Source organism: Methylophaga sp. (assembly GCF_048266885.1).
Classification (GTDB): Bacteria; Pseudomonadota; Gammaproteobacteria; order Nitrosococcales; family Methylophagaceae; genus Methylophaga.
The window spans coordinates 57,672-115,342 of sequence record NZ_JBLWYR010000005.1 but is presented as its reverse complement, the minus strand read 5'-3'; the positions used below and the strand labels follow the sequence as shown (position 1 = coordinate 115,342).

The following is a 57,671-nucleotide window of genomic DNA, read 5'->3' as shown; positions in this document are numbered from 1 at the left end:
GGACGCGCATGTGCAGGCATTCGTGCTTTATTACAGATTGCCGGTAAAGATCTTGAGCGATTATCTGCACAGGATTTGGGTTTTGCCATCGCACCTAGGTTAAATGCCGCCGGTCGTATGGAAGATATGGGGCTAGGCATTGATACCTTGCTGACGGATAACTTTGCCATGGCTCAGCAAGCTGCTCAGTTGCTGGATCAGATTAATCTTGAGCGTCGCTCGGTTGAGCAAGGCATGCAGTTGGAAGCTTTGGCGATGCTGGAAAAACTTCAGCTTAATGAAACCAGCCAGGCAGCTGCTTATTGTTTATATGAAGAAGGTTGGCATCAAGGTGTTATTGGGTTACTCGCATCTCGAATTAAAGAAAAACTGCATCGGCCGGTCATTGTGTTTGCACCGGGCGAACCTGGCGAAATCAAAGGTTCAGCACGCTCTATAACAGGCGTTCATATTCGTGATGTGCTGGTTAATGTTGCTGCTAAATATCCTGATTTAATTTTGCGCTTTGGCGGACATGCGATGGCAGCAGGGTTAACATTAAAGCAAAACGACTTTTCATTATTTGAAAAGGCATTCAGGGAAGCTGTACAACTTGCAGCCGATCCCACAGTATTTGAACGCGCTTTGTATTCTGACGGTGAATTATCGACGCAGGAAATGAACATGCACCTGGCTGAGCAATTACCGGTTCTGGCGCCATGGGGTCAGGCTTTTCCGGAACCGCAGTTTCATGGTCAGTTTGTTTTGCAGAATTATCGTCATGTCGGTCAGCAATCGGACCATTTACGGTTAACCATTAAACTTGATGATGGACGTGAAATCACGGCAATGGCATTTCGTCAGACAGCACCAAAATGGCTGCAAATTGGTCAAAAAGTTGGCTTGCATTATCGCCTGGATGTGAATGAATTCCGGCAAACAAAATCATTACAATTGTTGGTTGATAATATATTGCCGAGCTAGCCAGGAGCTTCTCAAATGAAACCAACCCATGTCGCGGTATTCAGCGCGAAACCCTATGATCAGGCCTATCTCACCGAAATGGCTGATGAGCGAGTGTCATTATGTTTTTATGAAATGGCGTTAAATCCGATGACAGCAGCATTGGCCAAAGATGCTGATGTGGTCAGTGCGTTTGTGAATGATGATATTTCGGCTGAAACGCTTAAAACGCTGGCAGAAAACGGTACTCGTTTAATTGCGTTACGTTGTGCTGGGGTTAACCAGGTGGATTTAACGACTGCTAAAAAGCTTGGTATAACCATTGTCAATGTGCCTGCTTATTCACCATATGCCGTCGCGGAACATACTATTGCACTGATGTTGGCATTAAGTCGGAAGATACCGCGGGCCTATAATCGTGTTCGCGATGGTAATTTTTCTCTGGATGGTTTGCTGGGTTTTGATTTTTTCGGTAAAACCGCGGGCATTATCGGTGGCGGTAAAATTGGCTTGTTAGTGGCTGAGCGATTGCGGGCATTTGGTTGCCAGGTTTTGATTTATGAACCGCATAATGCTGCACCGGCCAAACAAGCAGGTTTTGACGTAGTGACACTCGACAGCTTGCTGGGGCAAAGCGATATTATTAGCCTGCATTGTCCATTAAATGATGCAACGCATCATATTATCAATGCTTTCAGTCTCAAGTTGACTAAGCCTGGCGTAATGCTGATAAATACCAGTCGCGGAGCTTTATTGGATACAGTTGCTGTCTTGGATGCTTTGAAAGCGCTGCTTATTGGTTATTTGGGAATAGATGTGTATGAACAGGAAGGCAGTCTGTTTTTTGAAGACCATTCCACCGATATTATTCAGGACGATATATTCCAGCGTTTATTGACCTTTCCAAATGTGCTTGTCACCGGGCACCAGGCCTATTTTACCCGTGAAGCCTTGCAGCATATCGCTCAGACGACTTTGCAGAATATTGATGATTTTATGATGGGTAAGGCACTGAAAAACCGAGTGGAAATACGTTAAGTGTTTGATGAAATCTTTACCAGCATCAATAAGTTGATGCCGGATTTTAAAGCCAGACCGCAACAAGTCGAAATGAGTCGATTTATTCATCAGCTCCTGCAACAGTCGCAAAATAGAATGGCGGTAGTGGAAGCACCAACCGGCGTGGGGAAAACGCTGGCATATCTAAGCGGTGCAATCGAAACGGCTTTGAACAGTAAAAAATTGCTGGTTATTAGTACCGCAACCGTCAATCTGCAACAGCAATTGATTCAGAAAGATCTGCCACAGTTTTCAGCGGCTTTGCCACAACCAATACGTTTTATGCAGATCAAAGGCCGCCGCCGTTATGTATGTCCCAGTAAACTGGCACAACTGGCAACCACTCCTGAACAGCAAGATTTGACGCTGGATGTGGATCAGAAATACCAACAGGTATTGATGCAAACTCAAGCCAAAAATTTGTTTCAGGATTGGGATGAACACCGTTGGGATGGTGACCGAGACAGCCGTACGGATGCCCTCGATCCCGGTTTATGGCATGAAGTTTCTACAGATTCCGAGGGATGTGCCGGAAAGAGTTGTAGGTATTTTATAAGCTGTCCATATTATCTGCTTCGTAAGGAAATGCAATTGGCTCAGGTGGTAGTGGTCAATCATGATTTACTCCTCAGTGATGCTGATTTGGGTGGCGGTCTGGTATTACCCAATCCTGAAGAGCTGATCCTGGTGTTTGATGAAGCTCATAATCTGCCACAAAAGGCGCTGGGACATGCTGCAAAAGCATTGAACTTTGGCCAGCTTTATCAAACCGTCGAAACTGCCGACAGTCTGATGAAAAAGCTGCCCACTGCTTTGGCTTTTCGCCAGCATGACTTTGGTTATATGTTTAAGGAAATTCGTCAGGATTTACCTGCAATTATCAGTCTGTTGCAACAGTTACTGGATATTCTGGGCAGTGATGCCACAGTAAACGAAATGCTGGAAGGGCGTATCAGTGAACCGCGTATTTTCTGGGGTAGTCCATTACTTAATGCCTTGGTTATTCCTTGCCAGAATCTGTTACAGCGGGCTAATTCCATCTATAAACACTTCTCGTTAATTGGCAAATGGATTAAAGAAGGGCTGGAGAAAACCCAGTTAAGTAATAAGGTTGGTGAAGCATTATTGCCCCAGGTGGGAACAGTGCAGAATATTTTTGGTTATCTGATTGATTTTATGGCGCTGTTTCTCGATGAAGATAAAGTCGAGCGACCGCCCAATGTTCGCTGGCTAGCACAGGAACAGTTTGCCAAACAACAAACGCTGGTGATTCATGCCGGGCCGATGACAGCGGCAGGTTTTCTGGATCGCAGTTTATGGCAGCGTGCCTATGGAGTAGTGATGACCTCAGCCACTTTACGGGGTATGGGATTATTCCGGCGTTTCCGGGCGGATTGTGGCTTACAGCGTTACGATGAAAAACACTTTCTGGCGCTACCTTCACCATTCAAATATCAACAGCAGGCAGTGTTGAAACTGCCAATGATGCAATATTTACCCAATGAAAATCTGCCGCAATGGCAGCAGGAGGTCGTCAGCCAACTCAAATCAATTATTGATATTCAGGCGGCTACTCTGGTGCTATTCACCTCACGCCAAGTGATGTTGCAGGTGTATAAGCAATTGCCATTGTCATTGAAAAATTTGATTTTGTTACAAGGTGATCAACTGTCGCCCAAAAATATGATCGTCAAACATATTCAGCGGATTGAAGCGGGTCGGGGCAGCATTATTTTTGGAATGGATAGGTTTGCTGAAGGCGTCGATTTACCCGGCAATTTATGTACCCATGTAATCATTACCAAACTGCCATTTCCGGTATTTACCCGCCCGATTGAACAAGCACGTCAGGAGTGGATCCTTAAACGTGGCGGTCAGCCGTTTATCAGTTTGTCATTACCGGCGGTCAGCGTGAAGTTGATTCAGGCCTGTGGAAGATTACTTCGTAAAGAGACTGATTCAGGACAAATAACCATTCTGGATCGTCGATTGTTAACAAAAAATTACGGCAAACAATTACTGTCTCATTTACCGGATTACCAGGTAATAACCGAATAAAAAAAAGCCCGGCGAGGCCGGGCTTTCGGGGTGTATCAACGAACTTATTCAGTGCGGCTGGTAACTTCCAGCAAGTGATAACCAAATTGTGTTTTAACTGGGCCTTGTACTGTATTAACGGGCGCAGAAAAAACAACTTTATCGAATTCAGGCACCATCATGCCAGGGCCAAATTCACCTAGGTCTCCGCCTTGACGGCTGGAAGGGCAGGAAGAATTTTCTTTGGCGACGGCAGCAAAATCTGCGCCTTCTTCGATTTCGCGTTTCAATTCCAGACAGATTTCTTCACTGTCCACCAGGATGTGTCGTGCGGTTGCTCTAGCCATAATAGTTCCGTAATTAATGTGTAAATTGCCAGCTTATGCCAGCTGTTTCAACAGGGCGTTGGCCGTGGCTTCTGAAGAAGCCGGGTTTTGTCCTGTAATCAAAATGCCATCCGTAATGACGAATGAACTCCAGTCGTCACCTTTTTCATAAATAGCGCCACGTTGTTTGAGGGCATCTTCAAGTAAAAAGGGTACAACATCAGACAAGCCTACCGCATCTTCTTCATTATTTGAAAATGCTGTGAGTTGTTTACCTTTAATCCAGGGATCATCGCCGATGGTTTTAACGTGTAATAAAACAGCAGGTGCGTGACAGACTGCCGCCACTGGTTTATTTGCGAGCACAAAACTTTCAATCAGTGCGATCGACTTTTGATCTTCAGCTAAATCCCATAACGGACCATGTCCGCCCGGATAAAACACTGCATCATAATCTGCGGCGTGCATATCTGCTAACTTAACTGTGTTTGCCAATCGGCTTTTGGCTTCAGCATCATTTTCAAAACGCCGGGTAGCGTCTGTTTGAAAGTCAGGCTGATTGCTTTTTGGATCAAGTGGCGGTTGGCCGCCTTTGGGTGAGGCCAGTGTTATTTCTACCCCAGCGTCTTTCATTGTGTAATACGGTGCAGCGAGTTCTTCTAACCAGAAACCGGTTTTTTCCCCGGTATTGCCAAGCTTATCGTGCGAAGTTAATACCACTAATATTTTCATGGTTGTGTCTCCTGAAATTTGTGGTTTTGACGAATTATTCGATGTTGCTAATCTGATATGGTGATACGACGATAAAATTTCAAGCGATATTGCATTTCATTCTCATCGTCGTAAACTCGCATTAGGGTCTGCTGATCTTTCAGAGCCACCAATGCTGGAGGACATTTTTTGTCCAATAAGCCGGAAATGATGTGATGTAATTGTCCTGCTTAAATCATTTCCAATGACGTTGGGCGGAAAAATGGCCCCAAACCTTCGGGGTGAGGCAGCTATGAAATATCATCAGATACTACAATAATAACAGCGAGAGAAAACTATGAAAAAAGAGACTATCTGTCTGCATGAAGGGTATGAAACTGATCCCACCACTAAATCCTGCGCGGTGCCGATCTATCAAACAGTTGCATACGAATTTGATAATGCTCAGCATGGTGCGGATCTATTTAATCTGGATGTTCCCGGCAATATTTACAGCCGCATTATGAATCCCACCTGGGATGTATTGGAAAAGCGTGTAGCGGCATTGGAAGGTGGTCTGGCTGCATTGGCGACTTCAGCAGGAAGTGCTGCTATTCATTATGCAATCCTTACCATTGCTGAAGCGGGCGATAATATTGTGACCACACCACAATTGTATGGTGGAACCTATACCTTATTTGCTCATATGCTTCCCAAAATGGGAATTGAGGTACGCTTTGCCCCCACTGACCAGGCAGCCGATCTTGAAAAACTGATTGATGGCAAAACCAAAGCGGTTTTCTGCGAATCAATCGGTAATCCGGCCGGTAATATTGTGGATATTGAACCCATTGCAACGATGGCACATAAACACGGAGTTCCAGTTATCGTTGATAACACCGTGGCAACACCGTTTTTGCTTAATCCAATTGAATATGGTGCAGATATTGTGGTGCATTCCTTGACCAAATACATGGGCGGTCATGGCACAACCTTAGGCGGCATAATTGTGGATTCCGGCAAGTTTCCTTGGGCTAAACACAAAGAAAGATTTCCGGTATTGAATCAACCTGAACCGGCCTATCACGGGGTAGTGTATACCGAGCAATTTGCTGAAGCAGCCTTTATTGCCAGAGCACGGACCGTGCCTTTACGGAATACCGGTTCAGCATTGTCACCGATGAATGCGTTTCTATTATTACAAGGCATTGAAACGTTACCATTACGTATGGAACGACACTGTGACAATGCCATCGTAGTGGCGAAATATCTGCAACAGCATCCCAAAGTAGAATGGGTGAACTATGCCGGACTGGAAGGGGACAAGTATTTTGATTTAGCTCAGAAATATTTCAATGGCAAACCATCATCAATTCTGACCTTTGGCATTAAAGGTGGCTTTGATAATGGCGTGAAATTCTACGATGCATTGAAGTTGGTTAAACGTCTGGTGAATATCGGGGATACCAAGTCGCTGGCCTGTCATCCGGCTTCGACCACACATCGTCAGCTGGAAGAAGCCGAACTCAAGGCCGCGGGAGTGACACCGGAAATGCTTCGACTGTGTATTGGCATCGAACATATCAATGACATTATTGAAGATTTGGAGCAGGCCTTTTCTGCTGTCTAATTTAACTAATCCCGGCCTGTAATCAGGCCGGGACTTTTTAAACCAGTTTCCAGTGAATGGTTTCACCTGCGCGCATCGGTACCAGGGTTTCATCAGCAAATGCCAATGTTTCAGGAACCTGCCAATCTGATTTTTCCAAGGTGATCTGCTGGGTATTTCGTGGCAAGCCATAAAAATCTGCACCGTAAAAACTAGCAAAACCTTCGAGTTTATTCATACATTCGTGGCGATCAAATACCTCAGCGTACAGTTCAATTGCCGCATGAGCACTGTAAATACCGGCACAACCACAAGCATTTTCTTTGGTGTGTTTGGCGTGTGGCGCGCTGTCCGTGCCGAGAAAGAACTTGGGGTTACTGCTGGTTGCCGCTGCGATCAATGCCTGTTGATGAGTATTTCGTTTAAGTACTGGCAAACAGAAATGATGAGGACGTATTCCGCCCACCAACATGTCATTTCGATTTAACAATAAATGATGGGGCGTTATGGTTGCTGCCACAAAGTTGCTGGCCTGGGAAACAAAGTCAGCAGCATCTTTAGTCGTAATGTGTTCAAAAACTATTTTCAGTTCAGGGAAGTCGCGCAATAACGGAATCAGTTTTTCATCGATAAAGACTTTTTCACGATCAAAAATATCCGTTTCTTTATGCGTTACTTCACCGTGTAACAACAATGGCATATCAGCCTGTTGCATCGCTTCAAGAGTTTTGTTGCATTTGGTGATGTCGGTTACGCCAGCGTCAGAATTTGTTGTTGCACCTGCCGGGTAAAGTTTGACTGCTTTGATGAAACCAGCCTGCTTAGCCGCAACAATGTCTACCGCTTTAGTGTTGTCCGTCAAATACAGCGTCATTAATGGTTCAAAATCAACACCTTCAGGACGAGCATCTAAAATGCGTTGTCGGTAGGCTGCTGCTTGTTCAACATTGGTGACAGGTGGACGCAAATTTGGCATCACAATCGCACGTTTGAAACATCTTGCGCTATCAGCAACAGTACGTTGCAATGCCTCATTATCGCGCAAGTGAAGATGCCAGTCGTCAGGCTGGGTAATGGTAATTGTGTTTGATACTTGTTTTGTCATAGAGCAAATTATGCCATAGCTATTTACCTCAGCTAATGAAAAGTTGTTTTTTATGAATCAAAGGTAGAGCATTAGAGGGCGGTTTTTCTTGACCTTGACGGGCATTCACAGTAACTTTACCCGTTTGATATTTTGAAGCAGATCGCGTTAGCGATACGAGAGAGGAAGACGTGGAATTAAGCGGCGCCGAGATTCTGGTCCATTGTCTGAAAGACGAAGGGGTTGAGTATTTGTTTGGCTATCCGGGTGGTGCAGTGCTGCATATTTATGATGCGCTGTATAACCAGGAAGAGGTCAAGCATATCCTTGTGCGCCATGAACAGGCTGCAACACATGCTGCAGATGGTTATGCGCGCGCCACTGGTAATCCTGGTGTGGTTCTTGTTACTTCAGGTCCAGGTGCGACTAATGCGGTAACGGGTATTGCTACAGCCTATATGGATTCTATTCCTATGGTGGTTATCACCGGACAGGTGGCCACAGCTAATATCGGTAGTGATGCTTTCCAAGAAGTAGATTCCGTTGGTATTACTCGCCCGTGCGTTAAACATAACTTTTTAGTTAAAGATATTAACGATCTGGCTGAGACCATCAAAAAAGCCTTTTATGTGGCGACAACCGGTCGTCCTGGTCCTGTTGTGGTTGACGTACCGAAAGATATAACCGATCCGAATATTAAGATCCCGTATATCTATCCAGAAAGTGTTCATATGCGCTCTTATCAGCCTGTTACCAAAGGGCATCCAGGTCAGATTAAGCGTGCAGTGGAATTATTGCTGACAGCTAAAAAACCAATGGTTTATACCGGCGGTGGGGTAGTGCTTGGCAATGCTGCTGAACAATTACGGACTTTTGTCAGTGCCTTAGGCTATCCGATCACCTCGACCTTGATGGGCTTAGGCTCCATACCTTGGGATGATAAACAGTTTCTTGGCATGTTAGGCATGCATGGAACTTATGAAGCCAATATGGCCATGCATGATTGTGATGTATTGATTGCGATTGGTGCGCGCTTTGATGACCGGGTAACTGGCAAAATTGCAGAATTCTGTCCACATGCCAAGATCATTCATATTGATATCGATCCCTCGTCAATTTCTAAAACGATCTCTGTTGATGTACCGATAGTTGGGAATGTTGCGGATGTTTTGACGGATATGAATCATTTGCTGGAAATCAGCAAAGTCCAACCCGATCAAACAGCATTGGCAGAATGGTGGAGCATCATTAACGGTTGGCGTGCTAAAAAATGCATGTCCTACGATCGTAATAGCGACCAAATTAAGCCTCAAGCCGTGGTTGAAATGATTCATGAGATAACCAATGGTGATGCTTATGTAACCTCAGATGTTGGCCAGCACCAGATGTGGGCTGCTCAATATTATGGTTTCAGTAAACCGAATCGCTGGATTAATTCTGGTGGGTTAGGAACCATGGGCTTTGGTCTACCGGCAGCGATGGGGGTTCAACTGGCATTTCCAGAAGAAACCGTTATTTGTGTGACGGGTGAAGGTAGTATCCAGATGTGTATTCAGGAACTGTCTACTTGTCTGCAATATGGTTTACCGGTAAAAATCGTGGCGTTGAATAACCGTTACCTTGGTATGGTTCGTCAATGGCAGGAATTCTTTTATCAGAATCGTTATTCTCATTCTTATATGGAATCCTTGCCAGATTTTGTCAAATTGGCTGAAAGTTATGGTCACGTTGGTATTCGTATCGAACGCGTTGAAGATTTACGTCCTAAATTGGAAGAAGCCTTTGCATTGAAAGATCGTCTCGTATTTTTGGATATCGTCACCGATCAAACGGAAAATGTTTACCCAATGATTGCCCAAGGCAAAGCGCACAATGAAATGCATATGTCACCATATTGCGATTTACCACAAGATCCAGAGCGGGAGCTGTCATAATGCGCCATATCATCTCGATTTTGATTGAAAACGAAGCCGGTGCGTTATCGCGTGTTGCGGGTTTATTCTCTGCGCGTGGCTATAACATTGAATCTTTAACGGTTGCACCAACTGAAGATGCATCTTTATCGCGTATGACGATTGTAACGACCGGTACCGACCGTATTATCGAACAGATCACCAAGCAGCTGAACAAGTTGATTGATGTGGTCAAGTTGATGGAGCTATCTGACGGTCCGCATATCGAACGTGAAATGATGTTAATCAAAGTCAAAGCGGCCACCATGGATCAACGTGATGACGTTAAACGTTTATCAGATATTTTCCGCGGCCGGATTATTGATGTCACCGCATCCACTTACACTATTGAACTGACTGGTGCAGGTAGCAAACTAGATTCGTTTATTGAAGCGTTATCCGAGCACAAAATTCTTGAAACCGTTCGCAGTGGCGTTTCTGGCATTGCCCGCGGCGAAAAATGCCTGCAATTGAATTGATTTAAAAACGAAGGAATTGATAATGAGTTTGAATATCTATTATGACAAAGATTGTGACCTGTCACTGATCCGTGGCATGAAAGTCACCATCATTGGTTACGGTTCACAAGGTCATGCACACGCATGTAACTTGAAAGATTCTGGTGTAGATGTGACTGTTGCACTACGTGCTGGTTCATCTTCTATTGCCAAAGCAGAAGGCGCTGGTTTGAAAGTTGCGGATACTGCCTCTGCCGTTCAGCAAGCTGATTTGATCATGGTTTTAACACCGGATGAATTCCAGTCATCTTTATATAAAGATGAAATTGAACCAAATTTGAAGCAAGGGGCTGTTTTGGCTTTTGCTCATGGTTTTGCGATTGTTTACAACCAAATCCTGCCACGCAAGGATCTGGACGTTATTATGATTGCACCAAAAGCGCCAGGTCATACAGTTCGTAGCGAATTTACCCGTGGTGGTGGTATTCCTGATTTGATCGCTATCGAACAGGATGCCTCAGGTAAAGCCAAAGCCATTGCATTGTCTTATGCTTCAGCTATTGGTGGTGGACGTACTGGTATTATCGAAACTACTTTCCGTGATGAAACTGAAACCGATCTGTTTGGTGAACAGGCGGTATTATGCGGTGGTGCAGTCGAATTGGTAAAAGCGGGTTTTGAAACCTTAGTTGAAGCTGGATATGAGCCTGAAATGGCTTATTTCGAATGTCTACATGAACTAAAACTGATTGTTGATTTGATGTATGAAGGCGGTATTGCCAACATGAATTATTCAATTTCCAACAACGCAGAATACGGCGAATACGTTACTGGCCCGAAAGTTATCAACGAAGAAAGCCGTTGGGCAATGCGTGAAGCGCTGAAAAATATTCAAGAAGGCAAGTATGCCAAACAGTTTATTCAAGAAGGTCAGTCAGGCTATCCAGAAATGACGGCAATGCGTCGTTTGAATGCGGAACATCCAATTGAAAAAACGGGTGCAAAATTACGTGAAATGATGCCTTGGATTCAAAAAATCGTTGATAAGTCTAAAAACTAATCAGTAAATTTTGTTGTCCTGAGTAAGGGCAGGTTGCTTGGCAATCTGCCCTTATTTTGTTTATACAGTTACGAATGTCATAATGGAATTACTTCTTCTCTGAATACAGGAATTTTATGGTTAATCATGAAGAACGACAAAAACGCGGCATTTATCTGTTACCAAATTTATTTACAACAGCATGTCTGTTTGCCGGTTTCTACGCCATTGTGGCAGCCACAAGAGGTGACTTCACTACGGCTGCTATAGCTATCTTTGTCGCTATGATCATGGATGGCTTGGATGGTCGAATCGCCCGTTTGACCAACACTCAGAGTGCCTTTGGCGCTGAATATGACAGTCTTGCTGATATGGTGGCATTCGGGCTGGCACCAGCATTGGTGATGTTTGAATGGACATTGAATGGACTGGGCAAGTTTGGCTGGATGGTGGCATTTATCTATGCCGCTTGCGGTGCTTTACGCTTAGCCAGATTTAACACCCAGGTAGGAATTGCTGATAAACGCTATTTTCAAGGCCTACCAAGCCCTGCAGCCGCAGCGGTTATTGCCGGTTGGGTATGGGTTGGCTACAACAATGAGTTAGATCCCACATTATTAGCCTTTGTGGGTGTGCCGTTGACGTTTGCCTCAGCTATTTTAATGGTCAGTACCGTGCGTTATCACAGTTTTAAAGAGTTGAATTTGCGCGGAAAAGTCCCTTTTATGGTGATGTTAGGGTTGGTATTGGTGTTCGCTCTCATTGCAACCGATCCACCGATCGTGCTTTTCACTGCTTTTTTACTGTATGCGATTTCAGGACCAGTGTTTACTTTGGTACAGCTACGAAAGCATCGCAACGATCGAGCACAATCAAAATAAAACTCAATTGATGTTGGGGTGCACTTTTAAAGTGGCTTAAGTTAAATAAGGTTTTCAGTCAGAAAATACTTGTAAAATCTTTCTGCCCCATCCATCTATCCTCATTATAATGACAATAAAAATATGCTCAGAGATGGGCAAAATGTTCGGAGCGAGCGAATGAAAGACCAATTGATAATATTTGATACGACGTTGCGTGATGGGGAACAGAGCCCTGGCGCATCAATGACCAAAGACGAAAAGGTTCGGATTGCTAAAGCCCTTGAACGTATGCGTGTCGATATTATTGAAGCCGGTTTCCCAATTGCCAGTGTTGGTGATTTTGAGGCGGTACAAGCTGTGGCCAAAGCCGTTAAAGATAGTCGTATCTGTGGTCTTGCACGTGCACTGGACAAAGATATTGATCGGGCAGGAGAGGCACTTAAAGCAGCTAACGCTTCACGTATTCATACCTTTATCGCCACTTCACCTATCCATATGCAGATGAAACTGCGGATGCAACCCGATGAAGTCGTTGAGAATGCTGTTAAGGCCGTTAAACGTGCTCGTCAATATACTGATGATGTTGAGTTTTCCCCCGAAGATGCTGGCCGCAGTGATCTGGATTTTCTCTGTCGGGTGTTGGAAGCTGTGATTGATGCCGGCGCTAAAACCTTAAATATTCCCGATACAGTTGGTTACAACCTGCCGCATCAGTTTGGTGAGTTAATCAAAAACCTGCGTGAACGTATTCCTAATTCAGATAAAGCGGTCTTCTCGGTCCACTGTCATAACGATTTGGGCTTAGCCGTTGCCAATTCATTATCAGCCGTTATGAACGGCGCTCGCCAAGTTGAATGTACTATCAACGGGTTGGGTGAAAGAGCGGGAAATGCTTCGTTAGAAGAAGTGGTGATGGCCGTGCGTACGCGCCAGGACATGTTTGACTGTGATACGCGCTTGGATACCACACAAATCTTAGCTGCTTCCAGACTGGTTTCAGGGGTCACAGGTTTTGTAGTTCAGCCTAATAAAGCGATTGTTGGCGCGAATGCTTTTGCCCATGAGTCTGGTATTCATCAGGATGGTGTTCTGAAGAATCGTGAAACCTACGAAATTATGCGTGCTGAAGATGTGGGCTGGAATACTAACCGTATGGTATTGGGTAAACATTCTGGTCGAAATGCCTTTCGTTCAAGACTGAAAGAGTTGGGTATTGAGCTGGAATCTGAGGAAGACTTAAATAGCGCATTTACCCGATTCAAAGAACTCGCCGATAAAAAGCACGAGGTATTTGATGAGGATATTCAAGCACTTGTCAGTGATACGTTAACTGAAGATAACGAGCGTGTACGTTTGATATCCATGCGTGTTTGCAGTGAGACAGGTGAAATCCCCGTTGCCAGCGTAACCTTGGTGGTTGATGATAAAGAGGTTAAAACAGAAATGAGTGGCAGTGGGCCAGTTGATGCGGCTTTTAAAGCCATAGAGTCTATGGTGCAGAGTAATACCGAGTTGCAACTTTATTCAGTGAATAATATTACCAGTGGTACAGACTCACAAGGTGAGGTGAGTGTCCGACTGGAAAAAGGTGGACGCATTGTCAGTGGTCAAGGTACTGATACGGATATTGTTATCGCTTCTGCGAAAGCCTATATCCATGCATTAAATAAAATGTTGCTACCGGCTGACCGGGCACACCCTCAAGTTTGATGCAATTATCAGTCGCACAACAATACGCTTTGACCCAGATGGGAATACCCGTCTGGGTAGAACGGAATGAAGTAAATCTCAACAGTATTGAACAGCCAGCTGTTGCAGATGATTTAAGCCATATTGACTTTACTAAGCCTTGGACCGTTATTACGGGTAAAGCTCTATCCATTGCCGAGTCCCGTTTATTACGCGCAATGCTTAAAAGTATTGATATTCAGCTAAATGACGTTGCTTTTATCGAACAGCAGCCAACAATAGCTGTAGTTCAATCTTTTGCCGCTCATACAATTGTATTGATTTTGGATAGAAAAATTACGGAAACTCTAAGCTTGCAGCCTCATTCAACTCTTGCATGTCAGCAGTTTAAGAACGGAATCCTGGCTTTGGTCGGAGATAGTTTGCAGCAATTGTTAGCTGAACCTGAGCGAAAGGCTACTATGTGGCAGACATTAATGAAACTTCGGAACTTAAAGGCAGTTCAGCTTGACTGAATTAATTGTTAATCAAATGCAATTGTCAGATATCGACATGGTCTGGCAGATTGAGAAACAGTCTAATCGTTTTCCATGGACCAAAGGTAATTTTGAAGACTGCTTCAAAAGCGGTTACCGCACTTTTCTTTATTCAACCGGTAGTGATTTGATTGGTTACAGCGTAGTACAATCAGTTCTGGATGAAGTTCATTTGCTGAATATCTGTGTTAAGCCTGGATATCAAGGCAAAGGTTTTGGGAGGCAGATTCTATCTCATGTTGTTGATATATCAATGCAACAATCTGCTGCTATCATCGTATTAGAAGTGCGAGCCAGTAATTTTAGAGCACAACAGCTTTATCTATCGATAGGATTTAATGAAATGTCTGTACGCAGAGGCTACTATCCTGCCGAACAGGGGCGGGAAGATGGTGTGCTGATGGGTTTAGAACTTGGTATGTTATCGCAGCTTGGTCAAAACTTGCTATAAGACATGCCCTCACATAAACTAACGTGTTTACGTTGGTTATTTTCAATCAAGGAGATTTATTATGGCTTTTGAATTGCCACCACTTCCTTATGCAAAAGATGCTTTGGAACCACACATCTCTGCAGAGACGCTTGAGTATCATTACGGTAAGCATCACCAAACCTATGTAAATAACCTGAACAATTTAGTGCCTGGTACCGAGTTTGAAGGTCAGTCACTTGAAACCATTATCACTAAATCAAGTGGTGGTGTTTTTAATAATGCTGCACAGGTTTGGAATCACACTTTTTACTGGAATTGCTTAACACCAAATGGCAAAGATGCTGTTTCTGGTGATCTGGCCGCTGCAATTGATGCCAAATTTGGTTCATTTGCAGAGTTTAAAGAGCAATTTACCAAATCTGCCACCACTAACTTCGGTTCAGGTTGGACATGGTTAGTGAAAAATGCTGATGGCAGCATTGAAATTGTTAATACCAGCAATGCAGGTTGCCCACTGACTGCAGGCCAAACGCCGTTATTAACTTGCGATGTTTGGGAACATGCTTATTACATTGATTTCCGTAATGCCCGTCCAAAATATTTAGAAACATTCTGGATGCTGGTTAATTGGGATTTTGTTGCAGCAAATTTTGCAGCATAAATTTTAAACTCAGCCGGTAGTCTTATGGCTACTGGCTGATTCGTTATATAATTTACCGTTTTTGGAATATGGCAGTTTTCTTTTGAAACTGCCATTTTTCGTTTCAATCTGGCAGAAAATCTGCCGAAGTCGCCTTGAAAAACAGGCAGGGAGTTAAATGCCGTGACCGAATCTGTCATGCCTACTTATGGACGTTTGGATATTACTTTTGCGAGAGGGGAAGGCGCGTGGCTGACTGATACCCGTGGCGAACGATATCTGGATGCATTAAGTGGTATTGCAGTTTGCAATCTTGGGCATTGTCACCCTGCGGTGACGCATGCTATTTCTGAGCAGGCAGCAACATTAGTACATACCTCGAATGTTTACCATATTGAGAAACAGCAGTTATTGGCTGATAAATTGACTCAGCTCTCTGGTATGGAACAAGTGTTTTTCTGTAACTCAGGCGCCGAAGCGAATGAAGCAGCGATTAAACTTGCCCGTAAATATGGCCATAGCAAAGGTATTGATAAACCCGTCATTATTGTGATGGAAGGTAGTTTTCATGGACGGACAATGGCGACGTTAACCGCTACCGGTAATGCCAAGGTACAGGCTGGTTTTGAGCCATTAGTGCCAGGTTTTGTGCGGGTTCCTTACAATGATTTTGATGCGATTCGCATGGCTGTCAGTCATTGGCCCGAAGCTGTTGCTGTATTGGTTGAGCCGGTGCAGGGTGAGGGTGGTATTAAGGTGCCGGACAGTGAATATTTGTCCGCCATCCGGGATTTATGTACACAACGTAAATTACTGATGATGCTCGATGAAGTACAAACAGGTGTTGGCCGGACCGGCAAATGGTTTGCGTTTCAACATAAGCAAGGTTTAAAGCCTGATGTCATGACGCTAGCTAAAGGATTGGGTAATGGTATGCCAGTTGGTGCCTGTTTGGTCGCCGGATTAGCCACTGGGGTGTTGCAAGCGGGTAATCATGGCTCTACCTTTGGTGGAAACCCGTTGGCTTGCAGTGCTGCATTGGCTGTATTAAATACCATTGAAAAAGAACAACTTCTGGATCATGTCAACAGACTTGGCGAGCAAATGTTTCAGCACTTTAAACAGCAGTTGGGACAGACGGAAGGTGTTAAAGAGATTCGGCATTTAGGTTTTATGTTTGGTATTGAGTTAACAGTGCCATGTGCTGAGCTAGTTAAAATTGCCTTGCAGGATCATATCTTGATCAATGTAACGGCAGAAAAAGTTATTCGGTTATTGCCACCATTAGTCATCAATGCCCAAGAAGCAGAATTAATTGTAAACAAGGTAAGCCAACTGGTTAAAAGCTTTTTGGCTTCCCGGCCGATCGAGAGCGTAGCGTGATGAGACATTTCCTTACGCTGAAAGACTTATCGCCAGTTGAATTGCACCAGCTGATTATCCGGGCATCTGAATTAAAAGAAATGCATAAGTCCGGAGAAATTTACCAGCCAATGAAAAATAAAGTACTGGCGATGATTTTTGAAAAATCATCGACCCGTACCCGTGTATCTTTTGAATCAGCCATGGTGCAGTTTGGTGGCGGCTCAATCTTTTTATCACCTGATGATACCCAATTGGGAAGAGGTGAGCCGATTGAAGATTCGGCCAGAGTGATTTCCAGCATGGTTGATGCGGTGATGATCCGAACCTTTGAACATAGCAAAGTCGAAACCTTTGCTCAGTATTCATCGGTGCCGGTTATCAATGCATTGACTGACGATTTCCATCCGTGTCAATTGTTAGCCGATATGCAAACCTATCAGGAACATCGTGGGGATATTCGTGGCAAAACCGTGGCTTGGATCGGTGACGGCAATAATATGTGTCATTCCTATATCAATGCGGCGCAACAATTTGGTTTTACCTTAAACATTGCCACACCGGTTGGATATGAACCAAAAGCATCTATTGTTAATGACGTTGATGCACCCATTCATTTGTTTAACGATGCAATCCAGGCTGCAGAGCATGCTGATTTAGTAGTTACGGATGTCTGGGCAAGTATGGGGCAAGAAGAGGAACAGCGGAAACGGGAAGCTGCTTTTGCCTCGTTTCAGGTTGATAAAAAGGTCATGCAACAAGCCGCTGCTGATGCATTGTTTATGCATTGTTTGCCAGCACATCGTGGTGAAGAGGTCACTGCGGAAGTGATCGATGGTCAACAAAGTGTCGTTTGGGATGAAGCTGAAAATCGTTTACATGCGCAAAAAGCCTTACTAGAATTTCTCTGCGGCTAATCTGTTTTAAACGTCGAGTTGCTTAGTCAATGAGGTTAAGCGCTCGACAGTTCCAATATCAGACCACTGTCCCTGATAGTGAATCCCCGTGGCTCGCTTATGCTTCATTGCTTCAATCAAAAAAGGCTTCAAGGCCAGTTTGGCGACCGGATGATTGGCAAACATCTCTGGACGATAAACTCCAATACCACTGAACGTCAGTTTGGGTTCACCTTCAAGTGATAGCAAACCATCGGCATTAAGATAAAAATCTCCAGCAGGATTGTGCGCAGGATTATTCACCATAACCAAATGGCATAGTTGTTCTTTTGTTAAGTTTATTTTAGCCAAAGTATCAAATGGAAAATCGGTCCAGATATCGCCATTCACCACCAGAAAGGGCTCATTGCTTAACAAAGGTAACGCCTGAATAATTCCACCAGCCGTTTCCAGACCGCCAGTGACTTCTGCTGAATATTCAAAATTAGCGCGGTAACGTTCACCATTACCCAATATGGGCTCAAATTGCTCACCAAGGTGGGCATGATTAATCACAATATCCTTAAGGCCGTCATCGACTAGTTTCTCAATCAAATACTCAATTAAACGTTTTGGCCCGGCATGTAGCAAAGGCTTTGGCGTGTGATCAGTAAGAGGTCTAAGTCGTTCACCACGACCAGCTGCCAGGATCATTACTTTCATTTTATGGCCGCAATTTTGGGTTGTTCAATAAGATATTGATAGAGTTTCTGTAGCTCTGGATAGCGCTCACAAACTTGATAAACGTAATTTAAAGTCACTGCTAAATCATTAATATAATTAGGTTTATTGTCGCGATAATTAAGTCGGCAGAAGATCCCCAGTATTTTAAGATGACGTTGTAAGCCCATTAAATCAAACCAGCGAGGGAAATGTTCTGCTTGCTCAGAAGTTAACAATCTGTGCTGTTGTGCCTGCTCAATATAATATGTAACCCACTGTTGTTGTTCAGCCGGAGACCATTGAATATACACATCACGCAACAATGAAACCAAGTCATAGCTAATGGCGCCAATCACCGCATCCTGAAAATCAATGATACCGGGAGCTTTTCCGGGTAAAAACATCAGATTACGAGAATGAAAATCCCGATGTACCAGAACTTGGGGTTGAGACAAGGCATTGTCGATTAACAAATCATAGGTAGCTGTTAACCAGTCTGGCGGTGTTAACTTTAAATGTGTTTGCAGAAACCAATCATCAAACAGCCGCATCTCGCGTTCTAACAATGCGGCATCATATTTAGGTAAAAGCTGATTTTCAATGGGAATTTTCTGCAAGGTTATCAGGTTGTCGATAGCATTTTTATACAGCTCATCAGCCGTTGTTGCTGATAACTGAGAAAGGTATGGCGTGTTTCCCAAATCGTTCAGAATCAAAAAACCACTTTGCAGATCCTGTTGATAGATATGCGGAACATTTAGCCCGTATTGTTCCAACAATGTCGCAACTTTAATGAATGCCTGATTATCTTCATGCTCTGGAGGCGAATCCATAACGATAAGACTGCCATGTTGTTGCGTTAGTCGGAAATAACGGCGAAAGCTGGCATCGCTGGAGGCAGGTTTTAACGAATAGGTTTTATCGGTTACAAAGTTTTGCAACCATTGTTGCAACTGTTGAAAGCGTATATCTTGTGTATTGTTCATCTGGGAAGTGCGTAATAAGTTTGAGAAATCAGGCTCACAAGTGGTCACTGAATTTAAGGTGATGGCAGATTGTAGCGTATTCGCACTCAATGGGATAATTTGCCCCATTAGCGCGGTCTCAGCATGGCACCAAAAAAACTATAAATATCTGGAGAGGATTTAATGATTAAGCACTATCTTGCTGCTGGTTCACTAGCTTTATTTAGCACTTTTGCAATGGCGGAAGAGTCCATTTTGACACCATGGGATATGCCCCAAGAAGCGATTAATGAAATGACAACGAACATTACTGCTTACAACAAATGCATGATGCAATCTCGTTTAAATGCTAATAAAACAGGGAAGGACGCAACACAAAATGCTGATGAAATTCTGCAATCTTGTGAGCCAAAATTGGATGAGCTGAAAGAATTATTAACTGCAAACAATGTAAACCCTGGACTTACCGAGGGAATGGCCAGAAGTTTACGTTCAAAAGCAGCACGTCAGTTGATGGGGCAAGCAATGAATAACATGGCAGCTCAGGCTGCAGCAATGGAAAACGTTGAAAAAAGTAAACAGCAATAATCTAGGGGCTGTTGACCTTTCATAGGCTTTATCTGGACTGCTGAGCCAACACATCAACACCTTCGTTGGCCAGCAGTTCAATCAAACGAATCAGTGGTAATCCAATTAAACTATTTGGATCCTGACCACGCAGTTCCTGAAATAAACTGATTCCAAACCCTTCAGATTTAAAACTTCCTGCACATTGATATGGTTGTTCAGTCGACAAATAAAATTCTATTTGTGCGGCAGAAAGTGGTCTGAATATCACCTCAAAATTATCCACCAACGACTGCATTGAGTCATTAGCAGCGTTATACAAAGCCAATCCTGTCATAAAGGTAACTTTATTGCCAGCCGCAGCAGTAAGTTGTTCTGTCGCTCTGATATGGTTGCCAGGCTTACCCATTATGTGACCGTTTAACACAGCCACTTGATCCGACCCAATAATCAGACTATCTGGATGTTGCTCTGCAATTTTACGGGCTTTGGCTTCTGCAAGACGTTTTACCAGCTGTTCGGGTTTTTCATTTGCTAGTGGGCTTTCATCGATATCCGGTGAAGCAGTCATAAAATCCAAATGTAATTTAGCCAGCAGTTCAGCCCGGAAAGGGGAGCTGGATCCTAATATTAATGTTTGCATGTAAAGCCTAAGTAATAACGGTGGGAGCAGTGCGGCCAGTGATTGATTGGATTGCTGCAATCTCATTAGCCAAATCAATTAAATCTTTTAATCGTGTTTGGGTATCTTCAAACAATTTTTCCGGATTATCTTCAATAGCTTCGATATACACCCTTAGCGTTGCGCCTTGGGTGCCGGTGCCGGACAATCTAAAGATAATACGGCAACCATCGGTAAAGCCAATACGGATACCCTGTTTTTCAGAAATACTGTTATCAATGGGATCGTGATAACTGAAGTTATCCGCATACTCCACTTTATAACCATTTAAATCCTGACCTGCCAATTGAGGCAATTGCTGTTGCAAATGTTCGATTAACTGATTGGCTTTATCGGTCGGAATCTCTTCATAATCATGACGGGTGTAATAATTCCGGCCATATTTCTGCCAATGCTGTCGAACAATCTCACTGACAGATTGTTGTCTGACGGCAAGAATATTCAACCAGAATAAAACTGCCCATAACCCGTCTTTTTCACGGATATGATTCGACCCAGTGCCGAAGCTTTCTTCACCACACAAGGTAGCCATATCAGCATCAAGTAGATTGCCAAAAAACTTCCAACCAGTTGGAGTTTCATGCATCTGTATATTCAATGCTTTTGCAACACGGTCTGCTGCCTGGCTGGTTGGCATCGAGCGGGCGATACCTTTAAGACCTTCCTGATATGCAGGGATCAGTTCTGCATTAGCTGCCAATATAGCGAGACTGTCTGATGGTGTGACAAAGATGCCGTGTCCCAGGATCATATTACGATCGCCATCGCCATCTGATGCTGCGCCAAAATCCGGACCATTCTCAGCGAATAATTCTGCGACCAATTCTGGCGCGTAGGTGAGATTAGGATCGGGATGGCCTCCGGCAAAATCCGCTTGAGGAATGCCATTAATCACTGTGCCTATTTCGGCTCCCAGACGTTTTTCGAGGATTTCTTTGGCATAAGGGCCAGTAATGGCGTGCATTGCATCAAAGCGCATTTGAAAGCGACCATTGCATAAAAGGGCACGAATCGCTGGAAAATCAAAAATATCGGCCATTAATTCGGCGTAATCGGCAACCGGATCAATGATATCTATCTGCATATCCTGAAGGTATTGAGTGCCTATTTCGGAAAGCGAAATATCATCACATTCGAAAATACGATAAGACGTAATTTTTTGACTAATTTGAAAAATAGCTTCAGTAATGCTTTCCGGCGCCGGGCCACCATTACGAATATTGAATTTGATACCAAAATCACCATCCTGACCGGCGGGATTATGGCTGGCCGACAGAATAACGCCTCCAAAGGCTTGGTATTTTCGAATAACACATGATGCAGCTGGTGTAGAAAGCAGTCCGTTTTGACCGATAATTAATCGTTTGAAGCCATTCACCACCGCCATTTTCACTATGGTCTGAATCGCCGTCTCATTGTAAAAACGGCCATCACCACCAATAACCAGGGTTTGATTTTGGGTGTCGCCGATGGCATCAAACATGGATTGTACAAAGTTTTCCAGATAATGTTTTTGTTGAAACACACGAACTCGCTTGCGCAATCCTGAAGTGCCGGGTCGTTGATCATTAAACGGCTGAGTGGTGATGTTGCTGATCGACATGATAGTTCCTGAAAAAAGGCGAAATAATGGGCTATTTAAAGACAGTGCATTACTGCTTTGCACAAAGGTTGCGTCTCACTATACTGAGAACATGTTACGGTCTCAACACTTCGATAATGCAACATTAATGCGCTTAGCCAGCTACGCTTCTGTGTTGACGGCCTTTGTACTCATTGCCGCCAAGCTCATCGCTTGGTATCTCTCGGATTCAATCAGTATTCTGGCAAGTCTGATTGATTCCAGTCTTGATTTACTCGCTTCTTTAGTCAACCTGTTAGCAATTCACCACGCTTTGCAGCCCGCTGATAAAGAACATCGTTTTGGTCATGGCAAAGCTGAAGCTATAGCGGCGGTAGGTCAATCCATGTTTATTGCCGGTTCTGCGATCATGCTGTTATTTCAGGCAAGCGGTCGACTCGTTAATCCTCAACCGCTGACCGCGGGAATAGAACTAGGTGTGGCAGTCATGCTGTTTTCTATGCTCGCTACGATTGGGTTATTGCTGTTACAGCGATTTGTCATAAAAAAAACCAAGTCTTCGGCTATCAGGGCAGATTCCCTACATTACCAATCGGATTTATTGGTTAATTTCAGCGTCATCATTGCATTGCTCTTAACACAGTTTGGCTTAATCTGGTTTGATCCATTAATGGCGGTATTAATTGCTTTCTATGTCTTGTTTAGCGCATGGAAGATACTTCGAGATGCCATTGATTTATTGATGGATCATGAAATTACCGATGCTGAACGACAACAGATAATGCAATTGGTATTGAATCATCCCCAAGTTAAAGGCATGCATGATTTGCGAACTCGGCGTTCAGGTGTCACGGTTTTTATTCAGTTACATCTAGAGCTAGATCCTGAAATGAGCTTGCAGCAAGCACATGAAGTCAGTGACAAGGTAAGTCAGGATGTTCGTGCTTTATTTGATGACGTAGAAATTATTATTCATCAGGATCCACTTAACGATAAGTCAATTGAGCATAGCCTATCGTGAACGCCGTATAATGTACGAAAACATGAGGAGTAGTATTCGTTTGCTTGAAAAATTTTCTGTAGAGTTAGCCGGCGGGCTGAGCATAGTTTTAATCTTGATAATCTGGTTACTCTATCGGCGTTTTGTTCGGAAAAGTTATTCACAGATCCAGATTGAACAAGTGTTAAAACCGTATAAACAGGATGAACTCAAAAATGTCATTCTTCCTGATGGATTAGGCGGCTTACTGGAAATTGAAAAGATTTTTCTGTTGGAACAAGGCATTCTAATTTTGCGTGACTATCCGATCAGCGGTCATTTATTTGGTGCTGAGAAAATTGAACAATGGACCCAAATTGTTGATGGCCGCAGTTATAAATTCACTAATCCTTTGCATCATCTTGAGAACGCACGTCAGGCTATCCGCTCGCTGATACCTAAAATGCCAGTATTTTGTCATGTGGTGTTTACTGCAGACAGCAATTTTCCCAAAGGTAAACCAGCTGCGGTATCTGTGTTGCCGAGTTTTGAACAGGATATGCAAAGATTATTTAATAGCCCAAAATTACCTGCAGAAGTTCGAGAAAAAATGTGGGATGTCATTAAACAGAACGTTCGAATCGACACACAGTCGTTAATCAGGGAGTAACCGTGGAAAAGCCTACAAAACCATTGGTGGTGGCAATTTCATCACGTGCTTTGTTTGATTTGGATGAAAGCCACCGCATCTATGAAGAGCAGGGCACCGAAGCCTATTGCCAGTTTCAGATCGAAAACGAAGATGTGCCATTATCGCCAGGCGGTGCTTTTAATTTGGTTAAAAAGTTACTGGCGTTAAATGACAACAATCCCAATACCCCTCGTGTTGAAATCATCTTGTTATCCCGCAACAGCGCCGATACAGGGTTACGTGTATTTAACTCAATTCAACATCATAAGTTAGGCATCATCCGTGCTGTATTTACCTCCGGCAGTAGCCCATATCGTTATGTCGCTCCATTCAGTGCCAATCTGTTTTTATCAACTAGCCCGGAAGACGTGCGTATGGCACTTGAGGCGGGAATCGCTGCTGCGACAATCTTGCCGTCCAATCTGGGTAATAACTCTGAATCAGATCAGCTTCGCATTGCCTTTGACGGGGATGCTGTTTTATTTTCAGATGAATCTGAGCGTATCTTTAAAGAGCGCGGCCTTGAAGCCTTTACTCAGAATGAACAACAAACAGCAAGACAAGCTTTATCAGGCGGTCCTTTTAAAGACTTTTTAATGGCCTTAAATCAAATCCAAACCGAATACCCAGAAAATGGCTCGCCGATTCGCACAGCATTGGTAACCGCTCGTTCAGCACCGGCCCACGAACGAGTGATCCGTACTTTGCGTGAATGGGGAATTCGTATTGATGAGGCAATCTTTCTCGGCGGTATGGAGAAAGGCCCGTTTCTAAAATCATTTGGCGCCGATATCTTCTTTGACGATCAAGAGCGTCATTGCATCTCGGCAAGAGATCATGTTGCTACCGGACACGTTCCGCATGGCATTGCTAATCAGATTATTGTCAAAGAAGAAACTGAATGACACTGACACCAATGCCGGTCGCAGCTCAACGCTTTATCCGCCAATTGACCGATAAACACATGCCCGTCTTTCCCAATACCATGCTGGAAATTAATAAAATCCTCGAACAAGAGGATAGTGCGGCAGTAGATGTCGCGCAGGTCATTTTGCGTGATGCCGCTTTAACTGGCCGCTTACTAAAAATGGCGAATAGCGTTTATTACAATCCCCAGGGACATCATATTAATACGGTGTCACGTGCATTAATGTTGTTAGGTTTTGAGCAGGTCAAAGTGTTGGCACTGACTTTGGTGTTAATTGATTCATTAAAAGCCAGTAAACGTCATGATAAAGTGCTTAAAGAAATGGCAATATCACTGCATGCTGCAGTACAGGCCCAGAATATGGCCACCTTATGTCATTCTGAATTGCCTGAAGATATTTTTATTGCGGCATTGCTCTCGCGTCTGGGCTATCTAACCTTTTGGGCATTTGCCGATGAAAAAACAGTCAGCGCATATGAGCAAGCAGAATCAACCGTTTCCGCCGAGATAGAAGTCTTAGGATATTCATTGCAGCAACTCACTCAAGGCCTTGCCGAAGCTTGGTCATTAAATGATTTACTGGTTCAAAGTTTTCGTTCACATGATAAATCTGAAGCCGTACAGATCATTCGTTATGCCGGAAAATTAGCCTTTGAAACCAGAAAATCCTGGGATATGACTAAGCTCGCGCCATGGTTTGAGCAAACCGCAACACTCACTCACAGTACAAAAGAAACCTTAGTGGTATCGGTTTATGACAGCGCCTTGGCAGCACAACAATTATTGAACCTGACTGGTATAGAGCGAGCTCAGGGACTGATCCCTTTACCTGATGACATTCAGCTGAGTGATGATACGCTTAGTGAACCAGTAGTTGATGTTGAAGAGACAACGCTTTATTTTGCTCCTGATCAAGCTATTCAATTACGCATCTTGCAAGATATCTCCCAAGCCATTCAGGAACATAGAAGTATTAATCAGATACTTGAAATGGTGATGGAGGGTATTTATCGTGGTGCTGGTATGGACAGGGTGGTGTTTGCGGTTTTATCGGCTGACAAATCCCAGCTTAATTGCCGATATGCTATGGGGCATCAAAATGAGCAATTATGTGAGCTGTTTAAAATAACAATTGATAGCAAATCATCCAGCCTGTTTAAAGATTTATTGTCAGCGGAAGATGCCGTGCTACTCGATAAATCACAACCGGCAGTTATGAAAAAACTTCTTCAAGAAGGTAATGGGGTTTTTGATGTTCAATCGCTGTTAGCTATGCCGTTAAAAAGATCTAATAAACCCTTCGGGTTATTTCTGGCTGACAGGCATGCTTCAAATAGAGTAATAGAGCAGCAGGATCTTATTGCTTTTCGGCAGTTTTGCCAGCAAGCAGCCTTGGCATTCGCATTTTTGACAATACAAGGCTAGTTTTGGTTAGTTTATCTGGCTATAATGGCCGACTTGATTAGATACGTAAGCATATCTATAACGAATTGCGAGAGTGGCGGAATTGGTAGACGCGCTGGATTTAGGTTCCAGTAGGGTAACCTGTGAGAGTTCGAGTCTCTCCTCTCGTACCATTTACAATTGTTGGTGCTAAGACACCATCAATGCGCTTAATCCCCGTGTTTGAGGTTTAAAGAATGCAAGTAACTGTAGAAAATGTCAGCGAACTTGGTCGTAAAATGACCATCACTGTGGAAGATGCGAATATTGAACAAGCTGTTCAAAAACGATTAGTTTCTATCCGCCCATCAGTTCGAATGGCTGGCTTCCGTCCAGGTAAAGTTCCAATGAACATGTTGGTTAAAACACATGGTCCCTCAGCACGTCGTGAAGTGATTGACCAAATCGTTCAAGACAGCATGCGTGAAGCATTCACTCAAGAGAAAGTTAATCCTGCAAGCCCTCCGCATATCGATAGTATGAAGGAAGAAGAGGCTGCACTGATTTACACCTTGAATTATGAAATCTTCCCAGAATTAGATGCAGTAAAGCTGAAGGGTATTAAGCTAGAAAAAACAGTTGCTGAAGTAACTGATGAAGATGTCGATAAAATGCTTGAAACGTTGCGTGAACAACGCATGAGCTGGGAACCATTGAAACGGGCAGCCAAAGAAGAAGATGGCGTGACCATTGATTTTGTAGGCAGCATCGATGGTGAAGAATTCCAAGGTGGTAAAGGTCAGGATGTTTTGGTTGTTATCGGCAACGGCAGCATGCTGCCTGAGTTTGAACAACAGTTAGTTGGCGTTAAGCCAGACCAAGAATTAACCATTTCGATGACTTTCCCAGAAGATTACCGCGCTGAGCATCTACGCAGTAAAAAAGCGGATTTTGCTGTAACTGTTAAACAAGTCGCTAAGAAAAAACTACCTAAACTAGATAAAGAGTTTGCGGAGCTTTGTGGTGTTGAAGGTGGCTTAGCCGCATTGAAAAAAGAAGTACGTTCAAATATGGAACGTGAACTTGCCGCTGCTTTGAAAAATGTGAATAAACGCAAAGCAATGGATAGCGTTGCAGCTAATAATGACATTGCATTGCCTGAAGCTCCGGTTGAACGTGAAGCAAATTATTTGATGGAGCAAGCTAAAAATAATCTGCGCAATCAAGGTGTAAACGTTGAAGGTTTACCTTTTGAATTAAGCAACTTCAAAGAAAACGCGGAAAAACGTGTAAAACTAAGTCTGCTTATCGGTAAGATTATCTCTGATAACAAAATTCAACCTGAAGAAAAACAGGTTCGCGAAGCAATTGAAGCAATTGCTGCCAGTTACGAAGATCCTGAAGATGTCATGAACTATTACATGACCAATCAGGATAAATTATCTGAAATCCAAATGATGGTTGTTGAAGATACTGTTGTTGAATGGATTTACGATAATGTTAAAGTGGAAGAAAAAGCATCCTCATTTTCTGAAGTGATGAATGCTATAGCCTAAAGGCACTAGCAAGTTTTTATACAAAGACAGCCCGTGCTCAAACTTTTGGGCACGGGTTATTTTTTATTTGGCATTAAAACAGGACCGCTATGAGCACTATATTTTCTGAGCAACTCAATCCAGTTCAAAATGCATTGGTTCCAATCGTAGTTGAACAGACTTCACGTGGTGAACGTTCATACGACATATATTCCCGCCTGCTGAAAGAGCGCATTATCTTTCTAGTCGGTCAGGTGGAAGACCATATGGCGAATTTGATTGTCGCGCAGATGTTATTTCTGGAATCAGAAAACCCCGATAAAGATATCCATCTTTATATTAATTCGCCAGGCGGAGCCGTGACTGCAGGTCTGGCTATTTACGACACCATGCAATTTATCAAACCTCAAGTCAGCACGTTGTGTATTGGCCAAGCTGCCAGCATGGGTGCATTGTTGTTAACTGCCGGTGCTAAAGGCAAACGTTTTGCGTTACCCAATTCGCGCATTATGGTGCATCAGCCTTTAGGTGGTTTCCAAGGACAAGCCTCGGATATTGATATCCATGCCAAAGAGATTCTGAGTATCCGTGATCGATTGAATGGAATTATGGCGCACCATACCGGTCAAGATATTGAGAAAATTGAACGTGATACCGATCGTGATAACTTCATGAATGGTGAACAGGCAGCAGAATATGGTTTAATTGATGCTGTAATGAATAGCCGACCTGCAGAAAAAGAAAAGTCATAAGCAATCATAAACGTTAGGAAAGTAGAGCGATGAGCGACGACAAAAAAAACGACGACAAATTACTTTACTGTTCATTCTGCGGTAAAAGTCAGCATGAAGTAAAAAAATTGATCGCTGGACCTTCAGTATTTGTCTGCGATGAATGTGTTGAGCTTTGTAACGATATTATTCGTGAAGAGCTGCAAGAAAAAACAGATGAAAAAGCAGATTCCAGATTACCCTCACCACATGAGATTGATTCGGCCCTTAACAATTATGTTATCGGTCAGGTTAAAGCGAAACGCGTCTTATCTGTAGCGGTATATAACCATTACAAACGTTTGCGTCATGGCACCAAAAACGATGATGTAGAATTATCCAAAAGTAACATTCTGCTGATAGGCCCAACCGGAAGTGGTAAAACCTTACTTGCCGAGACATTGGCTAGACAGTTAAATGTGCCTTTCACCATGGCTGATGCGACGACTCTGACTGAAGCAGGTTATGTTGGTGAAGATGTCGAAAATATTATTCAAAAGTTATTGCAGAAATGTGATTACGATGTTGAAAAAGCTGAAACGGGCATTGTCTATATTGATGAGATCGATAAGATTTCGAAAAAATCTGATAACCCCTCAATTACTCGAGATGTATCGGGCGAGGGTGTTCAGCAGGCATTGCTAAAATTGATTGAAGGTACAATTGCTTCAGTTCCACCTCAAGGTGGCAGAAAACATCCTCAACAAGAATTTCTGCAAGTCGATACCAGCAAAATCCTGTTTATCTGCGGAGGTGCTTTTGCCGGTCTGGATAAAGTTATCCGCAACCGTACGCATAAAGGTGGCATTGGTTTTTCTGCTGATGTTAAAAGCGTTGATACCAATGCTCCCTCCAGTGAAGCATTAAGAGTGGTGGAACCTGAAGATTTAATTCAATATGGATTAATTCCTGAGTTTGTTGGTCGTCTGCCAGTTGTTGCTACACTTGAAGAGCTTGATGAAGCGGCATTGGTACAGATCTTAACTGAGCCAAAAAATGCATTAACTAAACAATATGAAAAATTGTTTGAGTTGGAAAATTGCGAATTAGAATTTAGAGCAGATGCTTTACGAGCTATTGCCCGTAAAGCGATGGAACGTAAAACAGGTGCCCGTGGTTTGCGTTCTATTATTGAAAATGTACTGTTAGATACCATGTTTGACCTGCCGTCTTTGGATAACGTAACCAAAGTGGTAGTGGATGAAAGTGTTATCAACGGTGAGAACACGCCTATTTTGATTTATGAAGATCAACCTGCTGATCTCGCATCAGGTGATAAATAATCTTTACCTGATTGATCTTTAAACACTTTGGCTAATATCAATGCGTTCGGTTTCTCCGAACGCTTGATTTCTTTACGCCTGTCCCCATATTGTTTTCACGCACACGATAACCGTGTCTGTTGACTCCCTAAAGAGGTCTGCATTGATGGAAAAAGAATTTGAAGCTGCATCAACTGATGACAATGCCTTACAAAAAGTACCTGTACTGCCATTGCGTGATGTTGTGGTATATCCACATATGGTCATTCCTTTATTTGTTGGGCGTGAAAAATCCATCAAAGCTTTGGAACACGCCACCGATGAAAACAAACAAGTCTTACTAGTTGCTCAAAAAGATTCTGGCGAAGATTCGCCTGCACCAGAGAATCTTTATGAAACCGGGACACTGGCTAATATTCTGCAATTATTAAAACTGCCAGATGGTACGGTAAAAGTATTGGTTGAGGGCACGCAACGAGCCAAAGTCGCGTTGTATGACAATAGCAATGCATTCTGTGAAGCTGAAGTGGCTACTTTCATTGATCAGCATCCTGATCAGCGTGAAGCCGATGTATTGATGCGCACTTTGCTGGGGCAATTTGAGCAGTACGTAAAACTCAACAAAAAAATTCCACCAGAAGTTATTGCTTCTCTTTCTAGCATCGAAGATCTTGCTCGTATGGCGGATACCGTTGCAGCACATATGACTCTGAAACTTGAGGACAAGCAAATTTTGCTTGAAATGTCTGATGTTAAAGATCGCATCGAAAAACTGATGGCTTTTCTTGAGTCGGAAATTGATATTCAGCAGATCGAAAAACGTATCCGTAACCGCGTTAAAAAGCAGATGGAAAAGAGTCAGCGCGAATACTATTTGAACGAACAGCTTAAAGCCGTTCAGAAAGAACTCGGTGAACTGGATGATAGTGGCAATGAAGTTGAAGAGTTAGCAGAAAAAATTGCTACTGCGGGTATGAGTACAGAAGCACGCGATAAAGCCGAATCTGAACTGAAAAAATTAAAAATGATGTCGCCGATGTCTGCTGAAGCGACTGTCGTGCGTAACTACATTGAATATTTACTTGAAGTACCCTGGAAAAAACGCTCACGGGTGACTTTGGATCTGGAGCATGCACAGCAAGTGCTTGATGAAGATCATTATGGTCTGGAAAAAGTCAAAGAACGCATTATTGAATATCTCGCAGTACAAAAACGCGTTAAAAAACTGAAAGGTCCTATTCTTTGTTTGGTTGGACCGCCTGGTGTTGGTAAAACATCGATCGCTCAATCAATTGCCCGTGCGACCAATCGTAAATTCAGCCGTATGGCCTTGGGTGGTGTGCGTGATGAAGCTGAAATCCGTGGTCATCGCCGTACCTACATTGGTTCTATGCCAGGTAAAGTAATTCAGAATATTTCCAAAACCGGTGTTCGCAACCCATTGTTCTTGTTGGATGAAATTGACAAAATGGCCCAGGATTTCCGTGGTGATCCTGCTTCTGCATTATTAGAAGTATTAGATCCGGAACAAAACTCGACTTTTGCCGATCACTACCTGGAAGTGGAATACGATCTGTCGGATGTGATGTTTGTTTGTACCGCAAACACCTTGAATATTCCGGATGCATTACGCGACCGTATGGAAATTATCCGTCTTGCCGGCTATACCGAAGATGAAAAATTGAACATTGCTTTACAGTATCTGTTGCCAAAAGCCATTAAAGATAATGGCTTAAAAGCGGACGAGATTGAAATTACATCTCAAGCAGTGATGGAAATCATTCGCCGTTATACACGTGAAGCTGGTGTTCGTAATCTGCAGCGTGAGATATCGAAAATCTGCCGTAAGTTAGTAAAACAAATTCTGAGTGAGTCACCCACAGAGAAGGTAATTGTTACTGCAGATAACCTAGAAGATTATCTTGGTGTTTATCATTATCAATATGGTGTGGCAGAAGAAGATGATCGTATCGGTCAAGTAACTGGTCTGGCCTGGACAGAAGTGGGTGGTGAATTGTTAACCATCGAGTCTGCCGTTATGCCAGGTAAAGGTAAAGCTAGTTATACCGGTAAACTTGGTGATGTAATGCAAGAATCCATTCAAGCCGCCACCACCGTCGTTCGTTCACGAGCAATAGAGTGGGGCATTGCCGAGGATTATCTGCAGAGTCATGATTTACATATCCATGTACCTGAAGGCGCTACACCGAAAGATGGTCCAAGCGCAGGTATTGGTATGTGTACAGCACTGGTCTCTGCAATTACTGGAATCCCAGTGAAATCAAATGTTGCGATGACGGGTGAGATTACTCTTCGCGGTGAAGTGCTAGCAATTGGTGGATTAAAAGAGAAATTACTTGCTGCTCATCGTGGTGGAATCGATACGGTTTTAATACCGAAAGATAACGTGAAGGACTTACGAGAAATTCCAGATAATGTAAAATCTGGGTTGGAAATTATTCCTGTGCGCTGGATTAATGAAGTTCTGGAAAAAGCCTTGCAACATATGCCAACTAAGGTATTACCTACTCCAGATACTGCCACTGTTCTAGCACCAGAACAGGCCAGTTTTCACGAAGTAAATACGCAAAATCGGCACTAACCTGAGAAAAGCGAGCAACGGAGATTTATGATGACTCAAAAACAACAACAGCGTTTAATCGGGACGCTTTTGCTTGTCTTTTTCATCGCCGTGCTCGCTTATATCGTTTTATCCAAAGTCAGTCAGACTGAGTCGGGTAAACAAGTTCCAGAAGATGAGCCGATTCAGTTTTCATCAGTCATAGAACCAGTAAAAGATAATGATGATGAAGCAATGGAAATGGATATTTCATCATCTGAAGAAGCATTTGTAGAGATTGAGCCTGACGTTACAGGCAACTCAACATCATTACCTGAAAATTTCGTGAAAGAACCCGTGCAACCTGAGACAGTGGCCCCAGAACCTGCCCCCGTAGTTCCAAAATCAGAGCCTGCTCCTAAAGCTCCAGAGTCCAAGCCAGAACCCGTAATTCCAAAAGCTGAGCCTGCACCTAAAGCTCCAGAGCCGAAACCTTCACCGGCACCAATTGAAAAAAAACCTGAACCTGCTCCTGTACCCGCGGCTACAGAATCTTCTGCTTCAGCAGAAACCACTTCGCGCTGGATTCTACAACTAGGCAGTTTTTCAGTCGAGGCCAATGCAACCAGTTTGAAAAAACAGCTAGAAGAAATTGGTTATAAGCCGATGATTGAACAAACGCGTTCAGCTGGGAATGTTATTTACCGAGTGCGGTTGCAGCCTAATCCAGATAGAGCAACGCTAGAAAAAACAGCAGAATCAATCCGTAATAAGTTGAATTTAAATACCCAGATATTTCCATATCCTTAATGCATCTTAAAGTCATAAATATGCAATATGATCTGTGTAAATATATTGGGTTAGCTTCTGTATTTCTGCTAAAATTGCCCCTTTTAACACGCTGCTCAACGCGGAGTCATAATGAACTGGGTAGATTATTTAATAATCGGCATTATTTTGATTTCGTCGGGCATCAGTATCGTTCGTGGTTTCATAAAAGAAGTACTTTCGTTAATTAGCTGGGCAGTGGCCATTTGGGTCGCTTTTATGTTTTTTGCCAATTTTGCCAGTTTGTTAACACCATATATCGATACAGCTACCATACGTTTATTTGTCGCTTTTTTTGTCTTATTTGTTGTCACATTAATACTCGGTGCACTGGTAAATCATTTGATTTCACAACTGGTTGAAAAGACAGGGCTTAGCGGCACAGACCGTGCGCTTGGGGTGATTTTCGGTATTCTTAGAGGGGTCGCAATCGTCACTATATTAGTGCTGGCTGCAGGCGTAACACCTATGCCATCGGATATCTGGTGGCAAAACTCATTATTGTTACAACATTTTGAAGATTTAGCGGTTTGGGTGATGCAGTTTTTACCAACCGATGTCGCTGAACACGTTAACTTCAACTAATCCTGACAGGGTGATTTTATGTGTGGAATTATTGGTATTGTAGGTCATTCCGAAGTCAATCAAGCGCTTTACGATGGATTGACTGTTCAACAACACCGGGGGCAAGATGCTGCGGGGATTATGACTTGCGATCAAACTGGACGGTTTTATCTACGCAAAGATAACGGACTGGTAAAAGATGTTTTTCATACTCGTCATATGATTCGCCTAAAAGGGTCAATGGGTATTGGACATATTCGATATCCTACCGCAGGTTGTTCTAATTCGGCTGAATCACAACCATTTTATGTCAACTCTCCGTTTGGTATTGCTCTGGCCCACAATGGCAATTTAACAAACGCACAGGTCTTATCCGATCAGCTGTTCAAAAGCGATCGTCGTCACCTTAATACTGGTTCTGATTCTGAAGTCTTATTAAATGTTCTCGCTCACGAGTTACAGACTTCTGGAAAACTCAAACCTCAACCAGAAGATATTTTTAAAGCGGTCTCAGAAGTTCATAAACGCTGCAAAGGTGCTTATGCCGTTGTTGCGATGATTGCTGGTGTAGGTATGTTGGCATTTCGTGATCCCTATGGCATACGTCCTGCAGTTATTGGTAAGCGGGAAACTGAATTGGGTACAGAATATGTTGTGGCGTCTGAGAGTGTCGCAATTGATACGCTTGATTTTGAGTTGATGCGTGATGTCCAGCCCGGTGAATGTGTCTTTATTGATATGCAAGGTAGTTTTCATAGTCAACAATGTGCGGAAAACCCGATCAAATCGCCTTGTATATTTGAATATGTTTATTTTGCCCGACCTGATTCTATGATGGATGGCATTTCGGTGCATAAAAGCCGTATGCGCATGGGGACAAAGTTAGCGCAAAAAATTAAACGTGAATTTCCCGATCACGATATCGATGTCGTCATTCCAATTCCAGACACGAGTCGCAGTGCGGCACTGCAACTAGCCTATGATTTAGATGTGGTTTATCGCGAAGGCTTTATTAAAAATCGCTATATCGGGCGTACATTCATTATGCCTGGTCAGCAACAGCGCAAAAAATCGGTTCGACAGAAATTGAATGCCATCGACTTAGAATTCCGTGACAAGAATGTTCTGCTAGTTGATGATTCAATTGTTCGTGGCACGACCTCACAACAAATCGTGCAAATGGCTCGTGATGCAGGTGCGAAAAAAGTATACCTGGCATCTGCTGCACCGCCAGTTCGTTTCCCCAATGTATATGGCATTGATATGCCATCACCGTCAGAATTTGTTGCGCACAACCGTAATGTCGAACAAATTGCTAAAGAACTTGGCGTGGATTGGCTGATCTATCAGGATCTACAAGATCTGGTTGAAGCCATTAACAAGAAAAGCGATGTTAAGCGGTTTGATACTTCATGTTTTGATGGTGATTACATTACTGGCGATATCGATGAGACTTATTTGTATTACATTGATGCGCTGCGTAATGACATGTCAAAACAAAGTAGTGAAGAAGGTAATGTCACGATTGAACTGCATAATGATGTTTAAACAGCTTATTCCTAACTACAATTCTCATACAGCTATTCCTGCTAAATTCAGCGGGAATAAACAGCTTTTTGCTGTTTGATACCAATTCTTATATAATCCCGTCGATTATGCATCAGCAATTGCCAAGAGAGATTGATCCGTTTCGTTTTGCTCATAGCGGTTTACAGATAGCGGGAGAAATTCCGGTCAGTAAAATGTCGCGTTTGAGTGAAATGCTTTATGACGATTCGGGGACGGTTTCTATCGATATGCAATTCGATATTGATACTACCGGCACGCCTTTTATGCGTGGGCAATTTGCGGTCACAGTCAATCTGCTTTGTGAGCGTTGTATGGAGCCAATGGCACATTCAATGAATATCACAACGATATTGGCATTGGTTCGACATGAAGGAAAGGTAGAAGGGCTTGCAGAACAATATGAGCCTTGGATCTTAAATGATGCGAAACAAGTTGATCCGGCACAAGTCGTGGAAGACGAGTTGATTCTCGCTTTACCGATTGTGCCAAAACATGATTACTCATGTCTGCCTGAACAATTATGGCAAACAGGAGAAGAAGAAATTGAGCCTGAGAAACCAGTCTCACCGTTTGCAGCATTATCTGCATTGAAATCGAAAAAGTAATTTATTTATCGTTATTGGGTTTAGGAGTTTAAGCCATGGCTGTTCAAAAGAGTAAAAAGAGTCCTTCACGTCGCGGTATGCGTCGTTCACATGATGCATTAACAGAATCGACTTTATCTGTTGATTCAACTTCTGGTGAATTACACCGTCGTCACCATGTGACTGCTGACGGTTACTACCGTGGCCGCAAAGTTATTGCTGACAAGAGTGAATAAGGCTTAACAGAAATTGAATTTAACAATTTCGATCGACGCTATGGGCGGGGATCACGGACCTCAAGTCGTGATCCCCGCTGCCATATCAACGCTGGAAAGGCATAAGGATGTAGAACTGATTTTGGTTGGCGATGAAGCAACCATATCAGCAGAGTTAGCTAAACATCAGTTTGCCGACCAACACCGTATGAAAATTCACCATGCTTCCCAAACAGTTGGCATGGATGAAGCCCCATCCTCAGCACTACGCGGCAAAAAAGATTCGTCCATGCGGGTGGCCATAAATCTTGTGAAAGATGGTCAAGCTGCTGCTTGTATCAGTGCAGGAAATACTGGCGCATTAATGGCAACAGCTCGTTTTGTGTTGAAAACACTGCCCGGTATTGAACGACCTGCAATTATTACCGCATTACCTACCATGCGTGGTCACACCTATGTTCTCGATCTCGGGGCAAATGTAGACTCGACTGCCGAGCATCTGGTGCAATTTGCGTTAATGGGCTCGGTTTTGGCTGAGTTAATTGACGGAAAATCAAACCCGACAGTAGGCCTACTGAATGTCGGCGCGGAAGAAATCAAAGGTAATGAACGGGTAAAAGAAGCGGCTCGTTTATTAGCTAAAACCGATTTAAATTATTACGGCTTTGTCGAAGGTGATGGACTTTATCATGGCGAAGTTGATGTACTGGTCTGTGATGGCTTTGTGGGTAACGTTGCGTTAAAAGCCAGTGAAGGTGTCGCTCACATGATTCGACATTATTTACGTCAAGCCTTTAATCGCAACTGGTTAACCAAGATTGCCGGTTTAATTGCCTATCCTGTATTAAAAAGCTTTAGCAAAGAACTCGACCCTCGTGCCTTTAACGGTGCGAACCTGATTGGTTTACAAGGCATTGTCATTAAAAGCCATGGTGGAGCAGATGCGTTTGCTTTTGCCAATGCAATTAATATCGCTGTACTGGAAGCTAGAAAAGATGTACCGAAGAATATCACTAAACATCTTGAGACTCTTTTAGAGGAACAAGTGTTGTGATCTATTCCAGAATTGCGGGAACGGGCAGCTATTTACCTGAAAAAGTTCTGACCAATGTTGATCTGGAATCAATGGTTGAAACTAGTGATGAATGGATTACTGATCGCACCGGTATCAAAAAAAGACATATCGCGGCGAGCGACGAGACTACTACAGATTTAGCTTTTTATGCGGCTAAAAATGCTATCTCAGCTGCTGATTTAAAACCTCGCGACATCGATATGATTATTGTCGCAACTACCACCCCAACTCGAATTTTCCCCAGCACTGCGGCACTAGTCCAACAAAAATTAGGCATTCATGGATGCCCGGCATTTGATATTCAAGCGGTATGTACCGGATTTGTTTATGCGTTGACGATTGCTGACAAGTTTATTAAATCGGGTAGCGCCAAAAATGTCTTGGTTATTGGCGCAGAAACCCTTTCACGTATAGTCGACTGGACTGACCGTAACACCTGCGTGTTATTTGGCGATGGAGCTGGTGCTGTCGTACTTCAAGCATCTGCTGAACCCGGGGTTTTATCTACACATATTCATTGTGATGGCAGCTTTAATAATTTGTTACACGTGCCGACAGGGCCAGGTAGTGCGTTAACTGAAGATCCAGCCTATATAGAAATGCAAGGTAATGAGGTTTTCAAAGTTGCCGTCAAAACCCTGAGCAAAATTGTTGATGAAACTCTCGAAGCTAATCAATTAGATAAGCATGACATTGACTGGCTTATTCCACATCAAGCTAATATCCGTATTATTGCGGCTACAGCCAAAAAATTGAGCATGTCTATGGACAGTGTTGTTGTGACTGTTCAAGACCATGGTAATACCTCGGCGGCATCTATCCCTCTGGCACTTGATGTTGCCGTGCGTGATGGTCGCATTAAGCGTGGTGAAACATTATTGTTTGAAGCGTTTGGTGGTGGGTTTACCTGGGGCTCAGCGCTCATCAAATTTTAATCTGAGGTATTTATACCAATGCATTCAGCATTTATTTTCCCCGGCCAAGGTTCTCAGTCTGTAACGATGCTTGCCGAGTTATCTGAATCGTTTCCGAAAGTAAAAGGGACATTTGACGAAGCCAGTGATGCACTTGGCTATGACTTGTGGGCTTTGGTGCAAAACGGACCTGAAATTGAACTCAATCAAACCGATAAAACCCAACCGGCCATGCTAGCTGCAGGTATTGCTGTATGGCGATGCTGGCAATCAGTAAGTGACTATAAACCAGCCTATTTTGCTGGCCATAGTCTGGGTGAATATACCGCGCTGGTTGCAGCTGAGGCAATTGACTTCAAAACGGCTATTAAACTGGTTGAAAAACGTGGTCAATTAATGCAGCAAGCGGTTCCTGCAGGTGAAGGCGCTATGGCGGCTATCCTGGGCTTAGAAGATGATGTAGTGAAAGCTGTTTGTCAGCAGGCCAGTGCTGAAGGCGTTGTCGAAGCAGTGAATTTCAATTCACCAGGTCAGGTGGTGATTGCCGGTAGCAAAGCCGCGGTTGATAAAGCTGTTGAAATTGCCACGGAAACAGGCGCCAAACGTGCTTTGTTATTACCCGTCAGTGTTCCTTCTCATTGCGCTTTAATGCGCCCGGCTGCTGAAGAATTATCCAAAGAACTCGAATCAGTATCAATTCAAGCACCGCAAATTCCCGTGATTCATAATGCCAGTGTGACAGCTACTGCGAGTCCTGATGAAATCCGTCAATTACTGGCCCAACAGTTATATAACCCGGTACGTTGGGTTGAAACAGTTGAATGGCTTGCCGCGCAGGGTGTAGACACTCTGGTTGAATGTGGCCCAGGTAAGGTTCTGGCGGGTTTGAGCAAACGTATCGATAAATCGTTGCAGGCTTTACCGGTATATGATTCGGTGACGTTGCAGAAAACTCAAGAAGTGTTAGGAGAATAATGATGAGCCTACAAGGTAAAGTTGCTTTGGTGACTGGCGCTACCCGCGGTATCGGCCGTGCCATTGCGTTAAGTCTGGGCGAGCAGGGTGCGACGGTTATCGGCACCGCGACCTCAGAAAATGGCGCCGCTGCCATCAGTGAATATCTGCAATCAGCAGGCATTCAGGGTAAAGGCGTGGTATTAAATGTGACCCAGGAAAATGCCATTGATGAGGTAGTCACAGCGATTGAATCTGAGTTCGCTGCACCAGATATTCTGGTCAACAACGCAGGCATTACCCGCGACAATCTGTTGATGCGGATGAAAGATGAAGAGTGGGACGATATTATTGATACCAACCTCACACCGATCTTTAAATTAAGCAAACGTTGTGTACGCGCAATGACTAAAGCCCGTTGGGGCCGTATTATCAATATCACTTCAGTTGTTGGTGTTATGGGTAATGCCGGTCAAACCAATTATGCCGCCGCTAAAGCTGGTGTAATCGGCTTTAGTAAATCATTGGCTCGCGAAGTAGGGGCACGTGGTATTACTGTGAACAGTGTTGCCCCTGGTTTTATTGATACCGATATGACAAGTGGCCTGCCAGAAGCGCATAAAACTGCGCTATTGGAACAGGTTCCTGTCAAACGCCTCGGTGAGGCAGAAGAAATTGCCGCTGCTGTTAGCTTTTTAGCCAGTCCTTTAGCAGGATATATTACTGGTGAAACGCTGCATGTAAACGGCGGTATGTATATGAATTAATGGCCTGAATCTGCTGAGACTTAGGTTTTTTATTGTGGAGATATTTTATGGACAAGGCTTCCAGCTTGTCTCCGCAGTGCTCGCACTATAAAATGCCAGCACGTTGTTTGTACTTAACCACCAAAGGAAACAGATGTTATGAGTGATATCGAAGCTCGAGTAAAAGAAATTGTTGTTGAACAATTAGGTGTAAATGCCGATGAAGTAACTGCCGATGCTTCATTTATTGATGATCTGGGTGCAGACTCGCTGGACACTGTTGAGCTGGTTATGGCACTGGAAGAAGCATTTGAATGTGAAATTCCTGACGAAGAAGCTGAAAAGATCACCACTGTAAAAGAAGCTGTCGCTTATATTAATTCTGTACAGTCTTAATATTACAGATTGCTTCAGATGTAGCCGTCTAGCGTGCAGGTCATGCTAGACGGCTACGTCGTATCTATAGAGAAGATTTACATGAGGAAAACTGATGTCTAAAAGACGCGTTGTCGTTACCGGACTAGGCGCGGTAACACCGGTCGGTTTATCGGTGGCTGAAAGCTGGGAAAATATTCTGGCTGGCAAAAGTGGTGTTGCTCCCATTACATCATTTGATGTGACTGATTTCCCAGTTCGTTTTGGTGCTAGCGTCAAAGACTTTGATGTTGAGACAGTTATTTCTCGTAAAGACGCCAAAAAAATGGATACATTTATTCACTACGGCATTGCGGCCGCAGTTGAAGCCATAAAAGATGCAGGATTGGAAGTGACTGATGCCAATGCTGAGCGCATCGGTGTTGCTATCGGATCGGGTATTGGCGGATTGCCAGGCATTGAAGCAGGCTATGACAGTTTTCTGAGCGGTGGACCTCGTAGGATTTCACCGTTCTTTGTACCAAGTAATATTATCAACATGATCTCCGGTAACCTATCGATTATGTACGGCATGAAAGGCCCGAATACTGCGATTGTTACCGCCTGTTCTACAGGAACCCACTGTATCTCTGCTGCAGGTCGTATGATCCAATACGGTGATGCTGATGTGATGATCGCCGGTGGTGCAGAAATGGCCACTTCTAAAACCGGTTTAGGTGGTTTTGCTGCAGCACGTGCATTGTCCACACGTAATGAAGATCCTCTAGCAGCAAGTCGTCCGTGGGATAAAGATCGTGATGGATTTGTGTTGGGTGATGGTGCCGGTGTCATCGTATTAGAAGAATACGAACATGCTAAAAAACGTGGAGCTACCATCTACGCTGAATTGGTGGGATCAGGCATGAGCAGTGATGCTTATCATATGACTATGCCGTCACAGGGTGGCGAAGGTGCAGCACGTTGTATGGTCAATGCGATGAACGATGCTGGTATCAACGCCGAAGAGATTGATTACATCAATGCACATGGCACTTCCACGCCAGCCGGTGATGTGGCTGAGACCCAAGCAATTAAAACAGCTTTAGGTCATTCAGCTGAAAAAGTAGCAGTCAGTTCCACCAAATCAATGATCGGTCACTTGTTAGGTGCAGCAGGTGGTGTAGAAGCCGTTTTCAGCATTCTGGCCATTCGTGATCAGGTTGCTCCACCGACCATTAATCTAGATAACCCTGATGAAGGTTGTGATCTGGACTATGTTCCTCATATCGCCCGGGAAATGCCAATCGAGATTGCTATGTCAAATTCATTTGGTTTTGGCGGCACCAACGGCACTGTTATCTTCAAAAAACTCAGTTAGTTGACGCGACATGATTCTGATTAACGGTCAACCCGAAAACAGAATCGATGTCACGGATCGTGGCTTGCAATATGGCGATGGTTTATTTGAAACCATCGCCTATCGTCATGGCCAACTGGAATTTTTACCCGATCATCTTTCCCGTTTAATTGAAGGCTGTCATCGTCTCAACATCGATTTTTCCACAGTACAACAACACTCTTTAATTTCAGAAATTGATACTGTATGCCAGCAATTAAATGCTGATGCCGTCATCAAAGTGATGGTTACTCGTGGCACTGGCGGCCGGGGTTATCGTTATCAGGCAGAAATGCCCACAACCCGCATTATCAGCAGCCATGACATGCCGGTTTATCCTGTTGCTAATGTTTCCGGTATTACCGTGCGGATCTGTCAGCAACGTTTGGCCATCAATCCATCCTTGGCTGCAATCAAACATCTTAATCGCTTGGAACAGGTTCTTGCCCGCAATGAATGGCAGGACGAGACGATTGCCGAAGGGCTCATGTTGGATTACCAGGAGCGGCTAATCGAAGGCACTATGTCTAATTTGTTTCTAGTGCGAAACAATGAATTGTTTACTGCTGAGCTTTCCAGCTCAGGAATCGCTGGTATTATGCGTAAACAGCTTATTAAAATTGCTGATGAACTGGACATACCTCTGCACATCACAACACTGACCCTTGATGATCTGAAATCTGCTGAAGAAGTCTTTGTCTGCAACAGTTTAGTGGGTATATGGCCGGTGATTCGAATCACTGATCTTAATGTGGATTTTGGTCATGGTCCGCTGACTCAAAAATTACAGAATGCTCTAAACTCAATAAATGTAATCGAATGAAAATACCTTTATATATCAAATTACTTTTTTTATTAGTGATCGCTGCAGTCATTGCGTTGGTTGCCTGGAGTGAATATCAGCGATTTCTGCATCAGCCGGTAAATCTGATAGAAGAGGAGACCATCTTTACCATTTACCCTGGGGATAACATCAGTAAAGTTAGTCAACGTTTGTACGACAGCGGTTTGAGCCCAGTCCCTAGCGTCTATCTGGATATCTATGCTCGCCTTCAAGGTAATGCGCAACAGATAAAAGCCGGTGAATATCGGATTGAAGCTGATGACACTTTACCGGCTTTATTGAATCTCTTTATCAGCGGCAAAGTAGTTCAATATTCGATTACCATCGTTGAAGGCATGACAGCCAAACAATTATTTGAAAAAATTCAAACTCATCCCAAAATTAAACAAACATTAACTGAATTGAATAATGAAACTGTTCGTGAGGCGTTATCTATCGAAAATGAACGGGTTGAAGGTTTATTTTTACCTGAGACCTATCATTTTCCCGCCAATACCAGTGATGTTCAGTTTTTAAAACGTGCTTATCAAAAATTACAGGAACAACTTAATAGCGCCTGGCAGCAAATGACAGAAAACTTACCCTACGATTCAGCGTATGAAGTGCTGATCATGGCCTCGATTATTGAGAAGGAAAGTGCCATACCTGAAGAAAGACCCGAAATTGCTGGAGTATTTGTCAGACGCTTGGATAAAGGCATGCGTCTACAAACAGATCCCACCGTTATCTATGGAATGGGGGACAGTTATGATGGCAATATCCGCAAAAAAGATCTGCAAACCGATACCCCATACAATACATACACCCGGTTTGGTTTACCACCTTCGCCAATCTGTTTACCTAGTAAAGAATCCATTGAAGCGGCTATGAATCCGGCAGAAGGTACCAGCTTGTATTTTGTTGCGGGTGCTGAAAACGGTGGCCATGTATTTTCGGATAACCTTGAAGATCATAATCGGGCGGTAAGACAATATTGGAACACTATGCGGTTAACACAATGAGCGGAAAATTTATCAGCATTGAAGGAATTGAAGGCGCTGGAAAATCGACCCAGCTACAGTTTATTACCGAATATTTACGTTCCCGTGGCAAACAAGTTGTCGTTACCCGCGAGCCAGGCGGCACCCCTCTGGGTGAAGAAATTCGTGAAGTGCTGCTGAAGCCAACTGATCAGTCCATGGCAGAAGAGACTGAATTACTTCTGATGTTTGCGGCTCGTGCCGAACATATTAAACAGGTTATTCAACCTGCATTAGAACGCGGTGACTGGGTGTTATCCGATCGTTTTGTTGATGCAACGTTCGCTTATCAAGGTGGCGGCCGAGGCATTAACGAACAACGGATTGGTGAACTCGCTGACTGGACCTTGCAAGGCTGCCATACCGATGTGACTTTCTTGTTTGATTTACCGGTTGCTCTTGGCCAAACTCGGGTAGAACAGCGTCAGCAGCAAAAAGATCGCTTTGAGCAGGAAAAACAAGTTTTTTTTGAACGCGTCAGAAACTGTTATTTGGCCCGAGCCAAAGCAGAACCACAACGTATCAAATTAATTGATGCCAGCCAGAGTATTGAAGCGATTCAACAACAGCTTAGCCGTCACCTTGATGAGTTAACGGGCACAGCAGTTTTATGACAGAGCTTTTACCATGGCAACTGCCGCTATGGCAGCATGTTATTGCCAGAGTAGAACAGCAACGTTTACCTCATGCTGTCTTATTAACTGGGGTCGCGGGATTGGGCAAAACGCTGTTTGCTGCAAAAATGGTAGAAAGCTTGTTATGCCAATCCCCAAGTAAAGAGTTTCATGCCTGTGGCCACTGCCATAGTTGTCAGTTAGTGCAGGCGGGCAATCATCCTGACCATCTGACTATCCGTGCAGAAGAAACGGGTAAATCGATAAAAATAGAACAAATCCGTGCCTTAAAAGAAAAACAATCGCTCACACCAAGCATTGCTAATTGGAAAACAGTGGTGATTGAATCGGCAGATTCGATGACCAACAGTGCTGCCAACAGTTTATTGAAACTGCTTGAAGAGCCACAGAAAAACACGATTTTGATTTTAACGACTGACGCTGTTCACCGATTACCAATAACGATTCGCAGTCGCTGTCAGCAAATGCATCTGCCTGCTCCTGATCATTCAATTACATTGCATTGGCTTAGTTCACAGGGTATTACCGCCGATGCTGAGCAGGTGGAGAAGATTACATCATTAACCCTGGATGCCCCATTTGCTATTGTAAAAGCCCTTGAAACCAATGAATGGCAAAGCTATCAGCAGGTTCAGCAGGATTTTGATCAGTTACTCCAACAGCGTGCGAATCCGGTGCAGCTCGCTAGTCAATGGCAACAGTTAGATCTGGTTAAAGTGATGCATCAACTATTATCAACGATTAAAATTCGACTGAAAAAACACTATTCGGAGTATGCTGAGGATAGTAAAACCCAGCAATATTGGCAGATCGTTGATTGCATAGTGAATACAATAAAGCTAGTATCGTCTTCAAATAACTATAACAAGACACTGTTAATAGAGGACTTTATGGTTTCTGTAATGCGTATTTCACAAACAAATTCAGTAAATCACTAGCCTCTACCTTAAATCAATTAAAGAGTATTTATATGGGCATGAATCCACGTAAAGGTATCCTTTCACTGAAAATCAGTGATCAGAACATGCTTTACCACTCTTTTATGCCATTTCTTAAAAACGGTGGTTTATTTATCCCTACCAATAAAACCTACGAAATGGGTGAAGAAGTATTTATTTTGCTTACCTTGCTGGATGAAGCAGAAAAAATCCCGGTGGCTGGAACCATTGCCTGGATTACCCCTCGAGGGGCACAAGGTAATCAAGCTGCCGGTATTGGCGTGCATTTCAGTGAAGGTGATGGCGGGGCGAATGTGGTTCGGGGCAAAATTGAAAACCATCTGGTCGATAAATTGAAATCAGACAAAGCTACCTACACAATGTAAAACACTGAAGGTAAGTGCCTTCATCAACCGAGTTATTTATGTATATTGATTCACACTGTCACCTGAACTTGCTGGCTGATCAACCGGGCGGCGTTGCTGCAATGGTCGCCGAAGCTACTGAAAATCATATTGAACACATCCTGTGTATTGCTATTGATAAAGAAAGTATTGAATCCGTTCGTCAACTGGCAGAGCAATATCCTCAACTCACGGCCAGCGTTGGAATTCATCCAAATGTTGAAGAATCAGGCACGTTAACTACTGAACAACTAATCGAATTGGCAGCGCATCCAAAAGTGATTGCCATCGGCGAAACAGGACTTGATTACTTTCGTAGTGAAGGGGATTTGACCTGGCAGAGGGATCGCTTTAGTTATCATATCTCTGCTGCTAAACAGACAAAAAAGCCATTGATCATTCATACGCGGGAAGCACGTGAAGATACTATGACAATGCTAGAACAAGAGAATGCCCGAGATGCCGGGGGCATTATTCATTGCTTTACCGAAAATTGGGAAACCGCTAAGCGTGCGTTGGATATTGGATTTTATATTTCATTATCCGGCATCGTGACGTTTAAAAGCGCCCGTGAGTTACAAGATGTCGCCAAACAGCTGCCACTGGATCGAATTCTGATTGAAACTGATGCGCCCTACCTGGCACCAGTACCACACCGTGGAAAAACCAATAAACCCGCTTTTGTAAAACATGTAGCAGCGTTTTTGGCTGAACTTCGGGGTGAGTCAGAGGAACAGATAGCAGCAGCAACGACGGATAACTTTTACCGATTATTTCCGACTGTTAATAAAGCCGCTTAATGAAAAGTCAGGCCAAAAATTTACTTCTGATCACTATTATAATTCTAGGATTGGTAGGTTGTGGCCAGCCTGACGTTCAGCTAAAACCACTTAAACAAGATGCCGTAATTCTCGCCTTTGGCGATAGCCTTACCTTTGGCACTGGTGCACAACCAGGACAAAGCTATCCATCAGTATTGGCGGAATTAACTGGCAGAGAAGTTATCAATGCTGGAATTCCCGGCGAACTCAGTAGTGCTGGTAAAACGCGTTTATCACAACTACTTCAGGAGACAAATCCGGATCTGGTTATTTTGTGTCACGGAGGCAATGATTTATTACGTAAACTAAGCCGCCAACAATTGCAGGCCAATTTGCAGGCCATGGTAGATGAAATTACTGATAGTGGTGCGCAAGTACTTTTAGTAGCGGTACCAACCTTTGCAATCAATCTAGCACCTGCACCTTTATATCTTGAAGTCGCTCAGAATAATAATATTCCCATCCAGCCCACTATTCTTAGTGAGCTACTTATCGACAACACCTTAAAAGCCGATCAAGTTCATCCCAATGCGCTTGGCTATCGACAGTTCGCTCAATCCATACACCATTTATTAATCAAATCGGGTGCTATTTCGAAGTGATGGAGTGTTATGTTTTATTTTGGTTGTGATTTTTTAAAGTTTTAATCCATGAGGACGATATACAAAGTATTGGGAAGAGTTCCCACCCACTTTGGAGCGTATCATGTTGAATTCCCTTTCTGTCAAAGCAAAAATGTTGCTTTTAAACAGTTTAATGGTCGTCGGAATTCTCATCTTGGCTACAATATTAATTCTCGGCATGAATTCTTTGGTGAAAATTGGCCAATCAAATGCGCTGAGTATTGAAGCTCAAACAACATTGGTAAATATGCGGATTGATCAAAAGGATTTTTTCAATCGTCTCGATGTTAAATATCAAGCAAGTTTCAACGACAATTACAGTCAAATCACGCAACAACTCATCCAGCTAGACAATCAACTAAATGCTGAAGGTATTCAGCTTGAGCAAATCCCACAATTACTCGGTTTGCTAGAGCAATATTACACGGCCTTTAATGAGCTTGTAACGATGCAGCAAACTATTGGCTTAAGCCATACAGATGGACTTTATGGCAATTTACGAAAGTCAGTTCAGGCAGCTGAAAAAATGCTGGGAGATTATCAAAACGATACATTATTAAAAAGCATGCTGATGTTACGTCGCAATGAAAAAGACTTTTTATTGCGTAAAGATGTCAGCTACTTCAATACGTTTAACGATAACCTGAAGGTTTTTTATCAGGATCTACAGCAAAGCTATATGAGCGATTCCGAACAACGTCAGGTAAAGGACTTGATGCAAAACTATAGCAATGATTTCGCTACGTTAGTAACCAATTATGAGCAGCTGGGTTTTAACGAAGATCTTGGTCAGATTGGAACTATGCGAGCAAATGTTTATGAAATAAGGGATTTGTTCGGCGAAACAGCTAGACTCATAGCGGATAAAGTTTCGTCTCATGAAAAAACGGTCTATATTCAAGCCGTTATTACAATATTGTTGATTTTAGCTATTTTAATTTTCCTATCACAGTTTATCAGCCGCAGTGTGGTCAACCCAATCAATCTGTTGTCTGAAGTGATGAAACGCGCTCAGCAAAATAAAGACTTAACTCAGCGAGCCAATGTCGAAGGGAAAGATGAAATTGTGCAAATGGCCGATGTCTTTAACCAAATGATGACTGCATTCAGTCAATTGATTCAGCAAGTGTTTGATTCATCTCGCCAACTTAATGTGGCCGCTGAAGAATTAACGGTTATTACTGGACAAACAAGTCGTGGCGTTATGAGCCAACAAAGTGATAGTGATCAGGTCGCAACCGCGATGAATGAAATGACGGCAACAGTTCAAGAGGTTGCTCGCTATGCTACTCAAGCAGCTGAAGCTTCACGCACTGCAGATGATGAAACTAAGGCAGGAAAATCTGTGGTCATGGACGCTATTAACGGTATTAAGCAACTTGCAAAACAAGTAGAAACAGGCGCCATCTCAATTAAAGATCTGCAAAAAGAAAGTGAGAATATTGGTAGCGTGTTGACGGTGATTCAAGGAATCGCTGAGCAAACGAATCTCTTAGCATTGAATGCGGCCATTGAAGCGGCTAGGGCAGGCGAATCGGGCAGAGGCTTTGCTGTGGTTGCTGACGAGGTTAGAACACTCGCTAAACGTAGCCATGACTCAACCGAAGAAATTAAAAAAATTATTGATCGTTTGCAAAACGAAGCAGAAAAAGCTGTTCGAGTTATGGATGAAGAACTTGAACAAGCCAATCAAAGTGTCGAAAAAGCGGAGAAGGCCGGGCAATCACTGGATATTATTGCTGAATCAGTCGCTTCAATCCGTGATATGAATACCCACATTGCCAGTGCAGCAGAAGAGCAATCGGCCGTTGCTGAGGAAATAAACCGTAATATTGTCAGTATTGCTCAAGTTGCAGAAGAGAATGCCGAAAGTACCAATCAAACTACATTGACCAGTCAGGAACTGGCCAGATTGGCGAATGGACTGGAAACACAAATCAGTCAGTTCAAAATTTAAAAATTCACTAGCTGCTCAGGCCAACTCTGTTATATCGTTGTAGAGAGTTTGGCCTGAACTAATAATGTGAGAAACCAAATTGAGTAACAATGCTGAGTCTCATGATTATTTGTTAAACGTCCTGATTAATCAGCAGGCGCAGGCAGTGTTTATTTTTCAGGATACGCTTTTATTAACGGCGAATTCAGAAGCATTAAGACTCATCAAAGCTCAAAATGAATGTGACATTATCGGTTTGTCATTTAGTGCTTTTTTTGCTGAATCACTCAATTCAATCAACTTAAATTCAGAGTCGCCGGTTGCATCTCCATTGACGCTTATTGGTATGAGCCAAGCTTTGCGTTATCCAGCTACTTTAGTACTTGATAACAGTAATAAATTACTGGTTATTCTATCCAGTCAAATTCAGCCGGGCCCAGCACAAGATTGGGTATCCAGTGACCTGGAATCTTCCTCCACACTTATTGGACACTGGAAATACAACACCACTACATCACAATTTTGGTGGGGTGAACATACGTTTGAAATTTTTACCAAATCCCCTCAGCAGTTTTCCCCATCAATAATAGCAATCTTGGAATTAGTTCATCCTGACGATAAATCGTATGTGGAAAACGCTTTTCATCTAGCTATTACCAATCAGACGAGCCTTGATATTTGTCACCGAATATTCACGTCGGAAAACACGCTACGTTTTATCAGGCAACGTGCTACCTGGGGGCCTTATGATAACGAACTGTTTGGAACTGTCTTGGATTTGACTGATATAAGACAGCATATCAGTCATAGTGATTACCGATTACGCTTAATGGAAGAAACCCAGCGAATTGGTCATATGGGCAGCTGGGAAATTGATTTAGTCAATGACAAGGTGATCTGGTCAGAACAAACCGCCAATTTATTTGGTTTAAAACTCGAAGAGTTTGCCGGCACAACTGAGAGTTTTGAGCAATTTATTTTGCCAGAAGACAAGCCAAAATTGGATTCGGCTCGAGCTAAACCAAGTAATAGCGGCATAATTGAAACTGAATATCGCATTACACGTAAGAATGACGGTGCGATTCGTTGGATGTTTGAGTGTGGCAAATCGGTTTTTAACGCGAGTGGGCAGGAAATACGCCGCTTAGGCATGATTATCGACTTCACTGAGCGTAAACGGTTAGAAATGATTCAAATACTGGAATCCAGCATGGTAGAAGCCGTTGCTTCTTCTCTGGAGCTGCACCAGATAATGGATCAGATTGTTCTCGGTATTGAAGAAATAATTCCTAATACCATTGCATCCATTTTATTGATCGATGAAGAGGGAAAACGTCTACTTCATGGTTCTGCACCCCATTTAGCCAATAGTTATAACGATGCCATACATGGTGAAGCAATAGGCCCAAAAGCAGGATCCTGTGGAACAGCAGCCTTTCTTAAACGCCCGGTGATCGTCAGCGATATTGAAAATGACCCTTTATGGGAAAATTATCGTGAATTCGCATTGGCGTATGACCTACGAGCCTGCTGGTCACACCCCATTTTTGATGAAAAACAAAATGTTATCGCAACATTTGCCGTTTATCACAACACCATCAAAACACCGGAACCGGAACAGCTTGATACTATCGAACGTATCACAAAAATTATCTCGATTGCGATAGGTAAGCAACGTAATGAAGAGCGGATTCGGCGAAGTGAGAGTCGCTTTAGAGAAGCGTTCCAGGATGCTGCAACAGGTGTAGCAATCATCAGTACAGATGGACAGTTTTTTGAGTGCAATAAAGCCTATTGTGAAATGCTGGGCTATTCTAATGAAGAGCTGATTCAACTCACACTTCAACAACTGATGCACAAGGATGACATAGAGCAAAATCAACTGGAAATTAACGATATTCTGCTTGGAATCCAGGATAGTCGTATTTTGGAGAAACGCTATATCAGTAAGAGTGGAGAGATTGTCTGGGCACGATCAAGTATCTCCTTACAGCGTAATGCGAATGGTCAGCCAATCCATCTTATCGCTATTACAGAAAACATCACCAATATTAAGCTCGTTGAGGCCCAACGTTCAGAAGCCGAAAGATCGCTGATGCAATTACTGAGAAATCTACCGGGAGTAGCATATCGTTGTATGTATGACGACATGTGGACAATGTTATATGTCAGTGAATCGTTTCAAAGATTAACCGGCTATGATGCAGATTTAGTGCTTGAAAATAAAGCCATTACATTTGCAGGTCTAATTTATCCTGATGATCGTCAGTTTGCTGCTGAAATTGTTGATAAGGCATTGACTCAAAACCAATCATTTCAGGTTGAATATCGAATCATTCATAAAGATGGTGGGATTCGCTGGTTTTGGGAACAAGGTAGTGGTGTAAGAGGTAATGATGGAAACATAGTCGCGATTGAAGGATACATAACCGATATTACGCTGCAAAAACAAGCTCATGCCAATATTCATGAGAGTGAACAACGGTTTCAATTGTTATCCAAAGCGACCAATGATGCGATATGGGACTGGGACCTCGTCACCAATAAACTTTGGTGGAGTGATAGTTTTGCCACACTATTTGGTATATATGCAGAGTCTTTACCCACACTTGAAGGATGGGAAAAACGTATTCATCCTGATGATCGCGATAGGATCGTTAATAATCTGAAGCGCTCTGTCGAAGAGCGCCAACAGAGTTGGTCAGATAATTATAAGTTTCAACGACAAGATGGAAGTTACGCAGATGTTATAGACCGTGGTTATGTAATTTACAATCAAGCTAATGAAGCAATCCGTATGGTCGGTGGAATAACCGATATTAGTGAACGGCTTGAAATTGAAGAACAATTACGTCAATCTCAACGCCTTGAAGCAGTAGGCCAATTAACCGGCGGTGTCGCGCACGATTTTAATAATTTACTGACCGTGATCGTCGGCAATGCCGAAATTATTACCGAGTCACTTGATAGTAATTCCAACTTACGTGGTCTGTCTGAAATGATTCAGGAAGCAGCTGATCGTGGTGCTGAATTAATTCGCAGTTTACTGGCATTTTCCCGAAGGCAAGCGCTTGATCCAAAACACATTGATGCCAACCAATTATTGAATAATTTTCAAGGATTACTCAGCCGGTCCATCGGTGAGGCAATTCAACTGGAACTGGTTTTACAAGCAGATCTATGGTTAGCACAGGTAGATCCGGGACAACTGGAAAATGCCTTATTAAATTTAGCGATTAACGCTCGTGATGCTATGCCATCCGGTGGTCGATTATTGATTGAAACAATGAACGTTTCGCTTTCAGAAGACTATGGCTCACAACATGATGTCAATCCAGGTGATTATGTGATCATTGGTGTCTCAGACACCGGCATTGGTATTGCCCCAGAAAATCTAGATAAAGTGTTTGAACCGTTTTATACCACCAAAAGCAAAGATAAAGGCACTGGCCTTGGGTTGGCAATGGTCTATGGGTTTGCACGACAAAGCTTTGGTCATATTAATGTTTATTCGGAACTTGGGCAGGGCACAACAATCAGACTCTATTTACCCAGATCACCAGAGGAGGTTGCTAGCGCTGAAAATCCTACAGTGCTGCAGATTCAGCCTCATATAGGCAATGAGTCTATCCTGGTTGTTGAAGATGATGAACTGGTTCGTAGTTATGTTATATCTCAATTGGAATTTATGGGATATCAGGTAATAAGTGCCTCTAATGGGAATGAAGCAATGGAGATCATCCTGAGTGATGCTCAAATCGACTTATTATTTACGGATGTGGTCATGCCTGGTGGAATGAATGGTAGGGAGCTTTCAGATAAAGCTATGCGTATTCGGCCAAACTTGAAAGTGTTATTTACCTCAGGATATACCGAAAACTCAATCGTACATCATGGTCGATTAGACCCTGGCGTTATGTTGCTAAGCAAACCTTATAGTCGTGATGAATTAACCACTAAAATCCGTAAGTCTTTGCAAGATGAGTAAAAGATTACATTGAGGTTGCACTGCTTATTTACGCTAAATAATTAAGAGTATTCTGGGGCGATGACCGAATTAAAAGTACTTATTTTAGATGACAATAACCTCACTGCACGAGCAATCGCAAATGTCGCTGAATTTATTGGTCTATCAGCCAAAGTCACTTCAGACTTTAAAAGTTTTCTCAAAATTTTGCATGACTGGCAACCGCAATATCTGATTGTTGATTTGATTATGCCTGATATGGATGGCGTAGAAGTTCTCGGCGAACTGGGCCGTATGCGGATAGATGCTCAGTTAATCATAACCAGTGGCGCCGGACAGCAATTACTTCATGCCGCGGCGCGCTCCGCTGGTGCTCATGGACTAAATGTATTGGGTATATTGCCCAAGCCCTTTAATCCAAAAGCCTTCCGAGATTTGATTAATGCTGAATCGATTAGTAGTGCTGACCACACCTTTGGGCAACAATTACGTGCAGAAAACCAGACAAGTACCCTTAGTGTAAATGAGCTGGAACAGGCAATTCACAATCATGAAATTTATTTGGTTTATCAACCTAAAATCTCTTGCATAAGTGGTGCTCTGACCGGGTTTGAAGCGTTGGCAAGATGGCACCATTCAGAAAAAGGCTTTATTTCACCCGAAAAATTTATTCCGTTAGCTGAACAACACGACTTAATTGATTTATTAACCTTACAAGTTTTTGAGCAGGCTTTAGGCTTTCTGAGGCAATTGCAGGCGGCTGAATCCACAGTAAGTAGCCATAACCGTGAATTATTACTTTCAGTAAACATTTCCGCGGCCTCATTAAAAAATCTTGAGTTATTCAAACAAATTGAAATGCTTTGCGAAAGCAATCAAATCCATCCTGATCAGCTTATTCTTGAATTAACTGAAACGGCTGCGATGGACGACCCCGTCATGTCATTGGATATATTGACCCGATTACGTTTACGTGGCTTTAGATTATCCATCGATGATTTCGGTACCGGTTTTTCATCCATGTTGGCGTTAGTTCGTATGCCGTTTTCCGAGGTTAAAGTGGATAAAACCTTTGTAATGACATCAGCTGATTCACGTGAATCGAGACTAGTGATTAAGGCCATTATTGAACTGGCTCATAGTTTGAATATGCAGGTGGCTGCTGAAGGTATAGAAGACAATACAGCCTTAGAGTTATTGCGAAAAATGGGCTGCGATCAAGCCCAAGGATATTTTATTGGTCGCCCGATGTTGCCTGATGCTTTTATTGAATGGTCGAATAAGGGGTCAGAGCATATTGATTTACAAAGATTGAAACATTTACACGGCCTTGGATTATTGGATAGTGAACCCGAACATCGTTATGACCGAATAACCAAGCTTTGCGCCCGATTGTTTAATGTGGAAATCAGCCTGATTTCGTTAATTGATGAAAATCGCCAATGGATAAAATCGTCAATTGGTTTCAGTCAAAGACAAACTGAACGTTCTATTGCCTTTTGTAACCAGACTATTGCCCAAGATGATGTTTATATCGTTCCGGACACGCTTTTAGACCATCAATACGTTAATAACATTATGGTGACATCGGCGCCTTTCGTGCGTTTTTATGCGGGGTGTCCAATTCGGGTCCGATCGGGCGAAAAGTTAGGTGCATTATGTCTAAAACACTCGGTACCCAAGGAGTTCTCTGAAACCGACATAAAATTGTTAAAGCAAATGACACAGATGGTAGAACAAGAAATAGACTATAACCCGTTACTTGACGAAGATAAGCTGACCGGCTTGCTGAATCGTGATGCGTTTGAGGGAAGAGCCCAGCAATTAATCACTATTTTTGTTCCGTTACAAACCACCATCACAATGTACTATTTCGATTTGAATAACTACAAACACATTACCCATGCACATGGTATTTCTGCTGGTGATGAAGCGCTTATTAATTTTTCCCGATTATTGACGGAGACTTTTACCGACACAGAATTAGTCGCCAGACTGGTTGATGATGAGTTTGTTGTGCTTTGTATTGGTGAACCTATCGCAAATTCACTGGAAAAATTGGCCGTGGCAGTAAAAGACTATAACGCAGCTATAAGCCCTCATTTGAACATTGAATATACTGTTGGCATTGCTTCAAGCCAATCCATCGTCAATGTTGATCTGCAATCGTTATACATGTACGCCGACACCGATCTATACGAACATAAAAGTTGAAATTTACTGAAACGTACCAATGTAGAATACAAGTCGTTATTTATTATCGTCTCCAGCAACATTCACAATAATTTGCAATAATTCCTCTAACATAATGTTAGACATTTCCATATTATATTCATTTTTATTATATGGAAATCCAAACATATAGTTTCTGTTTATATGTGGGTTTTGTTATTTTGTGCACACTCACTGCTTATTTTTTAAGAGATAAAACAACAACATGAATATCAGGTTGCCCAACGCCCCATTTACCGATGAACAATTGCAGCAGCTGAATAATTTACTGCAAGGCCTGGAAGGCTGGCAGGTAGATTGGCTGTCAGGCTATTTGTCAGGCTATCGTGCGGCTCAGGGTGGAACAACTGTTACGGAAACTGCAGCTTCTTTGGCTGGGCAATCTATTAAACTTACTGTGCTTTATGGTTCACAAACAGGTAATACCGAAGCAGTGGCAGGACAACTTGCTGAGAAAGCAAAAGCCAGTGGTATTGAAGTCAAACTATGTGATATGGCCGAATACAAACCACGAGAACTGAAGAATGAACAATATCTGGCGGTATTAACCTCGACACACGGCGAGGGAGAACCACCTGATAATGCGATGGATTTATATGAGTTTCTGGCTAGTCGTAAAGCTCCGGGTTTAAAAGGCTTGAAATACAGCGTGCTGTCACTGGGCGATTCCAGCTATGAATATTTCTGTCAGACAGGTAAAGACTTTGATCAGCGTCTGCAAAAACTTGGTGCAACTTCGGTAATTCCTCGAGTTGATTGTGATGTGGATTATGATGATTTAGCAGAAAAATGGATCATTGAATTTGTTGAGTCACTAACCAGCTCGATGCAAGCCAGTGCTGCACCACCGTCAGCTTCTGCTGCGATGAGTCAGCTTGAAAACTCCGTTCAATATGATCGGAAACATCCATTTTCAGCACCATTGCTGGAGAATCAGATCCTTAGTGGTCGCGGTTCCAGTAAGGAAGTACGGCATATTGAAATCTCACTGGAAGGTTCGGGGTTGCACTACCAGCCGGGTGATGCTTTAGGTGTTTATCCACAGAATGATCCCGCTCTGGTGTCAATGCTGATTGATGCGCTGGGATTTGATGCTGATAGTCCAGTAGTACTTGATGAACAACAAGAAACGTTAATCAATGCATTAATGCATCATCGTGAAATTACCTTGTTGACTCGACCGTTAGTGGAAAAATGGTCTGAACTAGCCCAGTCCGATGAACTGAATAAGCTGATGGAAAGCAAATCTGCCGTCACCGAATGGATCCGTGGTCGTGATGTTTTGGATTTGGTGCAAAGCTATCCATTAGCTGACATAGACGCCAACGGCTTTATCAAATTGCTGCGTAAACTGCCGCCAAGATTATATTCGATTGCATCCAGTCAGGCTGCGGTTGATGAAGAGGTGCATATCACCGTGGCGACGGTTCGTTATAACGCCCATAATCGTGAACGGGGCGGGGTAGCCTCAACCTGGTTAGCCGATCGCTTAGCCGAAGATGCGACTATTCCGGTGTATATTGATCCGAATAAAAACTTCAAATTGCCTGCCAATGATGATGCGCCGATTATTATGATTGGTCCAGGTACAGGCGTTGCACCGTTTAGAAGTTTTATGCAGGAACGTGAAGAGCGAGGAGCACGGGGGCCCAACTGGCTATTCTTTGGCGATCAGCATTTCTTAACCGATTTTCTCTATCAGACTGAGTGGTTGGCCTGGCGTAAATCCGGATTATTAACTCATCTGGATGTGGCTTTTTCTCGTGATCAGACCGAGAAAATCTACGTGCAGCACCGTATTCGTGAAAAATCCATTGAGATCTGGAACTGGTTGCAGGAAGGAGCTTATCTATATGTCTGCGGCGATGCCGACAATATGGCACCGGATGTGAATGAAGCACTGATTGATATCATCAGTCAGCAAGGCAATAAAAGCCGCGAAGACGCCACTGAATATCTGCGTCAGCTGACGCGTGATAAACGCTACCAACGTGATGTGTACTAATGAATACCAAATTACCTGAAGCCGAACAACTCAAACTCGACAGCCGTTATCTGCGTGGCACCATTGCCGAAGGGCTGGATGATGTGGTTACCGGAGCGATTTCCGAAGATGACAACAAGCTGACCAAATTCCATGGCAGCTATATGCAGGATCATCGTGATCTGCGTGATGAGCGCCGTCGTCAAAAGCTGGAACCGTTATATTCATTTATGGTTCGACTGCGTATTGCCGGAGGTGTGGTGACTCCACAGCAATGGCTGGGACTCGATGCAATAGCTGATGATTGCTCCAATGGCACGTTACGTATTACCACCCGGCAGACGTTTCAGTATCACGAGGTTTTGAAAAAAGATCTGCGTTCATTAATGCAGCAAGTCAATGCGTTAGGTTTGGATACGAAAGGCGCGTGCGGTGATGTGAATCGAAATGTGGTGACCAATGTCAATCCGCATCAATCTTCAGTGCATGCCGAAGTTCATCAGATTTCACAAGCTATAAGCGATCATTTGTGCTGGCAGTCAGGTGCCTATGCCGAGATCTGGCTGGGTGAAACGTGTGTCTATCAACCTGGGAAATCCGAAGAACCATTTTATGGTGATCGTTATTTACCGCGTAAATTTAAAATCGGTATCGCTATTCCACCTGAAAACGACAGCGATGTACTGGCTAATGATATTGCGTTAATTGCCATTATTGAAAACGACGAATTAGTTGGATTCAATGTCGCCGTTGGTGGTGGTATGGGCATGACCTATGGTGAGAACGCAACTTTTCCGCGGTTAGCCACCATGGCCGGTTTTGTGCCAAAAGAACAGATTGTCAAAGCC

Annotated in this window: 53 protein-coding genes and 1 tRNA gene (2 of these 54 cut by a window edge); 47 read left to right on the top strand and 7 right to left on the bottom strand. The window is 43.2% G+C overall.

The features are described 5' to 3' along the window. The 3 genes in view from recJ to dinG are tightly spaced (at most 15 nt apart) and all read left to right on the top strand, a layout consistent with a single transcriptional unit that may run on beyond the window. A protein-coding gene (recJ, locus tag ACN0V2_RS03950; RefSeq protein ID WP_417549483.1) for a single-stranded-DNA-specific exonuclease RecJ crosses the window boundary here: on the top strand, positions 1-963 show its 3' portion. The gene continues 762 nt to the left of window position 1, outside the view; the window shows 963 of its 1,725 coding nt (coding positions 763-1,725); its start codon lies off the left edge, out of view; the stop codon is at positions 961-963. Between the two features lie 15 nt (positions 964-978). After that, positions 979-1,980, top strand: coding sequence for a 2-hydroxyacid dehydrogenase (locus ACN0V2_RS03945; protein ID WP_417549482.1), 1,002 nt, complete (start codon positions 979-981; stop codon positions 1,978-1,980). Beyond that, complete coding sequence (gene dinG / locus ACN0V2_RS03940; protein WP_417549481.1) at positions 1,981-4,059, top strand: ATP-dependent DNA helicase DinG; 2,079 nt, start codon at positions 1,981-1,983, stop codon at positions 4,057-4,059. A 44-nt stretch (positions 4,060-4,103) separates the two neighbouring features. On the opposite strand, the gene ACN0V2_RS03935 is transcribed toward dinG, so the two are convergent. Then, a complete protein-coding gene (locus tag ACN0V2_RS03935; protein WP_069295382.1) occupies positions 4,104-4,385 on the bottom strand; it encodes a peptidylprolyl isomerase in 282 nt (93 codons plus the stop codon). Positions 4,386-4,418: 33 nt separating this feature from the next. Continuing rightward, positions 4,419-5,096, bottom strand: coding sequence for a type 1 glutamine amidotransferase domain-containing protein (locus tag ACN0V2_RS03930; RefSeq protein WP_417549480.1), 678 nt, complete (start codon positions 5,094-5,096; stop codon positions 4,419-4,421). Between the two features lie 316 nt (positions 5,097-5,412). Between ACN0V2_RS03930 and ACN0V2_RS03925 the strand changes: the two genes are divergently transcribed. Then, on the top strand, positions 5,413-6,684 hold the full coding sequence (locus tag ACN0V2_RS03925; protein ID WP_417549479.1) for an O-acetylhomoserine aminocarboxypropyltransferase/cysteine synthase family protein: 1,272 nt from the start codon (positions 5,413-5,415) through the stop codon (positions 6,682-6,684). A 37-nt stretch (positions 6,685-6,721) separates the two neighbouring features. Here the strand turns inward: ACN0V2_RS03925 and pyrC are convergent, their stop codons facing one another. Further along, the gene (gene pyrC, locus ACN0V2_RS03920) at positions 6,722-7,768 is read right to left on the bottom strand and encodes a dihydroorotase (protein ID WP_417549478.1); all 1,047 of its coding nucleotides are present in this window, start codon (positions 7,766-7,768) and stop codon (positions 6,722-6,724) included. Positions 7,769-7,938: 170 nt separating this feature from the next. Between pyrC and ACN0V2_RS03915 the strand changes: the two genes are divergently transcribed. The 10 genes from ACN0V2_RS03915 (at position 7,939) to argF (ending at position 17,636) form a co-directional block, all read left to right on the top strand. Further along, positions 7,939-9,681, top strand: a complete 1,743-nt coding sequence (locus ACN0V2_RS03915) for an acetolactate synthase 3 large subunit (protein ID WP_417549477.1) — start codon at positions 7,939-7,941, stop codon at positions 9,679-9,681. Further along, positions 9,681-10,178 (top strand): acetolactate synthase small subunit, encoded by a 498-nt coding sequence (gene ilvN, locus ACN0V2_RS03910; protein WP_069295377.1) that lies wholly within the window; start codon positions 9,681-9,683, stop codon positions 10,176-10,178. Before ACN0V2_RS03915 ends, ilvN begins: the two co-directional genes overlap by 1 nt. A 28-nt stretch (positions 10,179-10,206) precedes the next feature. Further along, a complete protein-coding gene (ilvC, locus tag ACN0V2_RS03905; RefSeq protein ID WP_417549503.1) occupies positions 10,207-11,217 on the top strand; it encodes a ketol-acid reductoisomerase in 1,011 nt (336 codons plus the stop codon). Positions 11,218-11,333: 116 nt separating this feature from the next. Further along, positions 11,334-12,077, top strand: coding sequence for a CDP-diacylglycerol--serine O-phosphatidyltransferase (gene pssA / locus ACN0V2_RS03900; RefSeq protein ID WP_417549476.1), 744 nt, complete (start codon positions 11,334-11,336; stop codon positions 12,075-12,077). A gap of 159 nt (positions 12,078-12,236) precedes the next feature. Then, positions 12,237-13,769, top strand: a complete 1,533-nt coding sequence (locus ACN0V2_RS03895) for a 2-isopropylmalate synthase (RefSeq protein WP_417549475.1) — start codon at positions 12,237-12,239, stop codon at positions 13,767-13,769. Next, complete coding sequence (locus ACN0V2_RS03890; protein WP_417549474.1) at positions 13,769-14,263, top strand: DNA polymerase III subunit psi; 495 nt, start codon at positions 13,769-13,771, stop codon at positions 14,261-14,263. Before ACN0V2_RS03895 ends, ACN0V2_RS03890 begins: the two co-directional genes overlap by 1 nt. Beyond that, positions 14,256-14,735 (top strand): ribosomal protein S18-alanine N-acetyltransferase, encoded by a 480-nt coding sequence (gene rimI / locus ACN0V2_RS03885; protein ID WP_417549473.1) that lies wholly within the window; start codon positions 14,256-14,258, stop codon positions 14,733-14,735. Before ACN0V2_RS03890 ends, rimI begins: the two co-directional genes overlap by 8 nt. 61 nt (positions 14,736-14,796) lie before the next feature. Next, a complete protein-coding gene (gene sodB / locus ACN0V2_RS03880; RefSeq protein WP_417549472.1) occupies positions 14,797-15,378 on the top strand; it encodes a superoxide dismutase [Fe] in 582 nt (193 codons plus the stop codon). A gap of 162 nt (positions 15,379-15,540) precedes the next feature. After that, positions 15,541-16,740, top strand: coding sequence for an aspartate aminotransferase family protein (locus tag ACN0V2_RS03875; RefSeq protein WP_417549471.1), 1,200 nt, complete (start codon positions 15,541-15,543; stop codon positions 16,738-16,740). After that, positions 16,740-17,636 (top strand): ornithine carbamoyltransferase, encoded by an 897-nt coding sequence (argF, locus tag ACN0V2_RS03870; RefSeq protein ID WP_417549502.1) that lies wholly within the window; start codon positions 16,740-16,742, stop codon positions 17,634-17,636. The genes ACN0V2_RS03875 and argF overlap by 1 nt, the downstream gene beginning before the upstream one ends. 6 nt (positions 17,637-17,642) lie before the next feature. Here the strand turns inward: argF and murU are convergent, their stop codons facing one another. Both murU and ACN0V2_RS03860 read right to left on the bottom strand, forming a co-directional pair. Further along, positions 17,643-18,317, bottom strand: coding sequence for an N-acetylmuramate alpha-1-phosphate uridylyltransferase MurU (gene murU / locus ACN0V2_RS03865; RefSeq protein WP_417549470.1), 675 nt, complete (start codon positions 18,315-18,317; stop codon positions 17,643-17,645). Further along, on the bottom strand, positions 18,314-19,411 hold the full coding sequence (locus ACN0V2_RS03860; protein WP_417549469.1) for an aminoglycoside phosphotransferase family protein: 1,098 nt from the start codon (positions 19,409-19,411) through the stop codon (positions 18,314-18,316). Before ACN0V2_RS03860 ends, murU begins: the two co-directional genes overlap by 4 nt. A gap of 54 nt (positions 19,412-19,465) precedes the next feature. Here ACN0V2_RS03860 and ACN0V2_RS03855 point away from each other — a divergent pair, with 54 nt between their 5' ends. After that, positions 19,466-19,870, top strand: a complete 405-nt coding sequence (locus tag ACN0V2_RS03855) for a hypothetical protein (RefSeq protein ID WP_417549468.1) — start codon at positions 19,466-19,468, stop codon at positions 19,868-19,870. A 28-nt stretch (positions 19,871-19,898) separates the two neighbouring features. On the opposite strand, the gene ACN0V2_RS03850 is transcribed toward ACN0V2_RS03855, so the two are convergent. Both ACN0V2_RS03850 and ACN0V2_RS03845 read right to left on the bottom strand, forming a co-directional pair. Further along, positions 19,899-20,492 (bottom strand): Maf family protein, encoded by a 594-nt coding sequence (locus ACN0V2_RS03850; protein WP_417549467.1) that lies wholly within the window; start codon positions 20,490-20,492, stop codon positions 19,899-19,901. 7 nt (positions 20,493-20,499) lie between these two features. Next, positions 20,500-22,134 carry an alpha-D-glucose phosphate-specific phosphoglucomutase gene (locus tag ACN0V2_RS03845; protein ID WP_417549466.1) on the bottom strand — a complete coding sequence of 545 codons (1,635 nt, stop codon included), beginning with the start codon at positions 22,132-22,134 and terminating at the stop codon, positions 20,500-20,502. A gap of 91 nt (positions 22,135-22,225) precedes the next feature. Here ACN0V2_RS03845 and ACN0V2_RS03840 point away from each other — a divergent pair, with 91 nt between their 5' ends. From ACN0V2_RS03840 to ACN0V2_RS03685, 32 genes are all read left to right on the top strand, one after another. Further along, a complete protein-coding gene (locus tag ACN0V2_RS03840) occupies positions 22,226-23,134 on the top strand; it encodes a cation diffusion facilitator family transporter (RefSeq protein WP_417549465.1) in 909 nt (302 codons plus the stop codon). A 40-nt stretch (positions 23,135-23,174) separates the two neighbouring features. Then, the gene (locus ACN0V2_RS03835; protein WP_417549464.1) at positions 23,175-23,762 is read left to right on the top strand and encodes a nuclease-related domain-containing protein; all 588 of its coding nucleotides are present in this window, start codon (positions 23,175-23,177) and stop codon (positions 23,760-23,762) included. A gap of 2 nt (positions 23,763-23,764) precedes the next feature. After that, on the top strand, positions 23,765-24,688 hold the full coding sequence (locus ACN0V2_RS03830; protein WP_417549463.1) for a 5'-nucleotidase: 924 nt from the start codon (positions 23,765-23,767) through the stop codon (positions 24,686-24,688). Next, positions 24,685-26,136, top strand: a complete 1,452-nt coding sequence (locus ACN0V2_RS03825; RefSeq protein WP_417549462.1) for an HDOD domain-containing protein — start codon at positions 24,685-24,687, stop codon at positions 26,134-26,136. The genes ACN0V2_RS03830 and ACN0V2_RS03825 overlap by 4 nt, the downstream gene beginning before the upstream one ends. Before the next feature lie 67 nt (positions 26,137-26,203). Further along, positions 26,204-26,288, top strand: a tRNA-Leu gene (locus ACN0V2_RS03820). A 63-nt stretch (positions 26,289-26,351) separates the two neighbouring features. Continuing rightward, the gene (gene tig, locus ACN0V2_RS03815; protein ID WP_417549461.1) at positions 26,352-27,650 is read left to right on the top strand and encodes a trigger factor; all 1,299 of its coding nucleotides are present in this window, start codon (positions 26,352-26,354) and stop codon (positions 27,648-27,650) included. A gap of 89 nt (positions 27,651-27,739) precedes the next feature. After that, entirely contained in the window at positions 27,740-28,381 is a 642-nt protein-coding gene (gene clpP, locus ACN0V2_RS03810) for an ATP-dependent Clp endopeptidase proteolytic subunit ClpP (RefSeq protein WP_417549460.1), read from the top strand. 29 nt (positions 28,382-28,410) lie between these two features. Next, positions 28,411-29,682: an ATP-dependent Clp protease ATP-binding subunit ClpX gene (gene clpX, locus ACN0V2_RS03805; protein ID WP_417549459.1), complete on the top strand. Its 1,272-nt coding sequence runs from the start codon at positions 28,411-28,413 to the stop codon at positions 29,680-29,682. 145 nt (positions 29,683-29,827) lie between these two features. Beyond that, complete coding sequence (gene lon / locus ACN0V2_RS03800; protein ID WP_417549458.1) at positions 29,828-32,263, top strand: endopeptidase La; 2,436 nt, start codon at positions 29,828-29,830, stop codon at positions 32,261-32,263. A 27-nt stretch (positions 32,264-32,290) separates the two neighbouring features. Next, positions 32,291-33,031 (top strand): SPOR domain-containing protein, encoded by a 741-nt coding sequence (locus ACN0V2_RS03795; RefSeq protein ID WP_417549457.1) that lies wholly within the window; start codon positions 32,291-32,293, stop codon positions 33,029-33,031. A gap of 111 nt (positions 33,032-33,142) precedes the next feature. After that, entirely contained in the window at positions 33,143-33,634 is a 492-nt protein-coding gene (locus ACN0V2_RS03790; protein ID WP_417549456.1) for a CvpA family protein, read from the top strand. 18 nt (positions 33,635-33,652) lie between these two features. Continuing rightward, entirely contained in the window at positions 33,653-35,161 is a 1,509-nt protein-coding gene (purF, locus tag ACN0V2_RS03785; protein WP_417549455.1) for an amidophosphoribosyltransferase, read from the top strand. Between the two features lie 107 nt (positions 35,162-35,268). Beyond that, positions 35,269-35,787: a YceD family protein gene (locus ACN0V2_RS03780; protein ID WP_417549454.1), complete on the top strand. Its 519-nt coding sequence runs from the start codon at positions 35,269-35,271 to the stop codon at positions 35,785-35,787. Positions 35,788-35,822: 35 nt separating this feature from the next. Then, positions 35,823-36,002 (top strand): 50S ribosomal protein L32, encoded by a 180-nt coding sequence (rpmF, locus tag ACN0V2_RS03775; protein ID WP_069295354.1) that lies wholly within the window; start codon positions 35,823-35,825, stop codon positions 36,000-36,002. A gap of 13 nt (positions 36,003-36,015) precedes the next feature. Beyond that, on the top strand, positions 36,016-37,035 hold the full coding sequence (gene plsX / locus ACN0V2_RS03770; protein WP_417549453.1) for a phosphate acyltransferase PlsX: 1,020 nt from the start codon (positions 36,016-36,018) through the stop codon (positions 37,033-37,035). Beyond that, on the top strand, positions 37,032-37,991 hold the full coding sequence (locus ACN0V2_RS03765) for a beta-ketoacyl-ACP synthase III (protein ID WP_417549452.1): 960 nt from the start codon (positions 37,032-37,034) through the stop codon (positions 37,989-37,991). The genes plsX and ACN0V2_RS03765 overlap by 4 nt, the downstream gene beginning before the upstream one ends. An 18-nt stretch (positions 37,992-38,009) precedes the next feature. Continuing rightward, a complete protein-coding gene (gene fabD / locus ACN0V2_RS03760; RefSeq protein WP_417549451.1) occupies positions 38,010-38,945 on the top strand; it encodes an ACP S-malonyltransferase in 936 nt (311 codons plus the stop codon). Positions 38,946-38,947: 2 nt separating this feature from the next. Next, a complete protein-coding gene (gene fabG, locus ACN0V2_RS03755) occupies positions 38,948-39,691 on the top strand; it encodes a 3-oxoacyl-ACP reductase FabG (protein ID WP_417549501.1) in 744 nt (247 codons plus the stop codon). 138 nt (positions 39,692-39,829) lie between these two features. Then, positions 39,830-40,066 (top strand): acyl carrier protein, encoded by a 237-nt coding sequence (acpP, locus tag ACN0V2_RS03750; protein WP_014707198.1) that lies wholly within the window; start codon positions 39,830-39,832, stop codon positions 40,064-40,066. A gap of 94 nt (positions 40,067-40,160) precedes the next feature. Further along, positions 40,161-41,402, top strand: a complete 1,242-nt coding sequence (gene fabF, locus ACN0V2_RS03745) for a beta-ketoacyl-ACP synthase II (RefSeq protein WP_417549450.1) — start codon at positions 40,161-40,163, stop codon at positions 41,400-41,402. Positions 41,403-41,412: 10 nt separating this feature from the next. Further along, the gene (pabC, locus tag ACN0V2_RS03740; RefSeq protein WP_417549449.1) at positions 41,413-42,243 is read left to right on the top strand and encodes an aminodeoxychorismate lyase; all 831 of its coding nucleotides are present in this window, start codon (positions 41,413-41,415) and stop codon (positions 42,241-42,243) included. Next, positions 42,240-43,265, top strand: a complete 1,026-nt coding sequence (gene mltG, locus ACN0V2_RS03735; RefSeq protein WP_417549448.1) for an endolytic transglycosylase MltG — start codon at positions 42,240-42,242, stop codon at positions 43,263-43,265. The genes pabC and mltG overlap by 4 nt, the downstream gene beginning before the upstream one ends. Continuing rightward, complete coding sequence (gene tmk / locus ACN0V2_RS03730; RefSeq protein ID WP_417549447.1) at positions 43,262-43,897, top strand: dTMP kinase; 636 nt, start codon at positions 43,262-43,264, stop codon at positions 43,895-43,897. The genes mltG and tmk overlap by 4 nt, the downstream gene beginning before the upstream one ends. After that, positions 43,894-44,856: a DNA polymerase III subunit delta' gene (gene holB, locus ACN0V2_RS03725; RefSeq protein ID WP_417549446.1), complete on the top strand. Its 963-nt coding sequence runs from the start codon at positions 43,894-43,896 to the stop codon at positions 44,854-44,856. Before tmk ends, holB begins: the two co-directional genes overlap by 4 nt. Before the next feature lie 32 nt (positions 44,857-44,888). Next, positions 44,889-45,242 carry a PilZ domain-containing protein gene (locus ACN0V2_RS03720; RefSeq protein ID WP_136554279.1) on the top strand — a complete coding sequence of 118 codons (354 nt, stop codon included), beginning with the start codon at positions 44,889-44,891 and terminating at the stop codon, positions 45,240-45,242. A 38-nt stretch (positions 45,243-45,280) separates the two neighbouring features. After that, positions 45,281-46,060: a TatD family hydrolase gene (locus ACN0V2_RS03715; protein WP_417549445.1), complete on the top strand. Its 780-nt coding sequence runs from the start codon at positions 45,281-45,283 to the stop codon at positions 46,058-46,060. Then, a complete protein-coding gene (locus ACN0V2_RS03710) occupies positions 46,060-46,683 on the top strand; it encodes a GDSL-type esterase/lipase family protein (protein ID WP_417549444.1) in 624 nt (207 codons plus the stop codon). Before ACN0V2_RS03715 ends, ACN0V2_RS03710 begins: the two co-directional genes overlap by 1 nt. A gap of 175 nt (positions 46,684-46,858) precedes the next feature. Further along, the gene (locus ACN0V2_RS03705) at positions 46,859-48,661 is read left to right on the top strand and encodes a methyl-accepting chemotaxis protein (protein WP_417549443.1); all 1,803 of its coding nucleotides are present in this window, start codon (positions 46,859-46,861) and stop codon (positions 48,659-48,661) included. A gap of 79 nt (positions 48,662-48,740) precedes the next feature. Beyond that, positions 48,741-52,628 carry a PAS domain-containing protein gene (locus ACN0V2_RS03700; RefSeq protein WP_417549442.1) on the top strand — a complete coding sequence of 1,296 codons (3,888 nt, stop codon included), beginning with the start codon at positions 48,741-48,743 and terminating at the stop codon, positions 52,626-52,628. A gap of 60 nt (positions 52,629-52,688) precedes the next feature. Then, positions 52,689-54,821 carry an EAL domain-containing protein gene (locus ACN0V2_RS03695; protein ID WP_417549441.1) on the top strand — a complete coding sequence of 711 codons (2,133 nt, stop codon included), beginning with the start codon at positions 52,689-52,691 and terminating at the stop codon, positions 54,819-54,821. Between the two features lie 223 nt (positions 54,822-55,044). Then, positions 55,045-56,844 carry an assimilatory sulfite reductase (NADPH) flavoprotein subunit gene (locus tag ACN0V2_RS03690; RefSeq protein WP_417549440.1) on the top strand — a complete coding sequence of 600 codons (1,800 nt, stop codon included), beginning with the start codon at positions 55,045-55,047 and terminating at the stop codon, positions 56,842-56,844. Next, positions 56,844-57,671, top strand: partial view of an NADPH-dependent assimilatory sulfite reductase hemoprotein subunit gene (locus ACN0V2_RS03685; protein ID WP_417549439.1) — the 5' end (the start) only. It continues 873 nt past the right edge of the window; 828 of the gene's 1,701 nt are visible here — the first part of the coding sequence; it begins with the start codon at positions 56,844-56,846; its stop codon lies off the right edge, out of view. Before ACN0V2_RS03690 ends, ACN0V2_RS03685 begins: the two co-directional genes overlap by 1 nt.

What these genes read in the sequence shown, in the direction of transcription:
- ACN0V2_RS03895 (WP_417549475.1), top strand. Translation starts at nt 12,237, where the DNA reads ATGAAAGACCAATTGATAATATTTGATACGACGTTGCGTGATGGGGAA.
- ilvN (WP_069295377.1), top strand. Translation starts at nt 9,681, where the DNA reads ATGCGCCATATCATCTCGATTTTGATTGAAAACGAAGCCGGTGCGTTA.
- murU (WP_417549470.1), bottom strand. Translation starts at nt 18,317, where the DNA reads ATGAAAGTAATGATCCTGGCAGCTGGTCGTGGTGAACGACTTAGACCT.
- ACN0V2_RS03695 (WP_417549441.1), top strand. Translation starts at nt 52,689, where the DNA reads ATGACCGAATTAAAAGTACTTATTTTAGATGACAATAACCTCACTGCA.
- lon (WP_417549458.1), top strand. Translation starts at nt 29,828, where the DNA reads ATGGAAAAAGAATTTGAAGCTGCATCAACTGATGACAATGCCTTACAA.
- ACN0V2_RS03825 (WP_417549462.1), top strand. Translation starts at nt 24,685, where the DNA reads ATGACACTGACACCAATGCCGGTCGCAGCTCAACGCTTTATCCGCCAA.
- ACN0V2_RS03935 (WP_069295382.1), bottom strand. Translation starts at nt 4,385, where the DNA reads ATGGCTAGAGCAACCGCACGACACATCCTGGTGGACAGTGAAGAAATC.
- purF (WP_417549455.1), top strand. Translation starts at nt 33,653, where the DNA reads ATGTGTGGAATTATTGGTATTGTAGGTCATTCCGAAGTCAATCAAGCG.
- ACN0V2_RS03890 (WP_417549474.1), top strand. Translation starts at nt 13,769, where the DNA reads ATGCAATTATCAGTCGCACAACAATACGCTTTGACCCAGATGGGAATA.
- ACN0V2_RS03945 (WP_417549482.1), top strand. Translation starts at nt 979, where the DNA reads ATGAAACCAACCCATGTCGCGGTATTCAGCGCGAAACCCTATGATCAG.
- ACN0V2_RS03845 (WP_417549466.1), bottom strand. Translation starts at nt 22,134, where the DNA reads ATGTCGATCAGCAACATCACCACTCAGCCGTTTAATGATCAACGACCC.
- ACN0V2_RS03850 (WP_417549467.1), bottom strand. Translation starts at nt 20,492, where the DNA reads ATGCAAACATTAATATTAGGATCCAGCTCCCCTTTCCGGGCTGAACTG.
- ACN0V2_RS03840 (WP_417549465.1), top strand. Translation starts at nt 22,226, where the DNA reads ATGTTACGGTCTCAACACTTCGATAATGCAACATTAATGCGCTTAGCC.
- ACN0V2_RS03720 (WP_136554279.1), top strand. Translation starts at nt 44,889, where the DNA reads ATGGGCATGAATCCACGTAAAGGTATCCTTTCACTGAAAATCAGTGAT.
- ACN0V2_RS03930 (WP_417549480.1), bottom strand. Translation starts at nt 5,096, where the DNA reads ATGAAAATATTAGTGGTATTAACTTCGCACGATAAGCTTGGCAATACC.
- rpmF (WP_069295354.1), top strand. Translation starts at nt 35,823, where the DNA reads ATGGCTGTTCAAAAGAGTAAAAAGAGTCCTTCACGTCGCGGTATGCGT.
- ACN0V2_RS03925 (WP_417549479.1), top strand. Translation starts at nt 5,413, where the DNA reads ATGAAAAAAGAGACTATCTGTCTGCATGAAGGGTATGAAACTGATCCC.
- acpP (WP_014707198.1), top strand. Translation starts at nt 39,830, where the DNA reads ATGAGTGATATCGAAGCTCGAGTAAAAGAAATTGTTGTTGAACAATTA.
- argF (WP_417549502.1), top strand. Translation starts at nt 16,740, where the DNA reads ATGAGACATTTCCTTACGCTGAAAGACTTATCGCCAGTTGAATTGCAC.
- ACN0V2_RS03790 (WP_417549456.1), top strand. Translation starts at nt 33,143, where the DNA reads ATGAACTGGGTAGATTATTTAATAATCGGCATTATTTTGATTTCGTCG.
- mltG (WP_417549448.1), top strand. Translation starts at nt 42,240, where the DNA reads ATGAAAATACCTTTATATATCAAATTACTTTTTTTATTAGTGATCGCT.
- pabC (WP_417549449.1), top strand. Translation starts at nt 41,413, where the DNA reads ATGATTCTGATTAACGGTCAACCCGAAAACAGAATCGATGTCACGGAT.
- tig (WP_417549461.1), top strand. Translation starts at nt 26,352, where the DNA reads ATGCAAGTAACTGTAGAAAATGTCAGCGAACTTGGTCGTAAAATGACC.
- holB (WP_417549446.1), top strand. Translation starts at nt 43,894, where the DNA reads ATGACAGAGCTTTTACCATGGCAACTGCCGCTATGGCAGCATGTTATT.
- ACN0V2_RS03715 (WP_417549445.1), top strand. Translation starts at nt 45,281, where the DNA reads ATGTATATTGATTCACACTGTCACCTGAACTTGCTGGCTGATCAACCG.
- ACN0V2_RS03690 (WP_417549440.1), top strand. Translation starts at nt 55,045, where the DNA reads ATGAATATCAGGTTGCCCAACGCCCCATTTACCGATGAACAATTGCAG.
- ACN0V2_RS03710 (WP_417549444.1), top strand. Translation starts at nt 46,060, where the DNA reads ATGAAAAGTCAGGCCAAAAATTTACTTCTGATCACTATTATAATTCTA.
- sodB (WP_417549472.1), top strand. Translation starts at nt 14,797, where the DNA reads ATGGCTTTTGAATTGCCACCACTTCCTTATGCAAAAGATGCTTTGGAA.
- clpX (WP_417549459.1), top strand. Translation starts at nt 28,411, where the DNA reads ATGAGCGACGACAAAAAAAACGACGACAAATTACTTTACTGTTCATTC.
- clpP (WP_417549460.1), top strand. Translation starts at nt 27,740, where the DNA reads ATGAGCACTATATTTTCTGAGCAACTCAATCCAGTTCAAAATGCATTG.
- fabD (WP_417549451.1), top strand. Translation starts at nt 38,010, where the DNA reads ATGCATTCAGCATTTATTTTCCCCGGCCAAGGTTCTCAGTCTGTAACG.
- tmk (WP_417549447.1), top strand. Translation starts at nt 43,262, where the DNA reads ATGAGCGGAAAATTTATCAGCATTGAAGGAATTGAAGGCGCTGGAAAA.
- pssA (WP_417549476.1), top strand. Translation starts at nt 11,334, where the DNA reads ATGGTTAATCATGAAGAACGACAAAAACGCGGCATTTATCTGTTACCA.
- fabF (WP_417549450.1), top strand. Translation starts at nt 40,161, where the DNA reads ATGTCTAAAAGACGCGTTGTCGTTACCGGACTAGGCGCGGTAACACCG.
- ACN0V2_RS03780 (WP_417549454.1), top strand. Translation starts at nt 35,269, where the DNA reads ATGCATCAGCAATTGCCAAGAGAGATTGATCCGTTTCGTTTTGCTCAT.
- ACN0V2_RS03860 (WP_417549469.1), bottom strand. Translation starts at nt 19,411, where the DNA reads ATGGGGCAAATTATCCCATTGAGTGCGAATACGCTACAATCTGCCATC.
- ACN0V2_RS03795 (WP_417549457.1), top strand. Translation starts at nt 32,291, where the DNA reads ATGATGACTCAAAAACAACAACAGCGTTTAATCGGGACGCTTTTGCTT.
- fabG (WP_417549501.1), top strand. Translation starts at nt 38,948, where the DNA reads ATGAGCCTACAAGGTAAAGTTGCTTTGGTGACTGGCGCTACCCGCGGT.
- ACN0V2_RS03855 (WP_417549468.1), top strand. Translation starts at nt 19,466, where the DNA reads ATGATTAAGCACTATCTTGCTGCTGGTTCACTAGCTTTATTTAGCACT.
- pyrC (WP_417549478.1), bottom strand. Translation starts at nt 7,768, where the DNA reads ATGACAAAACAAGTATCAAACACAATTACCATTACCCAGCCTGACGAC.